This is a genomic window from Paracoccus lichenicola (assembly GCF_009708075.1).
GTDB classification, from domain to species: Bacteria; Pseudomonadota; Alphaproteobacteria; order Rhodobacterales; family Rhodobacteraceae; genus Paracoccus; species Paracoccus lichenicola.
Genome location: NZ_WMBT01000008.1, coordinates 1 through 54,060, shown reverse-complemented (window position 1 = coordinate 54,060; position 54,060 = coordinate 1). Strand labels below are relative to the sequence as shown.

Annotated in this window: 59 protein-coding genes and 1 riboswitch; of the genes, 23 read left to right on the top strand and 36 right to left on the bottom strand. The window is 68.7% G+C overall.

Going from position 1 to position 54,060, the window contains the following annotated elements; all coding sequences use genetic code 11:
* Positions 1–546 precede the first annotated feature (546 nt).
* Genes GIY56_RS13005 through GIY56_RS18395 form a run of 4 tightly spaced genes read right to left on the bottom strand, consistent with a single transcriptional unit; the run spans position 547 to position 1,615 of the window.
* Positions 547–915 (bottom strand): DUF3459 domain-containing protein, encoded by a 369-nt coding sequence (locus tag GIY56_RS13005; RefSeq protein WP_154765282.1) that lies wholly within the window; start codon positions 913–915, stop codon positions 547–549.
* Between the two features lie 36 nt (positions 916–951).
* Positions 952–1,074: a hypothetical protein gene (locus tag GIY56_RS18775; RefSeq protein ID WP_196053625.1), complete on the bottom strand. Its 123-nt coding sequence runs from the start codon at positions 1,072–1,074 to the stop codon at positions 952–954.
* Positions 1,074–1,433, bottom strand: coding sequence for an alpha-amylase family glycosyl hydrolase (locus GIY56_RS18400; RefSeq protein WP_196053624.1), 360 nt, complete (start codon positions 1,431–1,433; stop codon positions 1,074–1,076). Before GIY56_RS18400 ends, GIY56_RS18775 begins: the two co-directional genes overlap by 1 nt.
* On the bottom strand, positions 1,397–1,615 hold the full coding sequence (locus GIY56_RS18395) for a hypothetical protein (RefSeq protein ID WP_196053623.1): 219 nt from the start codon (positions 1,613–1,615) through the stop codon (positions 1,397–1,399). The genes GIY56_RS18400 and GIY56_RS18395 overlap by 37 nt, the downstream gene beginning before the upstream one ends.
* Positions 1,616–1,896: 281 nt before the next feature.
* Between GIY56_RS18395 and GIY56_RS12990 the strand changes: the two genes are divergently transcribed.
* Both GIY56_RS12990 and GIY56_RS12985 read left to right on the top strand, forming a co-directional pair.
* Positions 1,897–2,622: a cytochrome c oxidase assembly protein gene (locus GIY56_RS12990; RefSeq protein ID WP_154765279.1), complete on the top strand. Its 726-nt coding sequence runs from the start codon at positions 1,897–1,899 to the stop codon at positions 2,620–2,622.
* Positions 2,619–3,131 (top strand): CopD family protein, encoded by a 513-nt coding sequence (locus GIY56_RS12985; protein WP_154765278.1) that lies wholly within the window; start codon positions 2,619–2,621, stop codon positions 3,129–3,131. The genes GIY56_RS12990 and GIY56_RS12985 overlap by 4 nt, the downstream gene beginning before the upstream one ends.
* On the opposite strand, the gene GIY56_RS12980 is transcribed toward GIY56_RS12985, so the two are convergent.
* Positions 3,101–3,652, bottom strand: coding sequence for a DUF2231 domain-containing protein (locus tag GIY56_RS12980; RefSeq protein WP_154765277.1), 552 nt, complete (start codon positions 3,650–3,652; stop codon positions 3,101–3,103). The two genes, GIY56_RS12985 and GIY56_RS12980, sit on opposite strands and share 31 nt — an antisense overlap.
* 45 nt (positions 3,653–3,697) lie before the next feature.
* On the opposite strand from GIY56_RS12980, the gene GIY56_RS12975 reads away from it, so the two are divergent.
* The 8 genes from GIY56_RS12975 to GIY56_RS12940 all read left to right on the top strand — a co-directional run bounded on the left by GIY56_RS12975 (position 3,698) and on the right by GIY56_RS12940 (position 11,990).
* A complete protein-coding gene (locus GIY56_RS12975; protein ID WP_154765276.1) occupies positions 3,698–4,348 on the top strand; it encodes a cytochrome c oxidase subunit II in 651 nt (216 codons plus the stop codon).
* A 14-nt stretch (positions 4,349–4,362) separates the two neighbouring features.
* Positions 4,363–6,843, top strand: coding sequence for a cytochrome c oxidase subunit I (gene ctaD / locus GIY56_RS12970; protein WP_154765376.1), 2,481 nt, complete (start codon positions 4,363–4,365; stop codon positions 6,841–6,843).
* Positions 6,840–7,160, top strand: a complete 321-nt coding sequence (locus tag GIY56_RS12965; RefSeq protein ID WP_154765275.1) for a hypothetical protein — start codon at positions 6,840–6,842, stop codon at positions 7,158–7,160. The genes ctaD and GIY56_RS12965 overlap by 4 nt, the downstream gene beginning before the upstream one ends.
* 58 nt (positions 7,161–7,218) lie before the next feature.
* Positions 7,219–7,395, top strand: coding sequence for a hypothetical protein (locus tag GIY56_RS12960; protein ID WP_154765274.1), 177 nt, complete (start codon positions 7,219–7,221; stop codon positions 7,393–7,395).
* Positions 7,396–7,441: 46 nt separating this feature from the next.
* Positions 7,442–9,148: an alpha-amylase family protein gene (locus GIY56_RS12955; protein WP_154765273.1), complete on the top strand. Its 1,707-nt coding sequence runs from the start codon at positions 7,442–7,444 to the stop codon at positions 9,146–9,148.
* Between the two features lie 74 nt (positions 9,149–9,222).
* Positions 9,223–10,164, top strand: coding sequence for a 2-hydroxyacid dehydrogenase (locus tag GIY56_RS12950; protein WP_154765272.1), 942 nt, complete (start codon positions 9,223–9,225; stop codon positions 10,162–10,164).
* Between the two features lie 226 nt (positions 10,165–10,390).
* Positions 10,391–11,509 carry a 3,4-dihydroxy-2-butanone-4-phosphate synthase gene (gene ribB, locus GIY56_RS12945; RefSeq protein ID WP_154765271.1) on the top strand — a complete coding sequence of 373 codons (1,119 nt, stop codon included), beginning with the start codon at positions 10,391–10,393 and terminating at the stop codon, positions 11,507–11,509.
* A gap of 4 nt (positions 11,510–11,513) precedes the next feature.
* A complete protein-coding gene (locus GIY56_RS12940) occupies positions 11,514–11,990 on the top strand; it encodes a 6,7-dimethyl-8-ribityllumazine synthase (protein ID WP_154765270.1) in 477 nt (158 codons plus the stop codon).
* A 258-nt stretch (positions 11,991–12,248) separates the two neighbouring features.
* On the opposite strand, the gene GIY56_RS12935 is transcribed toward GIY56_RS12940, so the two are convergent.
* The 5 genes from GIY56_RS12935 to GIY56_RS12915 all read right to left on the bottom strand — a co-directional run bounded on the left by GIY56_RS12935 (position 12,249) and on the right by GIY56_RS12915 (position 17,204).
* A complete protein-coding gene (locus tag GIY56_RS12935) occupies positions 12,249–13,346 on the bottom strand; it encodes an ABC transporter ATP-binding protein (protein ID WP_154765269.1) in 1,098 nt (365 codons plus the stop codon).
* On the bottom strand, positions 13,343–14,158 hold the full coding sequence (locus tag GIY56_RS12930; protein WP_154765268.1) for an ABC transporter permease: 816 nt from the start codon (positions 14,156–14,158) through the stop codon (positions 13,343–13,345). Before GIY56_RS12930 ends, GIY56_RS12935 begins: the two co-directional genes overlap by 4 nt.
* Positions 14,155–14,997, bottom strand: coding sequence for an ABC transporter permease (locus GIY56_RS12925; RefSeq protein WP_154765375.1), 843 nt, complete (start codon positions 14,995–14,997; stop codon positions 14,155–14,157). The genes GIY56_RS12930 and GIY56_RS12925 overlap by 4 nt, the downstream gene beginning before the upstream one ends.
* A gap of 77 nt (positions 14,998–15,074) precedes the next feature.
* Positions 15,075–16,199 (bottom strand): polyamine ABC transporter substrate-binding protein, encoded by a 1,125-nt coding sequence (locus tag GIY56_RS12920; RefSeq protein WP_154765267.1) that lies wholly within the window; start codon positions 16,197–16,199, stop codon positions 15,075–15,077.
* A 111-nt stretch (positions 16,200–16,310) separates the two neighbouring features.
* Positions 16,311–17,204, bottom strand: a complete 894-nt coding sequence (locus GIY56_RS12915) for a LysR substrate-binding domain-containing protein (protein ID WP_154765266.1) — start codon at positions 17,202–17,204, stop codon at positions 16,311–16,313.
* 99 nt (positions 17,205–17,303) lie between these two features.
* Between GIY56_RS12915 and GIY56_RS12910 the strand changes: the two genes are divergently transcribed.
* Entirely contained in the window at positions 17,304–18,077 is a 774-nt protein-coding gene (locus GIY56_RS12910) for a creatininase (RefSeq protein WP_154765265.1), read from the top strand.
* A gap of 41 nt (positions 18,078–18,118) precedes the next feature.
* Here the strand turns inward: GIY56_RS12910 and GIY56_RS12905 are convergent, their stop codons facing one another.
* Positions 18,119–19,333 (bottom strand): M24 family metallopeptidase, encoded by a 1,215-nt coding sequence (locus GIY56_RS12905; protein ID WP_154765264.1) that lies wholly within the window; start codon positions 19,331–19,333, stop codon positions 18,119–18,121.
* A gap of 131 nt (positions 19,334–19,464) precedes the next feature.
* Positions 19,465–20,223: an IclR family transcriptional regulator domain-containing protein gene (locus tag GIY56_RS12900; protein WP_154765263.1), complete on the bottom strand. Its 759-nt coding sequence runs from the start codon at positions 20,221–20,223 to the stop codon at positions 19,465–19,467.
* 103 nt (positions 20,224–20,326) lie between these two features.
* Between GIY56_RS12900 and GIY56_RS12895 the strand changes: the two genes are divergently transcribed.
* The 5 genes from GIY56_RS12895 to GIY56_RS12875 all read left to right on the top strand — a co-directional run bounded on the left by GIY56_RS12895 (position 20,327) and on the right by GIY56_RS12875 (position 26,139).
* Entirely contained in the window at positions 20,327–21,061 is a 735-nt protein-coding gene (locus GIY56_RS12895) for a 3-oxoacid CoA-transferase subunit A (RefSeq protein WP_154765262.1), read from the top strand.
* Entirely contained in the window at positions 21,058–21,729 is a 672-nt protein-coding gene (locus GIY56_RS12890) for a CoA transferase subunit B (RefSeq protein WP_154765261.1), read from the top strand. Before GIY56_RS12895 ends, GIY56_RS12890 begins: the two co-directional genes overlap by 4 nt.
* 1 nt (position 21,730) lies before the next feature.
* Positions 21,731–22,933 carry a 3-oxoadipyl-CoA thiolase gene (gene pcaF, locus GIY56_RS12885; protein WP_154765260.1) on the top strand — a complete coding sequence of 401 codons (1,203 nt, stop codon included), beginning with the start codon at positions 21,731–21,733 and terminating at the stop codon, positions 22,931–22,933.
* Between the two features lie 103 nt (positions 22,934–23,036).
* Positions 23,037–24,911 (top strand): bifunctional sugar phosphate isomerase/epimerase/4-hydroxyphenylpyruvate dioxygenase family protein, encoded by a 1,875-nt coding sequence (locus tag GIY56_RS12880; protein WP_154765259.1) that lies wholly within the window; start codon positions 23,037–23,039, stop codon positions 24,909–24,911.
* Between the two features lie 301 nt (positions 24,912–25,212).
* Positions 25,213–26,139 carry a LysR family transcriptional regulator gene (locus GIY56_RS12875; protein WP_154765258.1) on the top strand — a complete coding sequence of 309 codons (927 nt, stop codon included), beginning with the start codon at positions 25,213–25,215 and terminating at the stop codon, positions 26,137–26,139.
* Between the two features lie 231 nt (positions 26,140–26,370).
* On the opposite strand, the gene GIY56_RS12870 is transcribed toward GIY56_RS12875, so the two are convergent.
* Genes GIY56_RS12870 through GIY56_RS12835 form a run of 8 tightly spaced genes read right to left on the bottom strand, consistent with a single transcriptional unit; the run spans position 26,371 to position 32,543 of the window.
* A complete protein-coding gene (locus tag GIY56_RS12870) occupies positions 26,371–27,204 on the bottom strand; it encodes a shikimate dehydrogenase family protein (protein ID WP_154765257.1) in 834 nt (277 codons plus the stop codon).
* Positions 27,205–27,213: 9 nt separating this feature from the next.
* Positions 27,214–27,957 (bottom strand): amino acid ABC transporter ATP-binding protein, encoded by a 744-nt coding sequence (locus GIY56_RS12865; protein WP_196053622.1) that lies wholly within the window; start codon positions 27,955–27,957, stop codon positions 27,214–27,216.
* Entirely contained in the window at positions 27,954–29,003 is a 1,050-nt protein-coding gene (locus tag GIY56_RS12860) for a Gfo/Idh/MocA family protein (protein WP_154765256.1), read from the bottom strand. The genes GIY56_RS12865 and GIY56_RS12860 overlap by 4 nt, the downstream gene beginning before the upstream one ends.
* A complete protein-coding gene (aroQ, locus tag GIY56_RS12855) occupies positions 29,000–29,446 on the bottom strand; it encodes a type II 3-dehydroquinate dehydratase (protein ID WP_154765255.1) in 447 nt (148 codons plus the stop codon). The genes GIY56_RS12860 and aroQ overlap by 4 nt, the downstream gene beginning before the upstream one ends.
* A 53-nt stretch (positions 29,447–29,499) precedes the next feature.
* On the bottom strand, positions 29,500–30,318 hold the full coding sequence (locus tag GIY56_RS12850; RefSeq protein ID WP_154765254.1) for a transporter substrate-binding domain-containing protein: 819 nt from the start codon (positions 30,316–30,318) through the stop codon (positions 29,500–29,502).
* 56 nt (positions 30,319–30,374) lie between these two features.
* Positions 30,375–31,184, bottom strand: a complete 810-nt coding sequence (locus GIY56_RS12845) for a transporter substrate-binding domain-containing protein (RefSeq protein WP_154765253.1) — start codon at positions 31,182–31,184, stop codon at positions 30,375–30,377.
* A gap of 32 nt (positions 31,185–31,216) precedes the next feature.
* Entirely contained in the window at positions 31,217–31,867 is a 651-nt protein-coding gene (locus GIY56_RS12840; protein ID WP_154765252.1) for an amino acid ABC transporter permease, read from the bottom strand.
* A gap of 13 nt (positions 31,868–31,880) precedes the next feature.
* Positions 31,881–32,543 carry an amino acid ABC transporter permease gene (locus GIY56_RS12835; protein ID WP_154765251.1) on the bottom strand — a complete coding sequence of 221 codons (663 nt, stop codon included), beginning with the start codon at positions 32,541–32,543 and terminating at the stop codon, positions 31,881–31,883.
* A gap of 206 nt (positions 32,544–32,749) precedes the next feature.
* Between GIY56_RS12835 and GIY56_RS12830 the strand changes: the two genes are divergently transcribed.
* Positions 32,750–33,592, top strand: a complete 843-nt coding sequence (locus GIY56_RS12830) for a BKACE family enzyme (RefSeq protein WP_154765250.1) — start codon at positions 32,750–32,752, stop codon at positions 33,590–33,592.
* Positions 33,593–33,764: 172 nt separating this feature from the next.
* On the top strand, positions 33,765–35,027 hold the full coding sequence (locus tag GIY56_RS12825) for an MFS transporter (RefSeq protein WP_328288542.1): 1,263 nt from the start codon (positions 33,765–33,767) through the stop codon (positions 35,025–35,027).
* 31 nt (positions 35,028–35,058) lie between these two features.
* Here GIY56_RS12825 and GIY56_RS12820 read toward each other — a convergent pair whose 3' ends face one another.
* From GIY56_RS12820 to pcaD, 5 genes are all read right to left on the bottom strand, one after another.
* A complete protein-coding gene (locus GIY56_RS12820; RefSeq protein ID WP_154765248.1) occupies positions 35,059–36,111 on the bottom strand; it encodes a 3-carboxy-cis,cis-muconate cycloisomerase in 1,053 nt (350 codons plus the stop codon).
* A gap of 66 nt (positions 36,112–36,177) precedes the next feature.
* On the bottom strand, positions 36,178–36,777 hold the full coding sequence (pcaG, locus tag GIY56_RS12815; RefSeq protein WP_154765247.1) for a protocatechuate 3,4-dioxygenase subunit alpha: 600 nt from the start codon (positions 36,775–36,777) through the stop codon (positions 36,178–36,180).
* 1 nt (position 36,778) lies between these two features.
* Positions 36,779–37,507 carry a protocatechuate 3,4-dioxygenase subunit beta gene (pcaH, locus tag GIY56_RS12810; RefSeq protein ID WP_154765246.1) on the bottom strand — a complete coding sequence of 243 codons (729 nt, stop codon included), beginning with the start codon at positions 37,505–37,507 and terminating at the stop codon, positions 36,779–36,781.
* Complete coding sequence (gene pcaC / locus GIY56_RS12805; RefSeq protein ID WP_154765245.1) at positions 37,504–37,887, bottom strand: 4-carboxymuconolactone decarboxylase; 384 nt, start codon at positions 37,885–37,887, stop codon at positions 37,504–37,506. The genes pcaH and pcaC overlap by 4 nt, the downstream gene beginning before the upstream one ends.
* Entirely contained in the window at positions 37,884–38,669 is a 786-nt protein-coding gene (gene pcaD, locus GIY56_RS12800; RefSeq protein ID WP_154765244.1) for a 3-oxoadipate enol-lactonase, read from the bottom strand. Before pcaD ends, pcaC begins: the two co-directional genes overlap by 4 nt.
* An 89-nt stretch (positions 38,670–38,758) precedes the next feature.
* Here pcaD and GIY56_RS12795 point away from each other — a divergent pair, with 89 nt between their 5' ends.
* The gene (locus GIY56_RS12795; RefSeq protein ID WP_154765243.1) at positions 38,759–39,661 is read left to right on the top strand and encodes a LysR substrate-binding domain-containing protein; all 903 of its coding nucleotides are present in this window, start codon (positions 38,759–38,761) and stop codon (positions 39,659–39,661) included.
* On the opposite strand, the gene pobA is transcribed toward GIY56_RS12795, so the two are convergent.
* A complete protein-coding gene (pobA, locus tag GIY56_RS12790) occupies positions 39,655–40,821 on the bottom strand; it encodes a 4-hydroxybenzoate 3-monooxygenase (RefSeq protein WP_154765242.1) in 1,167 nt (388 codons plus the stop codon). The genes GIY56_RS12795 and pobA overlap by 7 nt on opposite strands.
* Positions 40,822–40,915: 94 nt before the next feature.
* Between pobA and GIY56_RS12785 the strand changes: the two genes are divergently transcribed.
* The gene (locus tag GIY56_RS12785) at positions 40,916–41,764 is read left to right on the top strand and encodes a helix-turn-helix domain-containing protein (protein WP_230312508.1); all 849 of its coding nucleotides are present in this window, start codon (positions 40,916–40,918) and stop codon (positions 41,762–41,764) included.
* A gap of 14 nt (positions 41,765–41,778) precedes the next feature.
* Here the strand turns inward: GIY56_RS12785 and GIY56_RS12780 are convergent, their stop codons facing one another.
* Genes GIY56_RS12780 through thiD form a run of 8 tightly spaced genes read right to left on the bottom strand, consistent with a single transcriptional unit; the run spans position 41,779 to position 47,696 of the window.
* Positions 41,779–42,492: an ABC transporter permease gene (locus tag GIY56_RS12780; RefSeq protein ID WP_328288541.1), complete on the bottom strand. Its 714-nt coding sequence runs from the start codon at positions 42,490–42,492 to the stop codon at positions 41,779–41,781.
* A 40-nt stretch (positions 42,493–42,532) separates the two neighbouring features.
* Positions 42,533–43,459 carry an ABC transporter substrate-binding protein gene (locus GIY56_RS12775; RefSeq protein WP_154765240.1) on the bottom strand — a complete coding sequence of 309 codons (927 nt, stop codon included), beginning with the start codon at positions 43,457–43,459 and terminating at the stop codon, positions 42,533–42,535.
* Entirely contained in the window at positions 43,456–44,400 is a 945-nt protein-coding gene (locus GIY56_RS12770; protein ID WP_230312507.1) for a HesA/MoeB/ThiF family protein, read from the bottom strand. The genes GIY56_RS12775 and GIY56_RS12770 overlap by 4 nt, the downstream gene beginning before the upstream one ends.
* Positions 44,397–44,993 carry a thiamine phosphate synthase gene (locus tag GIY56_RS12765; protein WP_328288540.1) on the bottom strand — a complete coding sequence of 199 codons (597 nt, stop codon included), beginning with the start codon at positions 44,991–44,993 and terminating at the stop codon, positions 44,397–44,399. Before GIY56_RS12765 ends, GIY56_RS12770 begins: the two co-directional genes overlap by 4 nt.
* Positions 44,990–45,751, bottom strand: coding sequence for a thiazole synthase (locus tag GIY56_RS12760; protein WP_154765238.1), 762 nt, complete (start codon positions 45,749–45,751; stop codon positions 44,990–44,992). The genes GIY56_RS12765 and GIY56_RS12760 overlap by 4 nt, the downstream gene beginning before the upstream one ends.
* A gap of 4 nt (positions 45,752–45,755) precedes the next feature.
* The gene (gene thiS / locus GIY56_RS12755; protein WP_154765237.1) at positions 45,756–45,950 is read right to left on the bottom strand and encodes a sulfur carrier protein ThiS; all 195 of its coding nucleotides are present in this window, start codon (positions 45,948–45,950) and stop codon (positions 45,756–45,758) included.
* Positions 45,934–46,881, bottom strand: coding sequence for an FAD-dependent oxidoreductase (locus GIY56_RS12750; RefSeq protein ID WP_154765236.1), 948 nt, complete (start codon positions 46,879–46,881; stop codon positions 45,934–45,936). The genes thiS and GIY56_RS12750 overlap by 17 nt, the downstream gene beginning before the upstream one ends.
* Entirely contained in the window at positions 46,878–47,696 is an 819-nt protein-coding gene (thiD, locus tag GIY56_RS12745) for a bifunctional hydroxymethylpyrimidine kinase/phosphomethylpyrimidine kinase (RefSeq protein WP_154765235.1), read from the bottom strand. Before thiD ends, GIY56_RS12750 begins: the two co-directional genes overlap by 4 nt.
* Positions 47,697–47,766: 70 nt before the next feature.
* Positions 47,767–47,871: riboswitch (TPP riboswitch) on the bottom strand.
* A 128-nt stretch (positions 47,872–47,999) separates the two neighbouring features.
* Here thiD and GIY56_RS12740 point away from each other — a divergent pair.
* A complete protein-coding gene (locus GIY56_RS12740) occupies positions 48,000–49,460 on the top strand; it encodes an APC family permease (protein WP_230312506.1) in 1,461 nt (486 codons plus the stop codon).
* Between the two features lie 39 nt (positions 49,461–49,499).
* Positions 49,500–50,600: a zinc-binding dehydrogenase gene (locus GIY56_RS12735; RefSeq protein ID WP_154765234.1), complete on the top strand. Its 1,101-nt coding sequence runs from the start codon at positions 49,500–49,502 to the stop codon at positions 50,598–50,600.
* Positions 50,601–50,606: 6 nt separating this feature from the next.
* Here the strand turns inward: GIY56_RS12735 and GIY56_RS12730 are convergent, their stop codons facing one another.
* Together GIY56_RS12730 and chrA are read right to left on the bottom strand one after the other, a co-directional pair.
* Complete coding sequence (locus tag GIY56_RS12730) at positions 50,607–52,274, bottom strand: Na/Pi cotransporter family protein (RefSeq protein WP_154765233.1); 1,668 nt, start codon at positions 52,272–52,274, stop codon at positions 50,607–50,609.
* Between the two features lie 75 nt (positions 52,275–52,349).
* The gene (chrA, locus tag GIY56_RS12725) at positions 52,350–53,720 is read right to left on the bottom strand and encodes a chromate efflux transporter (protein WP_154765232.1); all 1,371 of its coding nucleotides are present in this window, start codon (positions 53,718–53,720) and stop codon (positions 52,350–52,352) included.
* Between the two features lie 18 nt (positions 53,721–53,738).
* On the opposite strand from chrA, the gene GIY56_RS18570 reads away from it, so the two are divergent.
* Positions 53,739–54,060: hypothetical protein (locus GIY56_RS18570; protein ID WP_230312505.1), on the top strand; the 322-nt coding region annotated here is incomplete at its 3' end.

Below are 54,060 nucleotides of genomic sequence, written 5' to 3'. Positions count from 1 at the left end.
AGATGATTGCCGGCTCGAACAAAGGACCGAGGAACCGGTTGCTCCGCTCGAGACTGCCCGCATGAACGATCGTGTTGCAAAGGAGCCAAGAGGCCAAGCCCATGGATGCGGTCTTCATGAAGCCTCGTTTCAAAGCTCGGTCATCAAACACGTCGATGGCGGGCAAATGCCGCTGAGGAACGTTAGCTCGCGACAGGGAGGGGACACGGGACACCGCTCTCGCTTGGCGCAGAACCGTCATGATCTGGGCTTCGGCGAGGTAGAATACGCGTCACCTCCGCAGGTGGTGTCAGCTTAAGACGTTGCAGCAACCAAGATATCCCCAGATCAATGGCCTACCGCGGAGTGACAGGTTCAGGCAGAATGCAACAAAAGAAGAACTATTCTGTTTCTTCCTAACTGCCCTGGAGTCATTCTGGTCATGCCTGCCCGATCCTTCAACCCTGCCATTGCCGCCCTGCGCGAGCAGATCATGCGTCTTGACCGTGCCGGCCAAGGCGCGCACACGGACGGTGCGGCGCGTGGACAAGGCAGGCAGCCGGGCTATCAGCCAAGGTCGCCCAGAACGGCGACGGCTTCCCATGGCTTGAGGGTGATGGGACCGGGCGGCACGGTGGCACGAGCGGGTTCGGACGAGATGTTGCACAGCACCGACGACCGCCGATTTTCCCATTCGCGGGCATAGGCCCAGATCCGGGAATGATCCTCCAGCCAGGGGACGAAGCGGCCTTGCACGATCACCTCGTGGCGCTTGCGCAGGGCGATCAGGCGGCGGTAATGCGCCAGGACCGGCCGGGGCGTCGTGCCGCGCCGCGCCGTTGATCCCGGCGCTGCTCGTGTTGACGGCGATCCAGAGCGTGTCCGGGGTGAAGCTCGCGCCGGGGAACGCGTTCCACTGCATCGGCGTGCGGTCATGGCCGCGCCTTCCAAGAACCGGTCCTCGGGCAGGCCCTAGGCCAGCGTCTCGCGGTGCATGGCGATCAGCCCGATGTCGCGGTAATCGGTGATGGGGGTGAAGCCCGCGTTGGTCATGCCGATCTCCTCGCCCTGGAAGACGAAGGGCGTGCCGCGCATCAGGTGGATGGCTGTCGCCAGCGCCTTGGCCGAGCGTTTCCGCCATCGCCCCCCCCGTCGCCATGGCGCGACACGGACCGGGGCAGGTCGTGGTTCTTCAGGAACAGGGAATTCCAGTCGTCCTCCTCCAGCGCCATCTGCCAGTCGGTCCAGACCTTCTTGAAGGCCACCAAATCCAGCGGGCGCGGGCGCCACTTGCCAGGGATGCTGTCCCAGCCTGCGACGACATGCTGGAACTGGAACAGCATGTCGCGTTCCTTCCGCTCGCGCCCGCAGTAAGGCAGCGCCGTGTCCGTCGTGACGTTCCAGCTTTCGCCCACCGTCACCACGTCGCGGCCCGCCAGGACCTTTCGGTGCATTCCTGCAGGAAGCCGTGCAGGAACGGCCCTTCGGCGATCAGGCCGCGGTCGATGTCCTTGCCGATCAGGTCGATCACGTCCATGCGGAAGCCGCCCACCCCGTCGCCATTCCCATCGGCAAAGTTGCGCGGATGGATCCGATAGGCGGTGCGGTCCTGCCACCATGCCCTGCGTCGCGTCATCGTCCGGAAAACCCTGTGCCCGGGGGAACGGCTGTTTTGCCGCCTTGTTCCCCGTCCTGGCCCGGTCCGGCGCGGCCTTGCCGTCCGCCGGGAACCCGTCGCGGCCCGGCGTGTTGCCGATACGAGCGCCCCTGCGGCCCCGTTCTCGAAAAGGATCCCATGCGCAAGACCAGGTTCCCCGGCACCAGATCCGCCCGGCAGCGGGAGGACGGTCCCTGTCGTGCCCCTGTCCCGGGCGGCCCTGGGGGCCATGACGGCGGAGCAGGGGCGGGGGCTGCGGCATGATCGCCGGCGCGCTTGTCCCGGACCTTGCGGGTCTTTACTGCGGTCCGGCCCCGGGTCCGGGCGCGATCTGGATGCGCTGGAACCTCGATCCGCTGCTGCTGGCAGCGCTGGCCGCGCTGATGCTGGTGCTGGGCCGGTCCCGGCCGGGTGCCGTGGCGGTCGCGGTGCTGGCGGTGGCCTTCGTCTCGCCGCTCTGCGCGCTATCGGCGGCGCTGTTTTCGGCGCGGGTGGTCCATCACCTGCTGCTGGTGGCCGTTGCCGCGCCGCTGGTCGCGCTGGCCTGGCCCGCGCGCCGGACGCGCGCCGTCACGCCGGTGTTCCTGATCGCGACGGGGGTGCTGTGGGCCTGGCACCTGCCGCAGGCCTATGACGCGGCGATGGCAAACAAGGGGCTGTATTGGGTGATGCAGGCGACCTTGCTGGGATCGGCCACGGCCTTCTGGCGGGCGGTGCTGGCGCCCGGCCAGCCTGCGGGGCAGGTGGGGCTGGCGATCCTGGGGACCTACATGCAGATGGGGTTGCTGGGGGCGCTGCTGACCCTTGCGCCCGATGTCCTGTATGCGATCCACCGGACGGCGCCGCTGGCCTGGGGCTTCGCGCCGCTTTCGGACCAGCAGCTTGGCGGGCTGATCATGTGGGTGCCGGCGGGCATCCCCTATGCCGTCCTGGGCGCGCTGGTGGCGCGGCGGGGCTGGCGGCAGATGCAGGACCGTCCGGCATGATCGCCTGGCTGGAACCGGTGATCCCGCATCTCAAGGCGCTGCACATCCTGGCCCTGGCCTTGTGGGTGGGGGGCCTCTTCGGCCTGCCGGTGATGCTGTCGCGCCACGACCCGGCCATCGGGCAGGCCGATTTCACCCGGATCCGGCTGGCCTCCCATGTCGGCTATGTCTGGGTGGTCACGCCCGCCGCCGTGACGGCCGTCGTCGCCGGAACCTGGCTGATCTTCCTGCGCGAGGTCTTTGTTCCCTGGATGTTCGCCAAGCTGGTCTTCGTGGCGTTGCTGATCGGGTTCCATGCCTGGGTGGGCCACCATATCGTCAAGGTGGGCGAAACCGACGGCCGCCACGAAACCCCCCGGCCCCGCGGGCCGCTGCTGATCCTGCTGCTGCCGGTCCTGGCCATCCTGACCCTGGTGCTGATGAAGCCGGGGCTTGACGACATCCCGATGCCCGGCTGGCTGACGGAACCGCGCGACCGTCAGTTGCCCGTGTCGGATGTCCCCAGATGATAGTCGAACACGAGCCTGCCGCCATGCCACCCGGTCGCCCCCACCATCAGGACGCCGAAGCCCGACAACAGGATGCCATAGGGCAGCACCGCGTCCTCGTAGCCACCCAGCCGATAGCCCCAGTTGGCCCCCAGCACCGACAGCAGCACCACGGCGATCCCCGCATGGGTCCAGGCGGCGGCGCGCGCCCGGATGCCGGGCACGAACAGCAGCTCCAGCGTCCCCGTGAAGGCCGCCGCGACCCCGATCAGGAAGGCCATGCCCCCCGCCCACAGCGCCGCCCGCGCCCAGAAGGCGTCGCCCGTCCACCAATAGAACAGGTCGGCCCCAAAGGTGCAGAAGGTCAGCGCGACGGGAAAGGCCACGCTCATCGCGTGCAGGGGGTGGCCGGCGATCGCGATCGTGGACGAGGTCTGGTGAAAGCCCGGCAGGTCGGCCACCGGATCCTCGAACCGGCCTTCCTTGCCCGCGCCCGGCGTGCCGTCGGTCTCGTGCCTGCCCTGCGTCTTGTCCCCGGCCATCGGCGTGTCCTTTCCAGGATGGTCATCGGGGGCACAACGCCGCCGATGCTGGCGGGTTGCGAGAACCGCCTGTCCGCCGTCCAGCCCGCCGGGCCTGCGGCCGACATCATCGCGACCCTGTGGTGGGTCATGCTGGGGGGCGCGGCGGCGATCCTGCTGCTGGTCCTGGTCCTGCTGGCGCTGGCCTTCCGCCGGGGCGGCGGGCCGTCGGACGCCGCGGCGGACAGCCGGGGCGAGGCGGTCTGGATCAAGGGCCTTGGCCTCGGCTTCACGATGGCGGTGCTGGCCGCCTTGTCCGCCTGGGGGCTGTGGATCGGCGAACGGCTGCTGCCGCGCCCCGGTCCCGGCGTGGTGGCGGTCGAGGCGCAGGGGCGGCAATGGGCCTGGCGCTTCAGCTATCCCGACGCGCCCGGCCGCGTGACGGAAGGCGCGCTGCACATCCCCGCGGGCCGCCCCGTCGATGTGCGCATCACCAGCGCCGACGTGATCCACAGCTTCTGGGTGCCGCGCCTGGCGGGCAAGCTGGACGCGATCCCTGGCCATGTGAACACCCTGCGCATCGAGGCATGGCGGCCTGGCGAATACGCGGGCGTCAGCGCGGAATTCAGCGGGCCGGGATACCGCCGCCACCATTTCACCGTGGTCGCCCATGACGCGGCGGCCTGGAACGCATTCCTGGCAGGGGGAACGCCGTGACCGACAAGCCGCGCCTGACCGCGCTACGCCTGCACAAGGCGCTGTATCCGATCTGGCGGAACGATCCCGGCTGGAAGGGCGTGCTGACCACGGTCAACAACAACACCATCGGCACCATGTTCATCCTGGGCGCCGCCGGGATGTTCCTGGCGGGCGGGATCCTGGCCATGCTGATCCGGGCGCAGCTGGCATCCCCCCGGTCGGCCTTCATGGGTCCCGAGGTCTACAACCAGATCTTCACGATGCACGGGACCATCATGATGTTCCTGTTCGCCATCCCCTTTTTCGAGGCGCTGACCGTCTTTCTGCTGCCCGCGATGCTGGGAACGCGCGACCTGGCCTTTCCCCGGCTGGGGGCCTATGGCTTCTGGTGCTACATGATCGGAGCCACGATCATGATCGTGGCGCTGCTGGCGGGGGTGGCGCCCGACGGCGGCTGGTTCATGTATCCGCCGCTGTCGTCATCGGCCCATTCCCCCGGCATCAACACCGACATCTGGCTTTTGGGCATCAGCTTCATTGAGATCTCGGCCATCGGCGCGGCGGTCGAGGTGGTCGTGACCGTGCTGCGCTATCGCGCCGTCGGCATGACGCTGGACCGGCTGCCGATCTTTGCCTGGTACATGCTGGTCGTGGCGGTGATGATCCTGACCGCCTTCCCGCCGATGATCCTGGGATCGCTGATCCTGGAACTGGAACGCGCCTTCGACATGCCCTTCTTCCAGGCCGAACACGGCGGCGACAGCCTGCTGTGGCAGCACCTGTTCTGGCTGTTCGGCCACCCCGAGGTGTATATCATCTTCCTGCCCGCGGCGGGCGTCATCTCGGCCATCCTGCCGGTGATGGCGCGCACCACGCTGTTGGGTTATGGCTGGGTGGTGGCGGCGGCCATTTCGCTGGCGGTGCTCAGCTTCGGGCTGTGGGTGCATCACATGTTCACCACCGGCATCCCGCACATGGGGCTGGCCTTCTTTTCCGCCGTCTCGACGCTGGTGGCGGTGCCCACGGGGGTGCAGATCTTCGCCTGGATCGGCACGCTGTGGAAGGGCCGCCCCCGGATGCATCTGCCGATGCTGTGGATCATGGGCTTTTTCGTGACCTTCGTGATGGGCGGGCTGACCGGGGTGATGGTCGCCATGGTGCCCTTCGACTGGCAGGCGCACGACACCTATTTCGTGGTGGCGCACCTGCATTACGTCCTGATCGGCGGCTATGTCTTTCCGATGATCGCCGGCATCTATTACTGGCTGCCGGTCCTGACCGGGCGCAAGCGGTTCTTCCGCATGGGCGAGGTGGCCTTCTGGCTGGTCATGGCGGGCTTTCACGGCACCTTCCTGCTGCTGCACTGGGCGGGGCTTCTGGGAATGCGGCGGCGGGTGGACAGCATCGAGGCCGGTTCGGGGTGGGAAGGGATCAACCTGCTGGCCTCGGTCAGCGGCTTCGTGCTGGCGATCGGCTTTGGCCTGGTGGTCCTGGACGTGGCGGCGAACGCCCTTGTCGCGGTGCGCGGGCGGCGCAACCCGTGGAACGCGGGCACGCTGGAATGGGCCACGCCGATCCCCTCGCCCGCCTACAACGTCGCCTCGATCCCGGTGGTGGACAGCCGCTATCCCCTGCACGACAACCCCGGCCTGCCCGTCCAGATCGCCCGGGGCGAGGGGTTCCTGGGCCATCCGACACGCAACCGGCGCGAAACGCTGGCCGTCAGCGTGTCGGGGGCAAGGCCCGACTTCATCGCCGTCATGCCCCGCAACTCGATCGTGCCCTTTGCCATGGCGGTCGTCACCAGCGTCATGTTCATGGCGCCGGTGTGGAAGGGGTGGTGGCTGATGTTCGCCTCGGCCGGGGGCGTGGCGATGCTGGCGATGGTCTGGGCTTGGGCCGGCGGCTCTCGCCATGACGAGGGGCTGCTGGACGCGGGCCGGGGCGTGACCCTGCCCCCCCATACCGAGATTTCCCACCCCCCCGGCTGGTGGGGGTCGCTGTTCCTGCTGCTGGCCGATGCGGTGCTGTTCGGGTCGCTGCTGTTCGGCTATGCCTTCCTGTGGACGGTCGCCCCGAACTGGCCGCCGCCCGCGATCCTGGAACCCGGCACCGGGGGACCGGCCCTGGCGGCGGGCGGCGCGGTCCTGGCCTGCGGGGGCATCCGTGGGGCCGACCAGGCGATCCGCAGGGGCCGCGCGCCCTGGCCGGGGCTGGTGGCCAGCCTGGCCGGGCTTGCCGCCCTGGGCGGCGCCGCCTGGACGGTGTTCGGGGGCACGACCCACGACGCCCATGCCTATGACGCGACGCTGTGGGTGATCGCGGGCTATGCCGTCTTTCATGCCGGAGTCGCGGGGCTGATGGCGCTGTTCCTGATGGCCCGCATCCGCGCGGGCTTCATCTCGGCCCGGCGCTGCGGCGATGCGCGGGTGGTGCGGCTGTGGATCGACTATGCCGCCCTGACCGCCGCCCTGGGCCTTGGCGCGGCCTGGCTGCCGGGGTGGCTGGCATGACCGACATCCTGCGCCTGTCGCTGCCGCTGAGCGTCTGGATCGCCGCCTTCAGCGCGGTCTATGGCCTGGAGGGGATCGTGTGTTCGGACCACTGGGCCGCGGCGGGGTTGAGCCTGGGGCAGGGGCGCGCCGCGCTGCTGGTCGCGTGGGCTGCCGCCATCGCGGTGCAGGTGGTTCTGCTGGCCGGCCTGCGGATGCCGCGCTTCGCCTCGTCCCTGCCGGGGGTGCAGCGGATCGCCGCGATCCTGGCGGCGGTGGCGCTGGTCGCGACGGTGTGGAGCCTGTTGCCGGTCGCGGCGACCTCGCTGTGCCTTTAGGGCGGGAACCCGTGGCCCCCGGCGCTGTTGATACCGCGAAGGCCAGGGAACCATCCGCATGGACAGCGCATCACCCCCCATCGACCTGCCCGACGATCTTCGCCGCGGTCTCGACATCGCGGCGGGCCAGGCGGGCAAGACGCCCTCGCAGATCGTCATCGAGGCGCTGGAACGCCTTGGCATCGAACGGCTGAGCGCCGACCAGTTCCAGAAGCGCCTGACGGGTTCGCAATAGCGCCGCAAGGCCGCCCATCCCGCCCGCACGGAAGGAAGGAGCCTGCATGGATATCAGCCGCACGGGCGATGTCTGGTGGAAGAACGCCGTCTTCTACTGCCTCGATGTCGAGACCTTCCAGGACGGCAACGGCGACGGCATCGGCGATTTCGGCGGCTTGACGCAGCGCATCGACCATCTGGCGGGCCTCGGCGTGACCTGCATCTGGCTGATGCCCTTCTATCCCACGGCCAACCGGGACGACGGCTATGACATCACGGATTACTACGGCGTCGATCCGCGTCTTGGCACGCTGGGCGACCTGGCGGTCTTCCTGCGCACGGCGCGGGACCGGGGAATCCGGGTGATCGCGGACCTGGTGGTCAACCACACGTCCGACCGCCATCCCTGGTTCCAGGCCGCCTGCGCGGACCGGAACTCGCCCTGGCGCGACTGGTATGTCTGGCGCGACGAGATCCCGCCGGGCGGACCCGACGACCTTGTCTTCCCGGACAAGGAGAACAGCAACTGGGAATGGCACGAGGAGACGGGCCAGTATTACCTGCACCGGTTCTATCGCCACCAGCCCGACCTCAACATCGGCAATCCCCGCGTCCGCGACGAGATCCACCGGATCGTCGGCTTCTGGTTGCAGCTTGGCCTGTCGGGCTTCCGCGTGGATGCCGTGCCCTTCCTGCTGGAAACGCAAGGGCTGGACGCCCCGCCCGAACTGGACCTTCACGACTGGCTGCGCGACCTGCGCCGCTTCATCATGCGCCGCCACGGTGATGCCGTCCTGCTGGGCGAGGTCAACCTGCCCTATCAGGACGTGCGCCGCTTTTACGGCGACGACGGCGGGGGCGAGCTGAACATGTGCCTGGATTTCAACATGAACCAGGCGCTTGCCCTGGCCCTGGTGCGCGAGGATGCCGGTCCCCTGGTCCACGGGCTGCGGGCGATGCCCAGGCTGCATCCCGACGACGGCTGGGCGCATTTCGCGCGCAACCACGACGAATGGTCGCTCGACAGGCTGACCGAGGCCGAGCGCCAGCAGGTGTTCCGCGCCTTCGGTCCCAAGAAGGACATGCAGCTGTTCGGCCGCGGGCTGCGCCGCCGCCTGCCGACCATGCTGAAAGGGGACGCCGCCCGGATCCGGCTGGCCTACAGCCTGGTCTTTGCCTTGCCCGGCGCGCCCGTCCTGTTCTACGGCGAGGAGATCGGCATGGCCGAGAACCTGGACATCCCCGGCAGGCTGGCCGTGCGCAGCCCGATGCAATGGTCGGACGAACCGAACGGCGGCTTTTCCACGGCGCCCGCCGACAAGGTGCTGCGCCCGCCGGTGTCGGGCGCCCGATGGGGTCCGCGGGCCGTCAATGTCGCCGCGCAGGAGCAGGACCCCGAGTCCCTGCTGACGTGGATAGGGCGCCTGATCCGCCGCCGCCGCGCCATGCCCGAGGTGGCCTTCGGCGACTGGAGCTTCATCCCCTTTCCGGACGCCGCCATCCTGGCGCTGCGCCATGACTGGGGCGGGCGGACGGTGCTGCTGCTGCACAACCTGGGCAAGCGGCCCTGCCGGTCCGAGTGCCGGTTCGAGGGGGTCGATGCCCTGGGCACCCTGACGACCCTCCTGGGCGAGGGACGCTTCGAGCGGGCAGGGGATGGCACCTTCGGCATCGACCTGCCCGCCCATGGCGTGCTGTGGCTGCGCGCGCATCCGCAGGCCGCCAGCGATGCGCCCCCGGCCCGCATGTCCCGACCCGCCCGCCCGGCATGATCCGGGCCTTGCGGGAAAACCCCTCTTTCCCGGGCGGGCCTGTTCCGTCCGTTCATCGCCCCCCTGGAGACCGCATGAAACCGCACGTCCTTGTCGCCCATCCCCTGCGCCCCCGCTTCATGGAGGAGATGGAGGCGCGCTATACGCTTCACCGCCTGGATCAGGCCACCGACCGGGACGCGCTGCTGGCCCGGGCCGGGCCTGTCTGCACCGCCATGGTCGTGAGCGGGCATGTCGCGGTCGATGCGGCGCTGCTGGACCGGCTGCCCGCCTTGCGGCTGGCCGCCTGTTCGTCGGCGGGCTTCGACATGATCGACCTGCCCGCCATGACGCGGCGGGGGATCACGCTGACCAACACCTCGGTCGCGCTGGCCGATGACGTGGCCGACGCGGCGATCCTGCTGATGCTGGCTTCGCGGCGGCGGCTGGTCCAGGCGGACGCCCATGTCCGGTCGGGCGATTGGGGGCGGCAGGGGATGTTCCCGCTGACCGCCTCGGCCGCGGGCAAGCGCGCGGGGATCGTGGGGCTTGGCACCATCGGCCTGGCCATCGCGCGCCGCTGCGAGGCGATGGGGATGGCCATCGGCTATTCGGGCCGCAATCCGAAGCCGGGGGTGGGCTACGCCTATTTCCCCGATCCGGCGGCCTTGGCCGGGTGGGCCGACATCCTGCTGGTCGCGACGCCGGGCGGGGCGGGGACCGCGGGCCTGATCTCGGCTGCGGTGCTGGACGCCCTGGGACCGGACGGCACGCTGGTCAATGTCGCGCGCGGGTCGGTCGTGGACGAAGGCGCGCTGATCGCCGCGCTGCGCGAAGGGCGCATCGCCGGGGCGGGGCTGGATGTCTTTCTGAACGAACCCCATCCCGACCCGGCCCTGACCGCGCTGCCCAACGTCACGCTTTATCCCCACCATGCCAGCGGAACCGTCGAGACCCGCGACCGGATGTCGCGACTGACGCTGGACAACCTGGACGCCTTTTTCGCGGGCAGGCCCTTGCCGACGCCAGTGAACTGAGGGCCAGGGGCCTTGCGGCGCCGCCGCCGGAAACGGGGCGTGTCGGTGCGCGATCCGAACTCGGCTCTTGACAGCGGGTGCAAGAGTGGGGGACGCATCAGGCCCCGCCGCAATCCGCGGCTTGCGCGGGAAAAGCCATGGTGACGATCGGCAGGATCGGCCATGAACCAGATGATGACAGGTGCCGGACATCCCCTGCCGGCCCCCTTCCTTGCAGGAGCGGCGGATGCCCGACACCCCCCTGGACCCCCTTGACGGCACCTGGTCCGACGCGATTTCCCCCATCGAGGAGATCCTCGACGAGGCCCGCGGGGGCCGCATGTTCATCCTGGTCGATCACGAGGACCGCGAGAACGAGGGCGACCTGGTCATTCCCGCGCAGATGGCCACGCCCGCCGTCATCAACTTCATGGCGACCCACGGGCGCGGGCTGATCTGCCTGTCCCTGACCGGCGCGCGGATCGACGCGCTTGGCCTGCCGCTGCTGTCCCCCAAGAATTCCAGCCGGCACGAGACCGCCTTCACCATGTCGATCGAGGCGCGCGAGGGCGTGACCACCGGGATTTCCGCCCAGGACCGCGCCCATACCATCGCGGTGGCCATCGACCCGGCCAAGGGCGCGGCCGACATCGCCACGCCCGGCCATATCTTTCCCCTGCGCGCCCGCGACGGCGGCGTGCTGGTGCGCGCGGGCCATACCGAGGCCGCGGTGGACGTGGCGCGGCTGGCGGGGCTGAACCCCTCGGGCGTGATCTGCGAGATCATGAACGACGACGGCACCATGGCGCGCCTGCCCGACCTGGTGGTCTTTGCGCGCAAGCACGGGCTGAAGATCGGCACCATCAGCGACCTGATCGCCTATCGCCGCCGCCACGACAACCTGATCGCCGAACGCGGCCGGATGGCCGTCCGTTCGGTCCATGGCGGCGACTGGACCATGCGCATCTTTGCCGACGAGACCACGGGCGCCGAACATGTCGTGCTGACCCGGGGCGACCTGGCCGCGCCCGGTCCGGTCCTGGTGCGGATGCACGTGCTGGATCCGCTGCACGACGTGCTGGGCATCGGGCGCGAGGATGCGGGCACCCTGGACCAGGCGATGCGCCTGATCGCCGACGAGGGCCGGGGCGTGGTCGTGCTGTTCCGCGACACCGAGCCGCGCCTGCCCCGCCGGGACGAGGTGTCGTCCCATGTCCTGCGCCATTACGGCTTGGGCGCGCAGATCCTGTCCACGCTGGGGCTGTCGGACCTGGTGCTGCTGACCAATTCGGCGCCGGTGCGGGTGATCGGGCTTGACGCCTACGGGCTTTCGATCCATTCGACCCGCCGGATTTCGGGGGAATAGGACCATGGCCGCCAGCATAGACCATCACCACCTGCCGCTGCCCCGGATCGAGGGCAGCCTGCGCCTGCTGATCGTGGTCGCGCCCTATTACCGCCAGATCGCCGACGGGCTGGTGGCGGGCGCGCGCGCCGTCGCGGCCGAGGCAAGCGCCACCGTCGATCTGGTCGAGGTGCCGGGCGCGCTGGAAATTCCCGCGGCCATCGCCCTGGCGGCCCGGCGCGATCTGTATGACGGCCATGTCGCGCTTGGCTGCGTGATCCGGGGCGAGACGACGCATTACGACACGGTCTGCAACGACAGTTCGCGCGGGCTGACGCTTCTGGGGTTGCAGGGCCATTGCATCGGCAACGGCATCCTGACGGTCGAGACCCTCGCCCAGGCCCAGGTGCGGGCCGATCCGCAGGGCCAGAACAAGGGCGGCGGCGCGGCTGCGGCGGCGCTGCACCTGATCGCGCTCAAGCGCCGGTGGGACCGGATGTGACCGGCCCGTGACGGCGCCCTCCGTCAGGGCGGGGATCAGCGAAGGATGCGCAAGGGGTTCACGGGCCACGTGAATCGCAGCCGCGCGACGGCGCGTCCCGGCTGCGGCAGCCCTTTCAAGGCCTGGCCCCTTGCCGGGTCCGGGCCGTCGGGAAGCCGGACCGGACCCAGCCTGCCCGCGCAAAGGAAGCTGTGCGCACAGGCCTGCGACAGCCGCTGCGGCATGTCCCCGGCTTGCGGCCAATTGCGGGGCGCGGGATCATTCCTGGACAAGATGTCCATCCGCAGGCGACCAGGACAGGTAGAAGGGCTTGCCGATGGCCAGGGACAGGTCGGCCAGATCCTCGTGCGATTTCTGCACCCGCAGCTCCTGTCCGTTGTCGGTCTCGAAATGGATCGTCGCGGTGGCGCCGACGAATTCCTCGCCGATCATGCGGGCGGCGACGGAATTGCGCGCGCCTTGCGGCGGCTGCGGATGGATCTGCATCCGGGTGTCCAGCACCGTCAGGCTGGCCGCCTGGCCCGCGATGCCGGGGGCGTTTCCGGCGGGAAGGGCGAAATCGCCGCTGCTGGTGGCCAGGACGGGCCGGCCCTGCCCGTCGCGGGTCAACTGGCCCGGAAAGATGTTCGACGACCCCAGGAAATCCGCGACGAAGCGGGTGCGCGGCGCGCGGTAGATGTCCTGGGGCGTGCCGATCTGCTCGATCTTGCCCCGGCTCATGATGACCACGCGGTCGGCCATGGAAAACGCCTCGGACTGGCTGTGGGTGACATAGACGAAGGTGATGCCGGTTTCGCGTTGCAGGGTCTTCAGCACCGATTGCATCCGCACCTTCAGCGCCGCGTCCAGCGCCGACAGCGGTTCGTCCAGCAGCAGGATCCGAGGCTCGATCACCAGCGACCGGGCCAGGGCCACGCGCTGCCGCTGGCCGCCGGACAACTGGCTGATGTTGCGGCCCGCGAATTCCGCGATCTGCATCCGGTCCAGCCACTGTTCGGCACGGCGGCGGCGTTCGGTGCGGCCCAGGCCGCGCATCTTCAGCGCGAATTCCACGTTCTCGATTACGGTCAGGAACGGAAACAGCGCCAGGCTTTGCCAGACCATCGGGGTGTCGCGCGACCAGCTTGGCAGGTCGTTGATCGGCTTGCCGTCCAGCCGGATCACGCCTTCGCTTGGCGCCTCCAGCCCCGCCAGCATCCGCAGCGTGGTGGTCTTGCCGCAGCCCGACGATCCCATCAGCGCCAGGAATTCGCCTTCGTGGATCTGCAGGTCCATCTTCTGCACGGCGGTATAGGTGCCAAAGTGCTTGGCCACGCCTTCAAGGGAGACAAGGGGGGCTTGGGTCACGGGCGTCATTCCTTCCTTGGGGCGGCGGTGCGGCCCAGCAGCAGTTGCGCCAGGATCAGAAGCGTCATCGAGACGATGAAGACAAAGGTGCCGACCGCGTTGATGCGCGGGCTGACCTGGCCTTGCAAAAAGCCCAGCACCTTGACGGGCAGCGTCTCGTTCAGGCCCGACACGAACCAGGCGATGGCGAATTCGTCGAAGGACACGGCCATGGTCACGAACAGCGCCCCCAGGATCGCGGGGCGGCAGAAGGGGATGACGACATGGCGCATCGCCGCCCATTCCGACGCGCCCAGGTTCCAGGCCGCCGGCTCCAGCGAGGGGTCCATCTGCGACAGCCGCAGCCGGATCACCGCCATCGCGAAGGGCGCGCAGATCACCACATGGGCGATGATCACGGCCCCCGCATCCCCCGACAGGTTCACCCGCGACAAAAAGGCCAGCATCGCCAGCCCCATGATGACCACGGGAATGGTCGGCGGCAGCAGCGCAAGGGCCAGATAGACCTGCTTGCCCAGGAAATTGTAGCGATGATCCGTATAGGCCGCCCCGAAACCGAGCGCGGTCGAGATGACGCCCACCCCCACCCCCACCAGCAGCGTGTTGCGCAAGCCCTGCCACACCAGCGGATCGGCGGCGACCGCGCGGTACCATTCGGTCGAGAAATCCCCCAGCGGGATCGACGGGAACCGGTCCGAGTTGAAGGAAAAGACGAAGCTGGCGACGATCGGCGCGAAGACGAACAGATAGGCCAGCAGCACATAGGCCAGCAACGCGCCGTTGATCAGCGGATTGCGGTTGGCCTCGTTTTCCCGGTTCATTTGCGCCCCCGATAGGCAAAGCGGACCGCGAGATAGGCCACGATCATCAGCGTGGCGATCATGGTCAGCGCGATCACCGCCGCGCGCGGCCATTGCTGGCCCGATTTCGTGGTGTCGGTGATCAGGATCGACAGCGTGGTCGGATCGCCGCCGCCCAGATAGATCGGGCTGACGAAATCCCCGAAGGACAGGATGAAGGCGAACAGCGCCGCGATCACCAGCCCCACCCGGGCGGACGGGATCACCACGGCGAACACCGTGCGCAACCGGCCGCAGCGCATGTTGTGCGCGGCCTCGATCAGGGTGCGGTCGATGAAGATCAGGCTGAACAGCTGCAGCAGCACGACCAGCGGCAAGGCCAGCGTGACAAAGCCCAGAAGCGTCGCGCCCGGCGTGTTCAGCAAGCCGTAGGGACCAAGGCCGATCCAGCCCAGCATCACGTTGATGATGCCCGCGTCCGACAGGAACACCTGCCAGGAATAGACCCGCACCAGATAGCTGGTGAAGAACGGGATCACCATCAGCATGATCGCCCATCGCTGCACGCGGGGGGACAGCTTGAAGGCGATGGCATAGGCCACGGGAAAGGCCAGGATGCTGGTCAGCACCGCCGCCCCGGCGGCCAGCGTCAGGGTGGTGGCATAGGCCTGCCAGAAGACCGCCCGGCCATACATGGTCGTCCAGTTCACCATGTCGAAATCCGGCTGCATCCGGAAGTTCCGCACCGTCCAGAAGCTGAGCGCGATCAGGAAGACCAGCGGAAAGACGAAGAACAGAAGCTGCCAGATCAGCAAGGGCAGCGAGAATGTCAGACCATAAAGCGAAAGGCGGCGTCGCATCGGAACCTCGGGGCGGCGGGCGGATGGTCCCGCCTGCCGCGCCCGGGCGTCAGGCGCCTTGTCGAGAACCGCGGCGGTCATGCGCCCTTGTACTCCGACCAGAAGTCGTTCCAGTCCTCCAGCGATTGCTGGACCGGAAGCTGGCGATACTGGATCCGGCCCGTGCGGATCATGTCGATGGCGCTGCCCGCGCCCGGCACCATGCCCTGGCGCCTGGCCTCGGCCGGGTTTTCGGCGCCCAGCACCTCCCACCCCTTCTGGTTGGGAACGATGCAGGGATAGGCGGCCATCTGCGCCGACTTCGCCTGGCCCTTGGCCGAGGTGATGTACTGGATCCAGGCCTTTGCCAGATCGGCCTTGGCAGACCCCTTGCCGATGGAAAAGCTTTCGGTGAACTGCAACCCGCCCTGTTCGGGGATCACGCTGCGGACCTTGGCGCCGTTGCGTTCCAGCGTGCCGGTGATCCAGTCGCCGATGCCCGCGAAGGCCAGCATCTGCCCGTTGTCCAGCGACGAGAACGTGCCGCCGTAATCGAAGAACCCGCCGACCTGCGGGCGCAGGGACAGGGTCTTTTCCTTGACCGCCTCCCACGCCGCCTCGTCGATGTCGTAGGGGTGGGGATTGCCGTTCAGCAGGCTGATCTGGCCCAGGTTCGGCAGGTGCCAGTCGAAATGGCCGACCTTGCCGGTCAGCCGGGGATCCCAGAACACGTCATAGGTCGAGGCCTCGGCCTCGGTCAGGGCGTCGGTGTTGTAGGCCACGCCCAGGAAGCCGAAGCGGGTGATGACCGAATACAGCGTGTCGCCGTCCCAGTGGCCTGGGAACTTGTGGAATTCGGGAAAGAACTCGTCAAAGGGATAGTCGGCGGGATCCAGCGCCTCGATATAGCCTGCCGCGTTCAGCTGCTGGACATATTCGGCGTCCGACAGGATCACGTCGAAGGTGCCCGGCGGGGATTGCGAGATCAGGCCCAGCATGTTGTCGCCGCCGGTATAGTATTTCGGCACGAACTTGACGTTATGGGCGGCCTCGAATTCGGCCACGATGTCGGGTTCGGCATGGCCGTACCAGGCCAGCATGGTCAGTTCGGTCGGCGCGGCGAAGGCGCGCCGCGACAGCATGGGCGTGGCCAGCGCCGCCGCCCCCAGTGCCAGTGCCGCGCGCCGCGAAAGGCCGGGACCGGCCCCAATCGTGATGGTCATGGTGTCACCCTGTCGGATTGTCTTTGTTGTTCTTCTGGAGATCACGCTAGGAGAGGCCGCCGCCCAAGCAAAATCGGTTCTTCCAATCCGACCATTTGCGGGCGTTATCGGTTAGGCGGGAACCGCATGGACGCCTGACCCCACGCTTTCCAGGTCGGCCACCAGGTCGCTGACCAGGTGCAGCCCCGCCGCAGACAGGCGCGGGTGCTTGTAGAACAGGCCCACGCGCAAGGGTTCCAGTGCCGGGAACCCTTCGGTTTCGTGCAGCAGGCGCATCCCCGGCAGCAGCGTGGCGCGCGTCAGCGCGGTGACGCACAACCCGTTCGCCACCGCGCTTTGCAGCCCGGAAATGCCCGGCCCGGTATAGACGATGCGCCAGCGCCGCTCGATCGCGTCCAGCGCCTGGATCATCCGGGCGCGGTAATCGCAGCCCTCGGGATGGGCGCCCAGGGGGACGGGGGCGTGGGCGGGCAGGTGGAAATCCTCGGCCGCGGCCCAGATCGGCTGCTCGGTCCACATCCGCGACAGATAGGGCATCCGCGCATCCGGCATCACCGCCACGATGATGTCCAGGTCGTCCGAGCGCAGGTGCTGGTGCAGTTCGCGCGACAGGTCGCAATGCACCTCCAGCTCGACCTCGGCATGGCCCTGGATATAGCGGGTCAGGGTGCCTTGCAGAAAGGCAACCGCGTAATCGGTGGGCAGACCGATGCGCAGCACGCCGGTCTTGTCGGACCGGTGGAAATAGCTGACCGCCTCGTCGTTGATGCGCACCATTTCGCGGGCATAGCTCAGCAGCGCCTCGCCCGCGGGGGTGGGCAGGATGGCGCGGCCTTCCTGGACCAGCAGGGGCGCGCGGACCAGCTCCTCCAGCCGGCGGATCTGCAGGGAAATCGCGGGCTGGCTGCGGCCCAGGGCGGCGCCCGCGCGCGAATGGCCGCCCAGCTCCACCACGGCGATGAAGGTGCGCAGCAGGTCGGTCGGAAGGTTGGTGATGGCCGCCATGGATTTGCCCCCGCAATGGACGGATTGCGACTTTATATTTCATTTGCGATCAATCGAAAACTCTAGTGCGGGGCAGACCATCAACAGACAGGGTGCCCCATGCCGCAAAAGACCGCATTCGCTTCGGAACTGGCCTGGCCGGATTATCATGCCGCCGTCAGCGGCGGCGCCACGCCGATCCTGATCCCCATCGGGTCCATGGAACAGCACGGCCATCACATGCCGCTGCATGTGGACGTGCTGCTGCCCACGGAATTCGCGCGCCGCGCGGCCCTTGCGGTCGGCGGGCTTGTGGCGCCGCCCTTCACCTATGGCTACAAGTCGCACCAGAAATCGGGCGGCGGCAACCACCTGCCCGGCACCACCAGCCTGGACGGCGCGACGCTGGTCGCCGCCCTGCGCGACGTGATCCGCGAATTCGCCCGCCACGGCGTGCGCAAGCTGTGCCTTGTGAACGGGCATTACGAGAATTCCTGGTTCATCATCGAGGGCATCGACCTGGCGCTGCGCGAGCTTCGCTGGGACGGCATCGCGGACATGAAGATCGTGGTGCTGTCCTATTGGGACTTCGTGGGGGATGACGACATCGCGCGGTTGTATCCGGACGGCTTTCCCGGATGGGCGCTGGAACATGGCGGCGTTCTGGAAACGTCGCTGATGCTGGCGCTGTATCCGCAGTTCGTCGATCTGGCCCGGGCGGTCGATGTGCAGCCCGCCACGTTTCCGCCCTATGACGTGTATCCGGTCAAGCCCGAATGGACGCCCGCGGCGGGCACCCTGTCCTCGCCCCGCGAGGCCACGGCCGAAAAGGGCGAACTGCTGCTGGAGGTCTGCACGCGCGGCATCGTGGACGCCCTGCGGGCCGAGTTCTGAGCAAGGGAAAACGGGCCTGCACCGGCAGGCCCGTTCGTCGGTCAGTTGCGGATGATGTTGTGTTCGGGACCGAAGGGGAAGCCGGTGATGTTCTCGGCCCCGTCCTCGGTCACGATCAGGATGTCGTGTTCGCGGTATCCGCCCGCGCCGGGGCGTCCTTCGGGGATCATCACCATCGGCTCCATCGACACGACCATGCCGGGCTTCAGTTCCGTCTCGATATCCTCGCGCAGTTCCACGCCCGCCTCGCGGCCATAGTAATGGGACAGCACGCCGAAGCTGTGGCCATAGCCGAAGCTGCGGTATTGCAGCAGGTTCCAGCCGCGATACATCTCGTTCAGTTCCAGCGCGATCTCGTTGCATTTCGCGCCGGGCTTGATCAGGTCGAGGCCCCGGCGGTGGACGGCCACGTTCTTTTCCCAGACATCCAGGCTGGCGTCGTCCGCATGGTCGCAGAACAGCGTCCGTTCCAGCGCGGTGTAATAGCCGAAGATCATCGGGAAGCAGTTCAGCGACAGGATCTCGCCCGACCGGATCTTCTTGTTCGTGACCGGGTTATGCGCGCCGTCGGTGTTGATGCCCGACTGGAACCAGGTCCAGGTGTCCATCAGTTCGACAAAGGGAAAGGCGTTGGCGATCTCGCGGATCATCGCGTTGGTGGAGGCGATGGCGACCTCGTGTTCCGGCACGCCCGCCCCGATCGCCGCCGCGCAGGCCGCACCCCCCACGTCGCAGATGCGCGCGCCTTCGCGGATCAGCTTGTGTTCCTCGGGCGACTTGATCGACCGCATCCACATCGACGGCTGCGCGATGTCCACGAATTCCACGCCGGGCAGCGTGGCTTCCAGCTGGCGGCGGTAGTCCAGGTTGACGTGGTCGAACTCGATCCCCAACCGCTTGACGCCGGGGGTCAGCTGCCGGACCGCGCGATAGAAGTTGTCGCGCCGCCAGTCGGTATAGGTGACGTTGCCGCCAAAGCTGCGCCGCCAGGGCTGGCCGCCGTCGATGCCCGCGCTGATCGTGGTCGCGGCGCGGTCGGTGATGACCATGCCGTATTTCCGCCCGAACGAGCAGTAAAGCCAGCCCGAGTAATAGTTGATGCAGTGGTATGACGTGAACAGCGCCGCATCGACATCGTGTTCCGCCATCCAGGCGCGGACATCGTCCTGGCGCCGTTTCATCTCGGCCTCGGAAAAGGGCGAAAAGTCCTTTTCGCCGTTGTGCCATTCCATGACGTGCAGCATGTCGTCAGCCATTGTCCGGGTCCTCTCCCAATCGGATTGATGGGAGGGACGCTAGCCAACCGGCCCGCGCGATAGAAATTTGTTTTGGCAATCCGCTCATTTGCGCCAGCGCCTGCCCTTGAACGGGCGTCCGGCGCGGCGTTCTAGCCCAGCATCGGCCGCACGGCCTGCTGGACCGACAGCAGCGCGGGAAGAAAGCGCGTGCGGACCTGGTCGGCGCCGTCGGCCATGGCGGGATAGCCGACGTTCAGCGCGGCCACGACCCTGCCGCGCGCGTCCAGCAGGGGCACGGCGACGGAACACAGGCCGATCTCGACCTCCTGGTCGATCCGGGCAAATCCCTGGCGGCGGACATGGTCCAGTTCGGCCATGATCGCGTCGGGATCGGTGCGGGTCAGTGGGGTGCGGGCGGGCAGGGGGCCTTGGCCCAGGCGGGCGCGCGCCTCGTCCGGGGGCAGGGCGGCCAGCAGGACGCGGCCCATGCTGGTGCAAAAGGCGGGCAGGCGCGATCCCGGCATCAGGGAAATCGCCATCAGCCTGCGTTGGGCCGCGCGGGCGACATAGACGATCTCGGACCCGTCGAGCATCGAGGCGGACGAGCTTTGCCCGATCTCCTCGGACAGGCGGTCGAGGAAGGGCTGCACGATCTGCGGCAGGGGCATGGTCGCCAGGCAGGCCGTGCCAAGCCGCAGCACGCGGGGGGTCAGGGTGAAGAACTTGCCGTCGTAATCGGCATAACCGTGATGGGCCAGCGTCAGCAGGCAGCGGCGCGCGGTGGCGCGGTCCAGCCCGGACGCCGCCGAGACCTGGGCAATGGATTGGCGCGGGCGGTCGGCCGTGAAGGTCTCGATCACCGCCAGGCCCTTGGCCAGCCCGCCCATCCTGTCGCGTTCGGTGATCATCCGCGCCCTTTGTGCGATATGGGAACAAATGCACCATAGCGCACAACGGCGGTTTACGGCAACCCCCGGCTGGCCTATCCCTGCCCGGCACAGGAGGGTCTTGATGGACAAGAGGATATCCGGCCTCGCCGCCGCCGTGGCGGGGATCGAAGACGGGATGACCGTGATGATCGGCGGTTTCGGCGGCTCGGGCGCGCCGATCGAGCTGATCCATGCGCTGATCGACTGCTACCTTGCGACGGGCAGCCCCCGAAACCTGACGGTCATCAACAACAACGCGGGCAACGGCCATGTCGGCATCGCGGCGATGATCGAACAGGGGATGGTCGCGAAGATGATCTGTTCCTTTCCCCGGTCCGCCGATCCGCGCGTGTTCACGGAACGCTATCTGGCCGGAGAGATCGAACTGGAACTGGTCCCGCAGGGCACGCTGGCCGAACGCATCCGCGCGGGCGGGGCGGGGATCCCGGCCTTCTACACGCCGACCGGCTTCGGCACGGATCTGGCGAAGGGCAAGCCAGTGGCCGAATTCGACGGGCGGTCCTATGTGCAGGAGCGGTGGTTGAAGGCGGACGTGGCGCTGATCAAGGCGGAAACCGGCGACACCTTCGGCAACCTGACCTATCGCATGGCCGCGCGGAACTTCGCGCCCCTCATGGCGATGGCCGCAGAGCGCACGATCGCGCAGGTCAGCCATGTTGTCGAACCCGGCGGGATCGACCCCGAGGCGGTCGTGACCCCCGGAATCTTCGTGGATTGCTTCGTCGAGGTCCCGAACCCCGCGCAGGAAGAGGATCTCAACCGCGCCAATGCGCATTACCCCGAGGTAACGGCATGACCGCCAAGCTGACGAACGCCCAGATCGCCTGGCGCGCGGCCCAGGACATCCATGACGGGGCCTATGTGAACCTGGGCATCGGCTTCCCGGAAATGGTCGCCCGGTTCCAGCCCGAGGGGCGGCAGGCGATCTTTCACACGGAAAACGGCATCCTGGGTTTTGGCGAGGCGCCCGCGCCCGACCAGGAAGACTGGGATCTGATTAACGCGGGCAAGAAGGCCGTGACGATCAAGCCCGGCACCGCGTTCTTCCACCACGCCGACAGCTTCGCCATGGTGCGGGGCGGGCATCTGGACGTGGCGATCCTGGGGGCCTATCAGGTGGCCCAAAACGGCGACTTGGCGAACTGGTCCACGGGTCCCAAGGGCGTGCCCGCCGTGGGCGGGGCGATGGATCTGGTCCATGGCGCGAAGCGCGTGGCCGTCATCACCGACCACGTGACCAAGGACGGCAAGCCGAAGCTGGTCGCGGCCTGCACCCTGCCGCTGACGGGGGTCGCCTGCGTGACCCGCGTCTATACCAGCCTGGCCGTGGTGGACATCGTGGACGGCCGCTTCGTGCTGCGCGAAAAGCTGGCCGCGCTGTCCCTGGACGAATTGCAATCCCTGACCGGCGCGCCCCTGCATCTGGACGGTGCCGTGGCCGACCTGACCTGCCCCGAGGTGTGACATGCGCGACGTTTTCATCTGCGACTATATCCGCACGCCCATCGGCCGCTTTGGCGGGGCGCTGGCGATGGTGCGGGCCGACGATCTGGGCGCGGTGCCCTTGCGCGCGCTGATGGCGCGGAATGGGGGCGTGGACTGGCAGGCGGTCGATGACGTGATCTTCGGCTGCGCCAACCAGGCGGGCGAGGACAACCGCAACGTGGCCCGCATGGCGTCGCTGCTGGCGGGCCTGCCGGTCGAGGTTGGGGGCACCACCATCAACCGTCTCTGCGGGTCGGGCATGGACGCGGTGATCGGGGCCGCCCGTGCCATCAAGGCGGGCGAGGCGGAGCTGATGATCGCGGGCGGCGTGGAATCCATGTCGCGCGCGCCCTTCGTGATGCCCAAGGCGGAAAGCGCCTTTTCCCGCCATGCCGAGATCCACGACACCACTATCGGCTGGCGCTTCGTCAATCCGCTGATGGCGGCGCAATACGGCGTGGACTCGATGCCCGAAACGGCCGAGAACGTCGCGGAAGATTTTTCCATCAGCCGCGCCGACCAGGACGCCTTCGCTCTGCGGTCCCAGCAGAAGGCCGCCGCCGCTCAGGCCAACGGGCGGCTGGCGGTCGAGATCACCCCGGTCGCGATCCCGCAGCGCAAGGGCGATCCCAAGCTGGTGGACCGCGACGAACACCCCCGCGAAACCACGCTGGACGCCCTGGCGAGCCTGAAGGCACCGTTCCGCAAGGGCGGCACGGTCACGGCGGGCAATGCCTCGGGCGTGAACGACGGGGCGGCGGCGCTGATCCTGGCCTCCGAGGACGCGGCCCGGCGGCACGGGCTGACGCCCATCGCCCGCGTGCTGGGCGGGGCGGTGGCGGGCGTGGCCCCGCGCATCATGGGCTTCGGTCCCGCGCCTGCCTCGAAAAAGCTGATGGCGCGGCTTGGGCTGACCCAGGCCTGCTTCGACGTGATCGAACTGAACGAGGCCTTCGCCAGCCAGGGCCTCGCCACCCTGCGCAACCTCGGCATCGCCGACGACGATCCGCGGGTGAACCCAAACGGCGGGGCCATCGCGCTTGGGCACCCCCTGGGCATGTCGGGCGCGCGCATCACCGGCACGGCGGCGTTGGAGCTGGTCCGCACGGGGGGCAGGCGGTCGCTGTCCACCATGTGCATCGGCGTGGGACAGGGGATTGCCGTGGCGCTGGAACGGGTGTGATCCCCCCGGCCTTAACATCCTGTTAATGTCCTGACCGGATCGGTCCTTGCTTGTCATGCCCGTGCAGGCATTATGGGCGAAACCGCCTGTCTGGATCTGGCCCATGAAATCCTGCATCGCCACCGTGTCCCTGCCCGGCAAGTTCGCCGAAAAGCTGGCTGCCGCGCAGGCCGCGAAATTCGACGCGATCGAGATCTTCGAGCAGGACTTCGTCGCCTCGGATTTCACGCCCCGCGACGTGGGCCGGATGGTCCGCGACCACGGGTTGGAGATCGCGCTGTTCCAGCCCTTCCGCGACTTCGAGGGGCTGCCCGAACCCCTGCGCAGCCGCGCCTTTGCCCGCGCTGAACGCAAGTTCGACCTGATGGCGGAACTGGGCACCGACCTGGTGCTGTTCTGTTCGTCGGTCCACCCGGCGGCCATGGGCGGCATCAGCCGCGCCGCCGACGACCTGGCCGAACTGGGCGGCATCGCGGCGCAGCGCGGCATCCGCGTGGGATACGAGGCGCTGTGCTGGGGCCGCCATGTCAACGACCACCGCGACGCCTGGGAAATCGTGCGCCGCGCCGATCACCCGAACATCGGGCTGATCCTGGACAGCTTCCACACGCTGGCCCGCCGCATCGACCCCGACACGATCCGCCGCATCCCCGGCGACAGGATCTTCTTCGTCCAGCTGGCCGACGCCCCCGCGATCGAGATGGACCTGCTGTACTGGTCGCGCCATTTCCGCAACATGCCGGGCGAGGGGGATCTGGACGTGACCGGCTTCATGCGCGCGGTGATGGCCGCCGGTTACGTCGGGCCGATCAGCCTGGAGATCTTCAACGACCAGTTCCGGCGCGGGATGCCCCGACTGGTGGCGCAGGACGGGCACCGGTCGCTGGTGCACCTGATGGACGCCGTGCGCCGCGCCGAACCGCAACTGCCCGCCGTCCTGCCCGATTTCCCCGGTCCCGTCGCGGTGGAGGGGGTCGAGTTCGTGGAATTCGCGACCTCCCCCGATGATGCGGCGCGGCTGGAAGGTTTCCTGTCTTCCGCCGGTTTCGCGCCCGTGGGGCGGCATCGGTCCAAGCAGGTGCGGCTGTGGCGGCAGGGGGGCGCGAACCTGCTGGTGAACAGCGAACCCTCGGGCTATGCCCATGCCGCCTGGCTGAACCACGGCACGGGTGTCTCCGAGGTGGGGCTGACGGTCCCCGACCCGCAGGGCGCGGTCACGCGGGCGACCTTTCTGGACGCGCCGGGGCACGCCGAACTGCATGGGCCGGGGGAACTGGAAATTCCCGGCATCCGCGGCGTGGGCGGCAGCGCGCTGCGGTTCCTGCAAGCGGGCGCGGTCAGCCTGTGGGACGTGGATTTCACGCTGGACCAGCCAAGCCATGCAGGCGCGGGCCTGGTCGCGGTCGATCACATCGCCCAGACCATGGCCTATGACGAGATGCTCAGCTGGTCGCTGTTCTACACCTCGATCTTCGCGGCGGACAAGTCGCCGATGCTGGACGTGGTGGACCCCGACGGCCTGGTGCGCAGCCAGGCGATCCGCGCGGGCAGCTTGCGCGTCACGCTGAACGGCGCGGAGTCGCGGCGCACGCTGGCCGGGCGGTTCATCGAGGACACGTTCGGGTCGTCCGTCCAGCACCTGGCCTTCCGCACGGACGACATCTTCGGCAGTGCCGCCGCCATGCGGGACCGCGGATTTCCGGTGCTGAAGATCGGCGCGAACTATTACGACGATGTCGAGGCGCGCTTCGGCCTGGACCCCGCGCTGCGCCGGCGAATGCAGGCGCTGAACATCATGTATGACGAGGAGCCGGGCGGCCAGTTCTTCCAGTTCTACAGCGAGGCGCAGCCGGGCGGGCTGTTCCTTGAAATCGTGCAGCGCAACGGCAATTACGGTGGCTACGGCGCGCCCAATGCCCCCTTCCGCATCGCCGCGCAGAAGCGCACCGAACGCCCCGCCGGAATGCCCGCGCGGTAGAAAGCTGTTCGTCTGGCGAAGGCCATTGCCTTCGCCACGCCACAACATCGCCACCTGAACCGCCGGGCCTCTAAAAGGCCCGGCCAGCGCCCGCCCCGCCCCCGGCGGGCGCTTCTCGCCCACCGGGTCGGGCGCCGGCCTCTCGTGGTCGCGGGGCTGCACCGTCTTTGGTGGCGCCGCCGCGTGAGGGGCGGGGGAAACGTATATGTTTCCTGATCCCGCCCGGCACCCGGTGACTGCTTTTGACAAGTCCGATGGCCCGGCGGCTAATGACAACAGGAATCGACATGCTGGAGGAACCATGCGCGAAATGACCCTGCGCCAGGTCGAGGTGATCCGCGCCGTGATGATGGCGGGCACCATCCAGGGCGCGGCCAAGCTGTTGAACGTCAGCGCGCCGGGCATATCCCGGCTGGTGAAATACACCGAATCCTCGCTGGGCATCCGGCTGTTCGAGCGCAAGGGCGGGCTGTTCGTGCCTTCGGCCGAGGCCGAGGCGATCTTCGAGATGATCCACCAGGTTTATCGCCAGATGGAGAACCTGAACGGCGCCGTGGGCGCGCTGAGGAAGGGCGAGGATGTGCGGCTGTCCTTCGCATCCGCCCCGTCCATAGCGCAGTTCATCGCGGCGCGCGCGATCCGGGGCGTCAGGCAGCGTTTTCCGGATCTGTTCATCGACCTCAACATCCTGAAGATCGAGGAGACGACCGACTACCTGTTGCTGGACCGGGGCGAGTTCGTCATCATGTCCTCGGCCGTGGACAATCCCGCCCTGACCTGCGAGCCGCTGGCGCGCGGGCGGCTGGTCGCCATCGTGCCGGACGGGCATCCCTTGGCGTCGAAGCCCACGATCTCGGTCCATGACCTCGCCGCCGAGGATTTCGTGGGCGTCCATCCCGACGACCCCTATGGCGCGGCGCTGGCGAAACCGTTCCGCGATGCGGGGATCACGCCGCGATACACGATGCGCGGGCGCTTCGCGCAAACGGTGGTCAGCCTGGTGCGCCACGGGTTGGGCGTCGCGGTGATCGACGAATTTTCGGTGGCCGAGGTCTATCTGCCCGGCGTCACCCGCCGTCCCCTGACGGAAAGCGCGGGCATCACCGCCTGGGTGCTGACCCGCAAGGGGCGGCAGCTGTCCAGTTTCGCGGAATACGCCATCGACCGGTTCCGGCGCGAGCTGGCGCAGGCGGTGGCGCGCGACGATTGGGGCAGTCCGGGCGGGTAGGCCCTTGAATGGCGAAGGCCATCGCCTTCGCCACGTTGCAACATCGCAGCCTGCACCGCCGGGCCTCAAAGGCCCGGCCAGCGCCCGCCCCGCCCTCGGCGGGCGCTTCTCGCCCACCGGGTCGGGCGCTGGCCTTCCGTGGTCGTGGGACGGCACCGTCTTTGAGTGGCACCCTCGCGCAAAGGGCGGGGGAAACGCGGTGCGTTTCCTGATCCCGCCCTGGACTGCCTTTCAATAACGGATCGCCGCCGTCCGGCGCAGCTCGTCCGCCGTGGGCTTGCCGAAACCGAAGAAATCCAGATAGGCCGGGATCTGCTCGAACAGCATGTCGGTGCCGACCTGGTATCGGCAGCCGCGTTCGGCGGCGGCTTGCAGGAAGGGAGTCATCTCGGACTTCATCACGACCTCGCCCACGAAGGCGGCGGGGTCGATGCGGGTCACGTCCACCGGCAGGGGATCACCTTGGTTCATGCCCAGGGGGGATGCGTTCACGACCAGATCGAACCCCGCCGGATCGCGGCTGCCGGTTTCCACGCGCAGGGCCGGATAGGCCGCCATCAGCCGCCCGGCCAAGCCTTGGGTCGCCGCCGGGTCGGGATCGAACAGCGCCAGCCGCGTCACCCCGGCGCGGGCCAGCGAGGCCGCGATGGCCGACCCGACCCCGCCCGCGCCCACCACAAGGGCGTCGATCCCGTCCAGCCGCTGCCCCTTGGCCAGCACGCCCAAGACGAAGCCCTCGCCATCGAACATGTCGGCCTCCAGCGCGCCATCGACGCCCAACCGCAGCGCATTGGCCGCGCCCGCGATCCGCGCCGTCACCGACACGCGGTCGGCCAGGCCGATGGTCGCCACCTTGTGCGGCATGGTGATCAGCGCGCCGTGGATGTTCGACAGCCGGAAGACCAGCGGCAGGAACGCCGCGTAATCCGCAGGCTTGCAGCCCATCGGCACCACCACGGCGTCGATGCCCTGGGCCTCGAACCAGGGGTTGTAGATCATCGGCGCCTTGAAGGTGGTCGTCGGATAGCCGATGTGGGCGATCAGCCGGGTCGTGCCGCTTATCATCGGTGCCCCCTAGTGGTGCAGGATTTCGCCCAGGAAGTTCCGGGCGCGTTCGTGTTTCGGCGCGCGGAAGAATTCCTCGGGGGTGTTTTCCTCCAGGATCTCGCCCTCGGCCATGAAGATCACCCGGTCGGCGACCTGGCGGGCAAAGCCCATCTCGTGCGTGACGCAGATCATGGTCATGCCGTCGCGCGCCAGGCTAACCATGGTGTCCAGAACCTCCTTGACCATCTCGGGGTCAAGCGCCGATGTCGGCTCGTCGAACAGCATGGCGATGGGTTCCATGCACAGCGCGCGGGCAATCGCCACGCGCTGCTGCTGGCCGCCCGACAGTTGCGCAGGGTATTTTTCCGCCTGGTTGCCGATGCGGACGCGCTCCAGGTATTTGCGGGCCGTCGCCTCGGCCTCGGCCTTGGAAATGCCGCGCACCCGCATGGGGGCGAGGGTGCAGTTTTCCAGGACCGTCATGTGCGGGAACAGGTTGAACTGCTGGAAGACCATGCCGACCTCGCGGCGCACGGTGTCGATGGCCTTCTGCCCGTCGTCCAGCTTGGTCCCGTCCACGACGATGGTGCCGGACTTGATGGTTTCCAGGTGGTTGATGCAGCGGATCAGCGTCGATTTGCCCGACCCCGAGGGGCCGCACAGCACGATCTTTTCGCCGCGCCGGACGGTCAGGTTCACGTTCTTCAGGGCATGGAACGCGCCATACCATTTCTCGACGTTTTCCATGCGGATCAGATAGTCTTCGGTCATGATCTCCCTCCTTCGGGATCAAGGACGATGCGGGTGCCGGTGGCGGCGGATTGCTTGACGGCTTCGATCACGCGCAGGGTTTCCAGTCCTTCGCGGCCTGAAACGAGGGGCGGTTCCTCGCCCCGGATGACGCGGGCGAATTGCGCGACCTGGCGGGCCAGGGGGTCTTCGGCGGGCACGGCGATGCGGCTGGTGTCCAGGGCCGAATGCCAGCTGCGTTCGCCTTGCGCGGTGCGCAGCGTCAGCGACGGCAGCGCCAGCGACCCATGCGTGCCGCCGATCAGGTAGCAGTCCTGGTCCACCTGCGGATAGGCGGGGTTCTCGCCGCTGCTGGCCTCCCAGCTCCAGGCGGCGACGGTGGCGTCGCAGACGCTGGCGGTGGCCAGGACGCTGCTGGCGAATTCCAGCAGGATGACCGCCGTGTCCTCGACCGGGTGGCCGCGCACGCCGTTCGATTCGGATGCGGTGACGGCGGTGATGTCGCCCAAAAGGTAACGCAGGGTGTCGATGTCGTGGATCAGGTTCAGAAAGACCGGCCCCGCGCCCTTTTCGCGCCGCCAAACCACGTCGAAATAATCGTCCGGCTTGTGGACCCAGAACATCGCGTTGGCGACGACCGGCCGGCCGATGGCGCCTTCGTCGAGGAGCCGTTTCGCCCGCTGCATCAGCGGATTGTGGCGGCGGTGGTGCCCGGTCAGCAGCGGCACGCCCGCCGCATCCGCAGCCGCGACCAGCCGTTCGGCATCGGCCACAGTGTCGCACAGCGGCTTTTCGACCAGCGCGGGGATCCCCGCCGCGATGCAGTCCATGCCATGCTGGAAATGCATCCCGTTGGGCGTCGCCACGATCACGCCGTCCGGGCGGGCGCTTGCCAGGGCCTGATCCAGCGACCGCATCCAGGGCGCGCCGAACTCCTCGGCCACTTCCCGCCCCACCGGATGCGGGTCGATGACGCAGGCAAGATCCGCATCGGCAGACGCCGCGACATGCATCGCGTGGCGCCTGCCGATCAGGCCCGCGCCCATGACGGCGATGCGGGGTGTCATGTGCCTTCCCTGGTCAGCGAGACGATCCGGCGCAGGGCCAGCCGATAGCCCTCGGTCCCGCAGCCCGCGATCACGCCGTCCGCGCGCAGGCTGACATAGGAATGGTGGCGGAAGGCCTCGCGCTTGTGGACGTTCGAGATGTGGACCTCGATCACCGGGCCGTCAAAGGCGTTGAGCGCGTCCAGGATCGCCACGGATGTGTGGGTATAGGCGGCGGGGTTGATGACGATGCCCGCGCCGTCCTCTCGCGCCTGGTGGATCCAGTCGATGATCTGGCCTTCGGCGTTCGATTGCAGGAACCGCGTTTCCACGCCCAGTTCGCTTGCCAAGGTCGCGCAGTCGCGTTCCACGTCGGCCAGCGTCTCGGACCCGTAGATATGCGGCTGGCGCTTGCCCAGCAGGTTCAGGTTGGGACCGTTGAGGATATAGACAAGCTTGGGCATGGGCGTGACCTTGGGGGAAAATGCCCGGCGGCGCGGACCGCCGGGCCAGGGGTTCATTGGGCGATGGTAAAGGGCACGCCTTCCATTTCCGCAGGCAGTTGCGGCGGATCCATGTTCATCCAGGTGTTGTAGATGCCCTTGAAGTCGTCGGTGGCCATGAACTCGGTCAAAAAGCCGTTGACGGCCCCGTTCCAGTCGGCCTCGCCCAGACGGGTGCCGACGCCGTTATACAGCACGGTCAGCGGCAGCTTGTTTTCGTATTTGCCGGGTGCGCCTTCCTCGATCCGGGTGATGTAGAACTGGTTGCCGCCCACGGCATCGACCTGGCCCGACATCAGCGCCTGGATGGTCGCCGCGTCGTCGTCAAAGCGCATGATGTTGGTGCCTTCGGGCGCAAGCGCGGTCAGGGCGGTGTCCTGGGCTGCGGACCGGGGCACGCCGATGCGGTAATCGGCCAGCTTCTCGGGCGTGGACAGATCCGCGTCCTTCGGCCCCACGACCGAGATCTGGTTGGCGGCATAAGGGACCGAGAACTGGATCGCCTGCGCCCGTTCGGCGTTCATGCCCATGGTGGCGAACAGCACGTCCACCTTGTCGGTGGTCAGCGCCGGGATGCGGTTGGCGACGGCCAGGGGCACGAACTCGGCCTGAACGCCCAGGTGTTCGGCAAAGGCGCGGCCCATGGCGGCGTCGTATCCGTCGGCCTCGCCCGCCGAGTTGATGCAGCCCCAGGGGCAGTTGTCGCCCTGGATGCCGATGCGGATGGTGCCCGAGGCCTTGGCCTCCTCGACCGAGCGGGCATAGGCCCCGGTGGCGCTCAGCGCGGCAAGCGCCAGAACGCCGGCCGTGGCGATGCGGGTGAAGTGCAGCATGGTCTTTCCTCCCTGGAAACGGGGGACCGCCGGGCGATCCCTCATGCTCTTAAAGCCTATTGTTGCGCCACGGTGAAGCTGACGCCGTCGATGGTGTCCGGCAAGTCCGGCACCGCGACTTGCAGCCATTCGGCATAAGCGGCGTTGAAGCCCTCGCTGCCGACGAAGCCGTCCAGGAAATCGTTGGCAGCCCCGTTCCAGTCGGCCTCGCCTAGCCGGGATGCGATGCCCTGGTACAACGCGCCGATGGGGAACTTGTTCTCGAACTCGCCGGGGCGCGCGGCTTCCAGGCGCTGGATGTAGAACTGGTTCGATCCCACCGCCTGAACCTGGCCCGACAGCATCGCCTGGATGTTGGCCGCGTCATCGTCGAACCGCTGGATGTTCGTGTCGGCGGGCGCGTCCTTCGTCAGGATCGTGTCCATGGGCGCCGAGCGGGGAACGCCTATCGACTTGCCCGACAGGGACGCCAGATCGGGCAGCGATTCGGATTTGGCGGCGGTCACGAACAGGGTGTTTTCCGCGTAAGGCTGGCTGAACTGCACCGATTGCGCGCGTTCGGCGGTGATGCCCAGGGACGCGATCAGCACGTCCACCTTGTCGGCGGTCAGCGCGGGGATGCGGTTCGCCACGGCCATGGGGACGAATTCCGCCTCCAGCCCCAGATGGGCGGCGAAGGCACGGCCGATTTCGGCGTCGAAGCCCTGCGCCTCGCCGGTGCTGCCCAGGCACCCCCAGGGGCAGTTGTCGGCCTGGATGCCGACGATCAGCTTGCCCGAGGCCTTGGCCTCCTCCAGGCTGCGGGCATCGGCGGCACCGACGATCAGCGCCAGCGCGGCAGCGGTCAGGGTCAGTTTCAGAAGCATGTCATGTCCTCCCAAGGAATGCGGAATGGTGGTTAGCGGCGGTTCCGTGCCATGCGGCGTTCCATGCGCCCGCCCCACAAGGACAGGGGCCAGCACAGCAGGAAATACATCAGGCCGACGATGCCGAAGACGATCAGCGGCTTGAAGGTCTGGTTCGACACGATCTGGCCCGCCCGCGTCAGCTCGATGAAGCCCACGATGGCTGCCAGAGATGTCCCTTTCAGCAGTTGCACCAGGAACCCGATGGTGGCGGGCAGCGACAGCCGGAACGCCTGGGGCAGGATGATGTCGCGCATCAGGCTGCGGTACCTGATGCCCAGGGCGTGCGCGGCCTCGGACTGGCCGCCCGGCACGGCCTGGATGGCGCCGCGCCAGATCTCGCCCAGATAGGCAGAGGCGTGGGCGGTCAGGGCGATAGCGACCGCGCCCCAGGCGGGCGGGTCCATCCCCACCAGCGGCAGGCCGAAATAGACCACAAACAGCTGCATCAGCAGCGGCGTGCCCTGGAAGATCGCGATCCAGGCGGCGGCGAGGTTGCGCAGCCACCGCCTGCGGCTGACGCGCACCAGGGCCACGACCAGGCCGAAGGCGATGCCGCCCACGAAGCCGATGGCGGTCAGCGCCAGCGTCCAGCCCAGGCCGCGCAGCAGGAACAGCAGTTCGGGGGTTCCGATGGTGGACATGATCGTCCCCTTCTCAGCGCGTGGGATAGGTGAAGGCGGCGCGGGAAATCAGCGCGAACAGCGACATCACGAACCAGGACAGCGCCAGATACATGGCGGTGATGGTGAAATAGACCTCGAAGCTGCGGAAGGTGTCGCCGTCGATGCGTTGCGCCACGCTGGTGAGTTCAAAGGCGGAAATCGAGGTGGCGATGGATGTCGTCAGCGTCAGCAGGATGAACTGGCTGGCGAGCGAGGGGAACACGGCGCGCAGCGCGGGCTTCAGGATGATCTTGCGGAAGATCTCGCCCTGGCGCAGGCCCAGGGCCAGCCCGGCCTCGGTCTGGCCCGTGGGGATGCTTTCGACGCCGCCGCGGATGATCTCGATGGCGTAGGCGCCGCCGTTCACGCCGAGCGCGATGATCGCGGTGACGGTGGGGTTCAGCCGCAGGCCCGCCAGCGGCATGGCGAAGAAGATGAAGAAGATCTGCACCAGGAAGGGCGTGTTGCGGATCAGTTCCACGAAGGCGATCACCAGGGCGGACCCGATGCGGCTGTCCGACCGGCGGACCGCCACGCCAAGGACGCCGATCACCAGCGCCAGGATCATGCCCGACACCGCCAGGAACAGCGTTCCGCCAAGCCCCATCAGCAATTCGGGCCAACGCGCCCAGACGACGCCGAAGTCCAAGGTCATTGGTTCCCCCCTCCCAGGTGGCACAAGTCAGGCGTTGTCACCCCTCGCATCGAAAGGTGACCGGGGACGGGTGTTCCGTCAAATACCAATCCCGGCATTTTCCTAACATGAGGTTAATTCCCCGAAAAGCGACCAGCGTCGTTCCCGTCTGGCGGGCCTGCCGGTTTTGGCCGATCATGGGGGTATTTCCGGCGAAAGGGCCAGCCATGACCAATCCCTGCATCATCTGCGTGGCGATCACCGGGTCGCTGCCGACCAAGGACAACAACCCCGCCGTCCCCCTCACCATCGACGAACAGATCGAATCCACGCACGAGGCCTTCGAGGCGGGCGCGACCATCGCCCACTGCCATGTCCGCGACGATCAGGGCAAGCCCACCAGTGACCCCGACCGCTTCGCCCGGCTGAAGGAAGGGTTGGAGAAGCACTGCCCCGGCCTGATCGTGCAACTGTCCACGGGCGGGCGGTCCGGCGCGGGCCGGGCGCGGGGCGGGATGCTGCCGCTGCGGCCCGACATGGCGTCCTTGTCGGTGGGGTCCAACAACTTCCCGACCCGCGTTTACGAGAACCCGCCCGACCTGGTGGACTGGCTTGCGTCCGAGATGCTGGTCTATCAAGTGAAGCCGGAAATCGAGGCGTTCGACCTGTCCCACATCCTCAAGGCCCATCAGATGTGGAAAGCGGGGCAGATCAGGGACCGGCCCTATGTGCAGTTCGTGATGGGGGTCAGGAACGCCATGCCCGCCGACCGCGAGGTGTTCGACTATTACATCCACACCGTCAAGCGCCTGTTCGGCGAGGACGCGCCCTGGTGCGCGGCGGGGATCGGGCCGGCCCAGATCGTGCTGAACGAATGGGCCATTGGCGCGGGCGGCCATGCCCGCACGGGGCTGGAGGACAACGTGCGCCTGGACCGCGACCATCTGGCCCCCTCGAACGCCGCGCTGGTGCGCCGCGCGGTCGAGATCGCCGAAAGGCATGGCCGGCCCATAGCCACCTGGCGGCAGGCGCGGCAGATCCTGGGGTTGCGGATGCCGCAGGCGGCTTGATCCATAACTGCCCGGATATGACACGACGTGCAAATATCATGCCCCCGGCTAAGGGTGGCGCTTTGCCGCAGGGCCGGGGCGTGGTAAGCCCCCGCGGGGGATGAGGACGCGTCACGGATCGTGGCCACGGTGGGGAAACCCGTCACCATCCCCCCATGGGAAGGAGACAAACGTGACACCCATTTCTCAAGGCACTGCGGCGCGTGCCGTCGCGATCCTGTGCTGGATCGCCGTTGTCCTGGACGGCTTCGACCTGGTCGTGCTGGGCGCGCTGATCCCCACGCTGACCGGGGGCGACGTGCCCTGGATGACCCCCGCGCAGGCGACCTTCGTGTCCACCATCAGCCTTGTGGGCATGACGCTGGGCGCGCTGTCCATCGGGATTGCCACCGACTGGCTGGGCCGGCGCAAGATCATGATCTTTGCCGTGCTGGTCTTTTCGCTGCTGACCCTGGCCTGCGCCTTCGCGCAGAACTATGTGCAACTGGGCATCTTCCGCTTCCTGGCGGGCTTCGGCCTGGGCGGCTGCCTGCCCACGGCCATCGCCATGGTGACCGAATTTTCGCGTGGCCGGGCGGGCAAGGCCTCGACCACGGTGATGACGGGCTATCACGTGGGGGCGGTGGCGACCGCGCTGCTGGGGCTGATCGTGCTGCCGTCGCTGGGATGGCGGGCGATGTTCGTGGTGGGCGCCATTCCGGGCTTCATCCTGGCGCCCGTGATGATGCGGATGCTGCCGGAATCGCCGTCCTTCCTGATCGCCGCCGGACGGCGCGCGGAAGCCCAGGCCATTGCCGACAGCCACGGCCTGACCCTGCCCGACGCCCCGCCGGTCCCCGAGGAGCGCGCGTCCCTGGCCACCCTGTTCCGGGGCGCGTTCCTGCGCAATTCGGTCGCGATCTGCGTGACATCCTTCATGGGGCTGCTGCTGGTCTACGGGTTGAACACCTGGCTGCCGAAACTGATGGTCGCGGCGGGATACAGCCTGACGGGCGGGCTGTGGCTGCTGCTGCTGCTGAACGCGGGGGCGATCGCCGGGCTGCTGGTCGCGGGCCGCGTGGGCGACCGCATCGGGCTGAAACTCGCCGCCGTCGCCTGGTTCCTGTGCGGGGCCGTGCTGCTGGCGGTGCTGTCGGTGCGGATGGGACCGGCGCTGCTGTATCCGATGGTGTTCCTGACCGGCTGCTTCGTCTTCTCGGCGCAGGTGCTGGTTTATGCCTTTGTCGCGTCGAACTATCCGCCGGGCGTGCGGGCCACGGCGCTTGGCGTGGCGGCGGGCGTGGGACGCCTGGGCGCCATCGCCGGGCCGCTTGTGGGCGGCACGCTGGTGTCCATGGGCATCGGCCATCCGTGGGGGTTCTATGTCTTCGCGGTGGTGGGATTGCTGGGGGCCTTGGCCCTGGCGCAATCGGTGGTGGTGCGCCAGAAGCTGTAACCGGCCAGGGGGCGCAGGCAGCGCCCCTTTGCTATTCGGGGGTGCCGATCCGCCTGACCTGACCGGCAAGCTGGATCGCCGCCGCCAGCGCCCGCCCCGTGGCCTGCGCCATGGGCGGCAGGACCATCCATTCCAGCGCCCAGGCCGCGCCCGACCGTTCCTGTTCGTGGATCATGGCCTGATGGATCAGGGCAAGCTGCCCCGCGTTGAACCGCGCCAGCGTCACCAGCAGTTCCGCCAGGACCGGGTTCTGCTTGTGCGCCATGGCCGACGAGGTGCCGCCGCCCGACAGCTCGATCTCCTCGATCCCCTGCTGCGCCATCAGCGCCACGTCCTGGCCCATCTTGCCCAGGGTTCCCGTGACCAGCGACAGGATGCCCGCGAACTCGGCCACCCCGTCGCGCATCGCGTGCCAGGCGCGGGGCGGGTTTTCCAGGCCAAGCGCCGCCGCCATGTCCGCCGCCACGCCAACCGCCGCATCGCCCAAGTCGGCACGGTCGCCCGAGGCGCCGCCCAGTTGCAGCCGCGCGACGCGGGGGCGGGCCTCGGCGATGCGCGCCCGGTGATCGGCCAGGGGCAGAAGCCAGGGCGCGATGCGGTCGGCCACGGTGATGGGGGTCGCGGCCTGCATCCGCGTGCGGCCCATCAGCGGGCGGGCGCCGAAGCGGGCGGTCAGCCCCTCCAGCGCAACGGTCAGGTCAGCCAGCCGCGCATCCACCAGCGCCAGCGTGTCGCGCATCGCCATCGCGGTGGCGCTGTCGATCACGTCCTGCGAGGTCGCGCCCTTGTGGACCGCCCCCGCCGCATCGCCCGCTGCCGCCTTCATCTGCCGGACCAGGCGCGGCACGACCACGCCGTCCTGCCCGGTGCCCGCCCGCAGGTCGGCCATGTCGAAGCCCATGCCCTCGATGGCCCGCGCCGCATCTTCACCCTTGTCGGTCAGCCCCGCCCGGCCAAGCGCGCGGCTGAAGGCGGCCTCGAAGGCGCGCATCCCGGCCAGTTGCGCGTCGGGCGACCAGAAGGCAGCCATCTCGGGATCGGCGAACAGCCCGCCCAGCCAGGGATGGTCGAAAACGTCGCTCATGTCCTGTCCTTCCATGCGAAAGCGGCGCGAGGGTGGCCCCCGCGCCGCTTCTCTCAAATCCGGCGGTCAGATGTCCAGGAACACCGTCTCGCCCTCGCCTTGCAGGCGGATGTCGAAGCGATACCTGCCGTCGCCGATCTTCTTCGCGATCAGCGTGTCCACGCGGGGGCGCTGCTCGATGCGGGACAGCAGGGGGTCGCCCTCGTTGTTCTCGTCCTCGAAATAGATGCGGGTTTGCAGGCCGATGTTGATCCCCCGCGCCACGATCCAGATCGAGACATGCGGCGCGAAGGCCCGGCCATGGCGCGACGGAACCCGGCCCGGCTTGACGGTGCGCAGCGTGAATTCCCCCGTCACCGCATCGGCGGCAAAGCGGCAATGGCCGCTGACGGCGGGGTCCGCGCCCTCCTGGCCCGCGAACTTGCCAGACGCATCCGCCTGCCAGCTTTCGATCAGCGCGTCGCGCAAGGCCCAGCCGGTGCCGTCATAGACCGACCCCACGATCTCGATGATCTGGCCCTGGGCGCCGTCGGAAATGGGCGAGGTGCCGATTTCCTCGTCGTAATACCCGGCGTTCCCGGCATAGGTCGGCATCAGGCCGATATGGACATAAGGCCCGGCGGTCTGGGACGGCGATTCGGGCAAATAGGTCAGCGGTTGGACCATCTCACATTCCTTCCGGCTTGTTCTCGAACATGGTCTGGCGGCGGCCGCGCAGCACGATGTCGAACTTGTAGGCCAGGTAATCCAGCGGCCGCGAACGGGCCATGTCCAGGGGCGCCACCAGCCGGTCGAGTTGCGAGCGGTTGCGGATCGTTGCGGCGATGGGGCACAGCGGGATCAGCGGATCGCCCTCGAAATACATCTGGGTGATCAGGCGCTGGCCGAAGCTGTGCCCGAAGACCGAGACGTGGATGTGCATCGGCCGCCAGTCGTTCCCGCGGTTCGGCCAGGGATAGGCGCCGGGGCGGATCGTCAGGAACTGATAATAGCCGTTCTCGTCCGTCAGCGCCCGCCCGCAGCCGCCGAAGTTCGGATCCAGCGGCGCCAGATAGGTGTCCTTCTTGTGGCGGTATCGCCCGCCGGCATTGGCCTGCCAGATTTCCACAAGCGTATTGGGGACGGGCCGGGCGTTTTCGTCCAGCACGCGCCCGTGCATCAGGATGCGTTCGCCCACGGCGGGGGCCGCGCCCTTGGTCCAGTTCAGGATCAGGTTGTTGTCCAGCGCGCCGAAGCGGGAATGCCCGAAGGTCGGGCCGGTTTCCTCGGACGGGCCGGATTCCATTGACAGCAGCGGCAGGTTCGGGGACCGCGCCACGGACGTCTTGTAGTCGGGGTAATACGCAACCGGGTGCGCCTCGCGGTTGCGGGGGATCAGCGGGCCAAGGTCGTTCATTCGGATGCCGCCTCCATCTCGGCATAGGTTTGTTTCGCCAGCTTGATGGCGTGGTTCGCGCGGGGGACGCCGGCATAGATGGCGACGTGCTGGAAGGCCTCCATCACGTCGCGCTTGGATGCGCCGGTGCGGGCGGTGGCGCGGACATGCATGGGGATTTCCTCGAAATTGCCGGTCGCGGCCAGCAGGGCCAGGGTCAGCATGGACCGTTCCCGTTTTGTGATCGCGTCGGACGACCAGACGGTGCCCCAGGCGGATTCGGTGATCAGGTCCTGGAACGGCCCGTCCAGGTCGGACTTGGCGGCCTCGGCCCGGTCCACATGGGCGTCGCCCAGGACCGCGCGGCGGGTTTTCATGCCTTGGGCGTGGCGGTCGGTCATGGGGCGGTCCTTTCCAGGAAATCGGCCAGCAGGCGGGCGGTGGCTGCGGGCTGTTCGACGCAGGGGATATGGCCCGCGTCGGGGATGACGTGGAAATCCGCGCCGCACAGGGCGGCGGTCGCGCGGACCAGATCGGGCGGGGTGGACCCGTCCTGGTCCCCCGCCATCGCCATGACGGGCAGGCGCAGGGCGCGGGTGCTTTCCGTCAGGTCGGCGCCTGCAATCGCCGCGCAGCAGCCGGCATAGCCCGCGACGGATGTGCGGGTCAGCATGTTGCGCCACAGGGCGAATTCCGGGTTCGCGGCGCGGAAGGCGGGGGTGAACCAGCGTTCCAGGATCGGATCCGCCAAGGCCGCGATGCCGTCCCGGTTGATCGTGTCGATGCGGTCCTGCCACATGGCGGCGGTGCCGATCTTGGCGGCGGTGTCCATCAGCACCAGCGCGCGGACCAGATCGGGGCGTTTCGCCGCAAGCCCCTGGCCGATCAGCCCGCCGATGGACAGGCCCACGAAGGTGATGTCGCGCAAGGAAAGCCCGTCGCAGACAGCTTCGGCATCGGCGACCAGCTGGTCCAGCGCATAGGGCGCGGGCGTGGCGTCGGACAGGCCGTGGCCGCGCTTGTCGTAACGGACGATCCGCAGCCCTACGGGCAGCAGCGGCAGCAGCGCGTCCCAGACACGCAGGTCGGTGCCCAGCGAATTGGCCAGCATCACCACGCGGCCATCACGCGGGCCTTCGTCGCGGATGTGCAGGGTGATGTCGGATGTGGAAATGGTATGCATTCTGTCCCCCCTTGGCGCCCGTTATCGCATGACAGGGCAGGCGATGAAAATTATAATGATGCAACGCCGCCATAACCTGCAAGTTATCCATGCTGCATTCCCACCTGCGCCTGCGCCACCTGCGCTGCTTTCTGGAAACCGCCCGGTTGGGCAGCCTGTCGGCTGCGGCAGACGCGCTGCATGTTAGCCAACCCGCCGCGTCCAAGACCATCCGCGAACTGGAGGACATCCTGGGCGTGCGCCTGTTCGACCGGTCCGGGCGCAAGCTGGTCCTGACGCCAGCGGGGCGGGTTTATCAAACCCATGCGGGCGCGGCGCTGGCCGATCTGGAACGCGCGCAAACGCTGGTGCTGTCGCCCCCGGCCGAACGCCCGCGCCTGCATGTGGGCGTCTTGCCCACGGCGGCGACGGGCCTGGTGCCGCGCGCGGCGCTGGCGTTCCGGGACACGCGGCCCGACGTGCTGCTGGACGTGATGACCGGGCCGAACTGGCTGCTGCTGTCGCTGCTGCGCGAGGGCCAGCTGGATCTGGTCGTGGGCCGGATGCCGCCCGCAGGCAATACCGAAGCGTTGACCTTTCGCCGCCTGTATTGGGAACGCGTGGTGCCGGTGGTGCGCGCGGGCCATCCGCTGCTGCGGGGGGAGTGGGACCATGCCGATCTGGCCTGCCACCCGCTGATGCTGCCGCCTGCGGGGGCGATGATCGCCGCGTCGGTGCGAAGCTGGCTGCATTCCGTGGGCATCACCGACCCGCAGCCCGCCTTCGAGAACGTCTCGCTGGCCTTCGGGCGCGAGGTCGTGACGCGGTCCGACACCGTCTGGTTCATCTCCGAAGGCGTTGTCCGCCCCGAGATCGAGGCGGGCGCCCTGGTCATCCTGCCCATCCGCAACGAGCTTCTGGGCGGCCCGGTGGGCATATCGCTGCGCGACGGCGACGATCCGCGCCCCGAGGCGCAGGGGTTCATCGCCGCGCTGGAGGCCGCCGCTCAGTAAGGCAGGCCCACGTAATTCTCGGCCAGGTCGCGCCGGGCGGTTTCCGACTCGGCCAGATGGGCCAAGGTGGCGCGGCGCATCCGGGCGGCAAAGCTGTCCTCGCCGTCGAAGCGGTGCAGCATGGTCGTCATCTGCCAGGAAAAGCGCATGGCCTTCCAGATGCGGGCCAGGGCGCGGGCGGAATAGGCGTCGATGCCGGTCTGGTCGCCCTTCAGCGCGGCGATCAGAGCGTCGTGCAGGTAGAAGACATCCGACACCGCCAGGTTCAGCCCCTTGGCCCCGGTCGGCGGCACGATATGGGCGGCGTCGCCCACCAGGAACAGCCGTCCCCACCGCAGCGGTTCGCTGACGAAGCTGCGCAGGGGAGCGATGGATTTCTCGATCGACGGTCCCGTCACCAGCCGCGCGGCGGCGTCGGAGGGGATGCGGCGGCGAAACTCGGTCCAGAAGCGGTCGTCGGGCCAGTCCGCGACCGTATCCGTCAGCGGCACCTGCACATAGTATCGCACCAGGCTTTCGCTGCGCATGGACGCCAGGGCGAAACCGTGGGGCGAGTTGGCATAGATCAGCTCGTCGGCCACCGGCGGCGTGCGCGACAGGATGCCCAGCCAGCCGAAGGGATAGACGCGCTCGAACTCCTGCCGCTTGTCCGCCGGGATGGTCTTGCGGCTGACGCCGTGGAAGCCGTCGCAGCCCGCGACATGGGCGCAGGTCAGGCGGCGGCGCTGGCCATCGACGGTGTATTCGACCGAGGCCCGCGGGCCGTCCAGATCAAGGATCCGCACGTCCTGCACGCCGTGGATGATCGTCGTGCCCATCGCGTCCTGCGCGGCATAAAGATCGCGCGTCACCTCGGTCTGGCCATAGACCATGACCCGCCTGCCCGTCAGCCCCTTGAAGTCGATATGGACCACCCTGTCCGCATCCGTGATCAGCGTGCCGTCATGGGGGATCCCCTCGGCGTCCATGCGCGCGCCCACGCCCGCCTCGCGCAGAACCTCGACGCTGCCCCATTCCAGGATGCCCGCCCGGATGCGCGACAGCACGTGATCGCGCGTGCCGCGCTCCAGGATCACCGTGGCGACGCCCGCCCGGTTCAGCAGTTGCGACAAGAGCAGGCCCGAAGGCCCGCCGCCGATGATGACGACCTGAGTGTCCATGAGCGCGCTTCTCCCTGTTCCGCGTTGCCGCTTATGCTGCACGCGGGGCCTTGCGCGAATGGACGGGACCGGCGCGCACTGGTATCTTTCGGGCATGAGGACAGAATCCGCCATTCCCGCCTTTACCCTGTTTGGCGAAACCGGCGCCTTTCCCGATGTCGTTCATTGCGAGCGGATCCGGGACCGGGCGGGCCTGCACGACTGGATCATCGCCCCGCATCGCCATGGCGACATGGTGCAGGTCTTCCTCATGCGGAAGGGATGCGCCGCCGTCCGCATCGACGGACAGGACGACAGGCTGGCGGACGGAGAGTTCCTGTTCCTGCCGTCACTATTCGTGCATGGCTTCACCTTCGCCCAGGGCAGCGAGGGGCTGGTCTTGTCCTTTCCGCTCAGCATCCTGTCGGGCGCGGTCTCGGCCTCGGGCGAGTTGACGCGGCTGCTGTCGCGGCCCCTGCGCCAGCCTGCGGACGACCGCATCGCGGAGCTGGCGCGCCAGATCCACCGCGCCTTTCGCGACACGGGTCCGTTCCGCGCCGGGCTTCTGGTCAGCCTGTCGCAGGCCCTGCTGATCTCGGTCGCGGAAATCGCCGCACGGCACGGGCAGGCCGTCGCGCCGCTGGCCCGCCGCCGGATGGAGGAGTTCGAGCGGCTGATCCTGCAACACATGGCCGATGGCTGGGGCGCGGCCGACCATGCCCGCGCGCTGGCGATCACGCCGGGGCACCTGAGCCGCATCTGCCGGGCAGCGACCGGCCAGGGCGCCACGCGCCATATCGAGACCGTGCTGATGACCGAGGCGCGCCGGCTTCTGGCCTTCACCCGCCTGCCCGTGGCCGAGGTGGGCCACAGGCTGGGCTTCGACGACCCGCCCTATTTCTCGCGCCGGTTCCGGGTGGCGACGGGCGAGACGCCCTCGGCCTATCGGCTGCGCCTTGCCTGAGCGGCCCGGGGGCATCACGAACGCTCCAGCCGCAGGGCCAGCCGCGACACGGCGGCCTTGACGACGACCGCGATCCCGACCGTCGCCGCCAGGGCCGCGAACATCGCGTCGATCTTCATGCGCCCGGCCCCCTGGATCATCAGCGCGCCCAGGCCGTGCGATCCGCCGACCCATTCGCCCACGATGGCCGCCGCCGGGGCATGAACGGCGGCGATCCGCAGCCCGCTGGCCAGGTCGGGCAGGGCGGCGGGGATGCGGACGATCCGCATGGCCTGCACGGACGTGGCGCCCAGGCTGTCGGCCAGCTCGCGAAACACCCGGGGCGTGCGCGACAGCCCGTCCCCAAAGGCCGAGGCGACCGGAAAGAACACCGTCAGCGCCACGATGGCGATCTTGGGGGCGATGCCATAGCCCAGCCACAGCGTCAGCAGCGGCGCGAAGGCAAAGACCGGCACCGTCTGGCTGATCGTCATCAGCGGCATCAGGGCGCGGCGCAGGGGCGCCAGCAGCCCCATGGCCAGCGCCATCAGGACGCCCAGGGCCGCGCCGAGGACGAAGCCCGCGCCGATCTCGGCCCCGGTGACCAGGGCCGCGCGGGCCAGGGCGGCCCGTCCGTCGATCATGGCCCGCGCGACCGCCAGCGGCCCGGGGAGCAGGAAGCGCGGGATCTGCAGGGCCGTGACCGCACCCTGCCACAGCAGCACGAAGACCGCCGCGAACCGGATCACCCGGCAGGTGTCCGGAACGGCGGGAAGCGGGCGTCCCGGCTCATGCGCCGGGATCCATGGCCAGGGCGCTGACCGGCAGCACCGAGTCGATCAGGCCTGCGTCGCGCAGGAAGGCCTCGAACCGGGCATAGCGGGCGTGGTCCACCGCGCCGGGGCTTTGCGAGAAGCGCGGCAGGGTCGCGGCCCAGGCCTGCCGGTTCAATTCGTCGTCGAGGTCGGGATGGGCGTCGCGGAAGACCTGCCAGGCCGTGTCGGGGTGGTTGAGGATGTGATGCGCGCCGCGTTCCAGGGCGGCGACAAAGCGCGCGGTCGCGTCGGGGTCCATGGTTTCGGGATTGGCCAGCAGGATCAGTTCGTCATAGGCGGGGATGCCGTTTTCCTCGACGAACAGGCAGCGGCCCTCGGCCCCTTCCAGCCGCATCTGCGTGATCTCGAAATTGCGGAACCCGCCAAGCGTGGCATCGACCTGGCCCGTCATCAGCGCGGGCGACAGCGACCAGCCGACATTGACCATCTCCACGTCGTCGATGGACAGGCCTGCCCCCGCCAGCATCGCGCCCATCAGCGCCCTTTCCATCCCCGGCACCGAATAGCCGATCCTGCGGCCCTTCAGATCCGCGACGGATTGCACCGGCCCGTCGGCCATCACCGTCACGCAGTTCAAGGGCGTGGCGACCAGGGTGGCGATGCGGGTCAGCGGCAGCCCTTCATGGACCTGCAGGTGCAGTTGCGGCTGGTATCCCACGGCCAGATCCACCTGCCCCGAACCCAGCATCCGCGCCGGATCGGACGGATCGGCGGGGGCGGTGATCTGCACCGTCAGGCCGGCATCGGCGAAGAAGCCCAGTTCCTGCGCCACGATGATCGGCGCGTGGTCGGGGTTCACGAACCAGTCCAGCATCAGCGACAGATCCTGCGCGGCGGCAGGGGTGGCAAGCAGGGCAAGGGCCAGGGCGAGGGGCTTCATGGGGCGTCTCCAAGGGCGATCAGGGCAATCTCGCCCGGCCAGTCGCGGCGCAGGCGGTCGGCGGCGGTCCAGGCCCGCAGGCCCGAGCGGCAGGCGAAAACGACGCGCTGCCCCTCCGCCGGATGCAGGCGGTCCGGCTGGCGCAAGGCGTGGGGGACGAAGGGCAGCGGGGATTCCTCGGGACCGCGCAGATCGACGGCCAGATCGTCGGGGCGCATCTGGCTGGCGGCGATGAAGCGGTGGCCGGTTTCGGGTTCGGGGGCGCCGTCGAAGCGGAAGGAGGCGGGCCGCAACCCGTCGAAGCGGATCATCTGGCCCAGCGGAGTCGGTCGCAGCCCCAGCAGCACCGCCATCGCCATCTGCGCCTGCAACGCCCCGATCAGGCCCGCCATCGGTCCCATCACGCCCGCTGTCGCGCAGGTGCCCGCCTGCGCGGGAAGGTCGGGAAACACCGCGCGAAAGGACGGCGCGCCGCCGCAAAAGCCACCCGCGAAGCCCTGGGTGCCCAGGACCGAGGCCGCGATCAGGGGGCGGTTCGCGGCAAGGCAGGCGTCCGACAGCGCATAGGTCGCGGCAAAGCTGTCGGCGCAGTCCAGCACCAGATCGGCCCTCGCCACGAGATCGGGCGCATTGGCCGGATCCAGTCGCGCCACCAGGGGCATGACCGTGGTATCGGGGTTCAGCACGGCCATTTCCACGGCGGCGGCCTGCGCCTTGGGGGTGCCCAGGTGGCGGCCATAGATCGGCTGGCGGTGCAGGTTCGAGATCTCGGCCCGGTCGGGATCGACCAGGGTGATGCAGCCCACCCCCGCGCCGGTCAGGTATTGCAGCACGGGAACGCCCAGGGCGCCCGCGCCGACCACCAGCACCTGCGCGGCGGCAAGCCGGGCCTGACCCTCGGTGCCGATCTGCGGCAGGACGGTCTGGCGCGCATATCTCATGCGGCGACCTCCAGCCATTCGCGGATGCGCGCCGAAGGGTCGGGGTTCAGGGTGATGTCGGTCACGGCGGCGGCCACGTCCGCACCTGCCGCAAGCGCCAGCCGCGCCCGCTCCGGCGTCAGCCCGCCTATGGCGCAGAGGGGAATGTCGCCGATCCGCGCCTTCCAGCCAGTCAGCTTCTCCACACCCTGCTGGTGCCATTTCATCGGCTTCAGGATCGTCGGCCAGACCGGGCCAAGCGCCACATAGTCGGGCCGGCAGGCCAGCGCCCGGTCCAGTTCCGCCTCGTCATGGGTCGAGATGCCAAGCCGCAGCCCCGCCGCGCGGATCGCGGGCAGGTCGGCGTGGTCCAGATCCTCCTGCCCCAGATGCACGAAGCCGCAGCCCAGATCCATCGCCAGCCGCCAATGGTCGTTGACCACGAGGATCGCGCCGTAATGGCGGCAAAGGTCGCGGGCGCGGGCGATCTCGGTTTGCAAGGCGTCATGGGGGCGGTCCTTGATGCGCAGCTGCACCAGCCGCACGCCAAGCGGCAGGGCGCGGGCGATCCAGTCGGCGCTGTCAAAGATCGGGTAGAAGCGCGGCAGCGTCACAGAAACGCCCGCCCGATCACGGGGGTCGAAGGGATGGCCATGTCGGTCCGCTCCATCGGGTCAGCGAGGTATGCGGCGCGTCCGGCCCGAATGGCGTCCGCCATGGCCCCCGCCATCGCGGCGGGGTCGCCCGCGCGGGCCACGGCGCTGTTCAGCAGCACCGCGTCATAGCCCATCTCCATCGCCGCCGCCGCGTGGCTGGGCAGGCCGATGCCCGCATCGACGACCAGAGCCACGTCGGGGAATGCCGCCCGCAGCGCCCGCAGCCCGTGGGGGTTGTTCAGCCCGAGGCCCGATCCGATGGGCGCGCCCCAGGGCATCAGGACCTGGCAACCCGCATCCAGCAGGCGTTCGCAGACGGTCAGATCCTCGGTGCAGTAGGGAAAGATCTTGAAGCCGTCGCCGGAAAGGATGCGTGCGGCCTCGACCAGGCCGAAGACATCGGGTTGCAGCGTGTCGGCATGGCCGATCACCTCGAGCTTGATCCAGTCGGTGCCGAAGACCTCTCGCGCCATTTGCGCGGTGGTGACGGCTTCGCGCGCGCCGTGGCAGCCTGCGGTGTTGGGCAGCAGGGTCACGCCCAGGGACCGGATCAGCGCCCAGAAATCCTGCCCGCCGCCTGCTTCCCGGCGCAGGGACACGGTGGCGATGCCCGCGCCCGACCGGGCGAAGGCGTCAGCGAGGGTCTGGGGCGAGGGATAGCCCGCCGTGCCCAGCATCAGCGGGCTGTCGATGGGGGTGCCATAGAAGACCGGCATCGGCTCAGCCCCCCTGCATGGGGGCCAGCGCCTCGATGGCGTCGCCGTCGCGGATGGGCGTCGTCTTGCGCAACGGGGCGGGAATGAACGTGCCGTTCAGCGCGGTGGCGATGCGGCCGCTCAGGCCCGCCTCGGCCAGGGCTTGGGCCAGCGTGGTGGCGGCGGTATCGCGCGGGGTGCCGTTAAGGGTGATCCGCATCCATGAACTCCGGTCTGGTCTGGTGTTGAAGGTGGTCGGCCACCATGCGGGCCACCGCAGGGGCCAGCAGGAAGCCGTGGCGGTAAAGGCCGTTGGCGTGGATGACGCCCCCCACGCGGCGGATGCGCGGCAGGTTGTCGGGGAAGGCGGGGCGCGCGTCGGCGCCCAGTTCCAGCACCTCGGATTCGGCAAGGGCGGGGTGCAGGGCGAAGGCCGCGGACAGCAGTTCCAGCACGGCGCGCGCCGTGGGCGGGCCGCGCCGGTCGCTTTCCAGCATCGTGGCGCCCAGCATGAACACGCCGTCGCCGCGCGGCACCACGTAAAGCGGCATCCGGGGATGCAGCAGGCGGACCGGGCGGGAGAGCGTAATCTCGGGGCAGCGGATCACGGCCATTTCGCCCCGGACGCCGCGCAGGTCGCGCAGGGCGTCGCGGGCCGAAAGGCCCCGGCAGTCGATGACCTGACCGCTGGCCTGCTGGCAGCGGCCAAGGCGTTCGGACAGGATCGCCAGGGCCTGGCGCGGGGCCAGATGCGCCTCGTCCGCGAAGAACAGGGCGCGGGTGAAGCGGTCTGCCAGATCGGGTTCCAGCGCGGCGATGCCGGGGGCGTCCAGCGTGCGGTGGCCCCCGCTGCGCCGGGCAAAGCGCGACAGCGCCCCTGCATCGCGCGCCAGGCTGACCACCAGCGTGCCGTTCCGCGTGACGGGAACGCTCTGGTCCTGCCACCAACCGGCGGCGGACAGCCCGTGGCGCGTCACCGCCGGATCGGCATTCTCGCCCTCGCACCAGGGGGCGAGCATTCCGCCCGCCCACCACGAACAGGCTTGGGGACCGGGCGCGTCGTCAAGGATCGCGGCGGGGATGCCGCGCCGGGTCAGCTCGGTGGCGATGCAGAGGCCCATCACGCCCCCGCCAAAGACGGTCACGGTCATGCCGCCGCCCCCGCCCGGCGCGGCCAGAGGGCGTGGAAATGATGCACGGGTCCGTTGCCCCCGCCCACGGCCAGGTCGTCGGCGGCAAGGATCGCGCCGTGTAGCCAGTCATGCGCGCGGCCCACGGCGTCTGCCACCGCAAGCCCCTGGGCCAGCCCCGCCGCGATGGCCGCCGACAACGCGCATCCGGTGCCATGGGTGTTGCGCGTGCGGATGCGGGGCGAGGAAAAGCGCGCGGTGCCGTCTGGACCGGCCAGCAGGTCGGTGCAATGCGCGCCTGCGGCGTGGCCGCCCTTCATCAGCACATGGCCGGGACCAAGGGCGCGCAGGGCCTGGCCTTGCGCAAGGGCCGCGGCCTCGGTGCCCGCCGGTGAAACACCCAGCAGGCGGGCGGCCTCGGGCAGGTTCGGCGTCAGCACCCGGGCCAGGGGCAGCAGGTCGCCCAGCAGGGCGGGGATGGCGTCGTCCCCCATCAGCACGTCGCCGGACTTGGCGACCATCACCGGGTCCAGGACGACGGGGACGGGGCAATCGCGCAGCGAGGCGGCAACGGCGGCGATGGCGGCGGACGATCCGACCATGCCGATCTTGATCGCGTGGACGGCGATGTCGTCCAGCACCGCGTCGATCTGCGCCCGGATCAGGTCCGGCGGCAGCATGTGAACGGCAAGGACGCCCCGGGTGTTCTGCGCGGTCACGGCCGTGATGGCGCTGGCCCCATAGCAGCCAAGCGCCGACACGGTCTTGAGATCCGCCTGGATCCCGGCGCCCCCGCCGCTGTCCGACCCGGCGATGGTCAAGACGGTTCGTGTCATCTGCCCCTCCTTCGGCATGGGGCATGACGGGGGGAAGGGCGGCGGCAGACGGGATGCGGCAACGGGGCGGCGCGTCTGCCTATCCGTTCCCTCCGCCGGCATGACCCGGATCAGGTTCGATGGGTCGGTGCCTTGCACCTCTCAGCCCCGCGACGGGACGCCCCAACGGATAGTGTCGGCGCGACCCTAGCGGGACGGGGCGGGGTCGTCCAGTGCCTTCGCGCCAAGGGTCCCGGGCGATTCTTCTTGCCGGATTGCAACTTGGGGGCCAGTCTTGACCCTGACACCTGATCGGGGGCCGACATGTCACAAGCACATCCTGCCGGGACGCCGCAACAGCCCGAACTGCACCGCGTCATGGGTCCGAAGCTGCTCTTGCTGTTCATCGTCGGCGACATCCTGGGGACGGGCGTCTATGCCCTGACCGGCACCGTCGCGGCCGAGGTGGGGGGTGCGGCCTGGGCGCCCTTCCTGGTGGCCTTCCTGGTGGCGACGATCACCGCCGTTTCATACCTGGAACTGGTGACGCGCTATCCGCAGGCGGCGGGGGCCGCGCTTTACGCGCATCGCGCCTTCGGCATCCACTTCCTGACCTTCCTTGTGGCCTTTACGGTCATGTGTTCGGGGATCACCTCGGCCTCGACGGCGTCGAACGCCTTCGCGGGCTTCCTGAACGACGGCTTCGGCCTGGGCCTGGCCAAGGGCAGCACCGGCATCCTGGTTCTGGCGCTTGGCTTCATGGCGCTGGTGGCGGCCGTCAACCTGCGCGGGGTGGGCGAAAGCGTCAAGGCGAACGTCGTGCTGACCTGCGTGGAACTGACCGGGTTGCTGATGATCATCTTCGTGGGCCTTTACGCCATGGCGCAGGGCCGGGCGGATTTTTCCGAAGTGATGGTCTTCCAGTCGTCCGCCGAAAAGGGCGCCTTCCTGTCCCTGACCGCCGCCACCGCGCTGGCCTTCTTCGCCATGGTGGGCTTCGAGGATTCGGTCAACATGGCCGAGGAGGTCAAGGATCCCGTCCGCATCTTTCCGCGCATCATGCTGACCGGGCTGGCGATCACGGGGGTGATCTATGTGCTGGTGTCGATCTGCGCGGTGGCGCTGGTGCCGGTGGGGGATCTGTCGAACCCCGACAAGGGATCGGCGCTGACGCAGGTGGTGCGGGCGGGTGCGCCGAACCTGCCCTTCGACACCATCTTTCCCTTTATCGGCATGTTCGCGGTCGCCAATTCGGCGCTGATCAACATGCTGATGGCCAGCCGGCTGATCTATGGCCTGGCCCGCCAGGGGGTGCTGCCGCACGGCCTGGGGCTGGTCCACCACACCCGCCGCACGCCCTGGGTGGCGATCCTGTTCACGACCGTGCTGGCCTTCGGGCTGATCTGGTTCGTGGTCACGCGGTCCGACCTTCCGGCGGTCAGCCTGCTGGGGGGCACCACCTCGCTGCTGCTGCTCTGCGTGTTCACGGTGGTCAACATCTCGCTGATCGTGCTGCGGCGCCACCCGGTCGGGCACGAGCATTTCCGCGCCCCCCGGTTCCTGCCCTGGATCGGGGCCGCGACCTGCGCCTTTCTGGCCGGACCCTGGGCGCGCAGCGCGGCGCAGATGGACCAGTACCGCATCGCGGGATGGCTGCTGGTGCTTGGCATCGTGCTGTGGGCCGCGACCTGGCTTTGGAACAAGGCGCGCCGCAAGCCGTTCCCGGGAAGCCTGGGCGACATCGAGCGGATGCGCGAGCATCACGGGGATGCGCCGCGCAATTGATCCCGGCGGAAGGATGGCCGGACAGCACCCGGAGGACAGATGGACCGCGACAGCCTGGAACTGAGATCGACCGTTTCCGCAGACGGCACGCTGCGGCTGTCCCTGGAACCCGTCAGCCTGCCGGACCCCGGCCCCGGGCAGTTGCTGGTGCGGGTCGAGGCCGCGCCCATCAACCCCTCGGACCTGGGGCTGATGTTCGGTCCCGCCGACCTGTCCACCCTGGCCCGCGACGGCGACGGGCTGACCGCGCGCATCCCCGATGCGGCCATGCCCGGCCTGCGCGCCCGGATCGGCCGGTCCATGCCCGTGGGCAACGAAGGGGCGGGCACGGTGGTCGCGGCGGGTCCCGACCAGCAGCACCTGGTTGGGCGGCGGGTGGCGATGCTGGGGGGCGCGATGTATGCCCGGCTGCGCCTGATCGGGGCGGGGGATTGCCTGGTCCTGCCCGAGGGCGCCGGGGCCGAGGAGGGGGCGGCGCTGTTCGTCAACCCGCTGACCGCATTGGGCTTTGTCGGGACGATGCGGGCCGAGGGGCACAAGGCCATCGTCCACGCCCCCGCCGCGTCGAACCTGGGCCAGATGCTGGTGCGGATCTGCCAGGCCGACGGCATCGGCCTGGTCAACATCGTGCGCAGCCCCGAACAGGTCGCCCTGCTGCGCGGCCTTGGCGCGGCGCATGTGGTGGACAGCAGCGCGGCCAGCTTCCCCGGCGACCTGACCGAGGCCATCGCCGCCACCGGCGCCACCCTGTCCTTTGACGCCATCGGCGGGGGCGAGACGACCAGCATCGTCCTCAACGCCATGGAGGCGGTGGCGGCGCGCGACGCCAGCTATGGCCTTTACGGCTCGGCCGTGCCGAAGCAGGGCTATATCTATGGCGCGCTGGATCTGGGTCCCACGATCCTGCGCCGCGGCTTCGGCTTTAGCTGGAGCGTGGGCGGCTGGCTGCTGTTCAACGTCCTGCAACGCCTGGATCCCGCCATAGTCGCGCGGATGCGCCAGCGCGTGGTGGACGAGAGGACGACGACCTTCGCCAGCCATTACACCGCGCGCATCCCGCTGGAGGGGGTGCTGGACCCCGATACCGTCGCGGCCTTCGTCCGCAAGGCCACGGGCGCGAAATACCTGATCACGCCTTAAGGCCCGTCAGTTCACCCGATAGGGGATCGGCTCGGCCAGGCGGGTTTCCAGAAGGTGCCCGTGTTCGGACAGGATCGGATAGGCGACCTTGACCAGCAGCGAGTTGATCTCCTTCAAGGCGCGCACCACCTGCAGGTGGATATCGCTGGTGTCGATGCTGTAGGCGTTGCCGCTGCGCAAGCGCGACAGGTGGCGGTCGTGGCAGTCGCGTTCCATCCGCCGCAGCACCGCCTTTTCGGCGACCAGATGCCGGGCGCTTTCCACGTCGCTGGACACCAGCACGTTCAGCGCGATCTGCATGTTCGCCATGACCCGGTCGTGCAGGGCGGTCAGTTCGCGCCATCCCTCGTTCGAGAAGCGCAGCCGGGCGCGCCTCTTGCCGGTCGCCTGGACCAGCAGGTTGCCGGCGATCAGGTCGCCGATGGCCTCGAAGTCGATGGCGAGGCTGGCCAGTTCCAGGCCGCGCCGCGCTTCCTCGGCGGTCAGCTCGGCCCGGTTCACCTCGGCGATGAACAGCGTGATGTCGGTGTGGCGGCGGTTGATCTCGTCGTCCATGCCGCGCAGGCGGGCGATGCGGCGTTCGTCGCCGGTTTCCAGAACCTCCATCACCGGGCGCAGCATCGCTTCCAGCGTCTCGCCCATCCGCAGCAGTTCCCGCTGGGCGCTGGCCAGCGCCAGGTTGGGCCGCGACACCAGGGCGCGGTCCAGCGCGCTGCGATAGCCGCCGTTCGCCATGTCGGGTTCCGCCGGGGTGGGCCAGAGCTGCGCCGTCAGCCGTTCCGCCAGTCCCGCAAGGGGCAGGGCCGCGACCAGCAGGGCCAGGTTGAAGACGACGTGAAGGTTGACCAGTTGCACGCCCGCCTCGCCCCCCAGCCAGTGCAGCGGCACCAGCGGCAGCAGCAGCAGGACGGACAGCGCGCCGATGCCGCGGAAGATCAGGTTGGCCAGCGGGATCCGCCGGGCCGGAAGGGGCGCGCCCCGGGTCAGCCAGACGGCGACCAGCCCGCCCCCCAGGTTCGCGCCCAGCACCATGGGGGCCGCCGCCTCGACCGACAGAAGGCCGCCTGACGCGAAGCTTGCGACGATCAGCAGCGTGGCGACCGAGGAATGCAGCCCCAGGGCCAGCAGGGCGGCGAGGGTAAAGGCCGTCAGCGGATCGCCCGCCAGCCATTCGGCCAGCTGCGGCAGCACCGCGCTTTCGCGCAGGGGCAGGGTGGCGTCCCCGATCATGCGCAGGGACAGAAGGATGAAGGCGATGCCCAGCACGATCCGCCCCGCCTGCCGAACCTGCCGGCGTTCCGATTTCAGGAACAGCGTGGTGCCGGTCAGGATCAGCACCGGGATCAGTTCGCCCAGGTCGAAGGACAGAAGCTTGACCACCAGCGCCGATCCCAGATCCGCGCCCAGAAGCGCCGCGATCCCGACCTTGATCCCCATCAGGCCGGACGCGGCAAAGCCCGTCGCCAGGATGCCCACGGCGGTCGCGCTTTGCAGAACGACCGCCAGCCCCACGCCCACCGCCGCCATGCCCGCGACGCTGCCGCCCGCCTGCCGCATGGCGCTGCGCAGGCCCGCGCCGAAGGCCCGCTCGACCCCCGTGCGCACCATCCTGACGGCCCAAAGCAGCAACATCACGGCCGCGCCGAGGTGGATCAGGACAAGGAAAAGGTGCATGGCGCGCTCCGCGGAATGATGGTGCAAGGTTAGGCGTTCAGGGGGAAAAGCAAATCGCGAATCGCGGGGCGGCGTTCACAAGGCCCCCGCCAGACGCAGGGCCAGCCCCGCCCCGGCGCAGCCCGCCAGCACCGCGACCGGCCCCAGGCGGAACCGGAACACCGCGACCAGCGCCGCCACGACCAGCAGCAGGGCGGCGGGGTCCAGGGTGCGCCAGACCGGCCAGTCCAGCGACAGACCCCAGGCCTCCAGCGGCCGGACCTGCCGGAACAGCACATGCAGCCCGAACCAGACCGCCAGGTTCCCGATCACCCCCACCACCGCCGCCGTGATCGCGCTCAGCGCCGCCGACAGGGCGTGGTTGTCGCGCAACCGCTCGATGAAGGGGGCGCCCAGGAAGATCCACAGGAAGCAGGGCACGAAGGTCACCCAGGTCGTCAGCAGCCCGCCCAGCGTGCCCGCCAGCAGCGGCGGCATCGCCCCCGGATCGCGCAGCGCGCCCATGAAGCCCACGAACTGCGTGACCATGATCAGCGGTCCCGGCGTGGTCTCGGCCATGCCCAGGCCGTCCAGCATTTCGCCCGGGGCGAGCCAGCCATAGGTCTCGACCGCCTGCTGGGCGACATAGGCCAGCACCGCATAGGCTCCGCCGAAGGTGACCACCGCCATGACGCTGAAGAACCCCGCGATCTGCGAGAACACGTTGCCCGGCCCCGCCAGCCCGAACAGCGCCGCCACCGGCACCAGCCACAGCGCCCCGAACACGGCCGAGACGCGGATGGCCCCGGCCCGGCTGACCTGCGCGTGGTCGGGCACCTCCTCGCCCAGCAGGGTTTCGGCATCGGCCACGGGGACGCCGCCTGCCTTGCCATGGCCCCCGCCGCCGTGGAACGCCGCAAGCCCGGCCCGCGCGCCCGCGAAGCCGATCAGGCCCGCGGCCAGGATGATGACCGGAAACGGCACGCCCAGGGCGAAGATCGCCACGAAGGACGCCGCCGCGATGGCGATCATCGGGCCGTTTCTCAGCGCGCGCGAGCCGATGCGGATCACGGCCTGCGCGACGATGGCCAGAACGGCGGCCTTCAGCCCGAAGAACAGCGAGTCCAGCGTGCCGGTCTGGCCCCAAAGCGCATAGATCCAGGACAGCGCCATGATCGAGACCAGGCCCGGCAGGACGAACAGCAGCCCCGCGACGATGCCCCCCAGGGTCCGGTGCATCAGCCAGCCGATATAGACCGCCAGCTGCATCGCCTCGGGTCCGGGCAGCACCATGCAGAAGTTCAGCGCGTGCAGGAACCGCTTCTCGCCCAGCCAGCGCTGTTCCTCGACCAGGATGCGGTGCATCAGCGCGATCTGCCCCGCCGGTCCGCCGAAGCTCAGAAGCCCGATGCGCGCCCAGATGCGCGCGGCCTGGGCAAGGGTCGGATAAGGCTGATCCTGTCTCATGCGTTTCCCCGGCACGTGATGCGGATGTCGGCATGGCCGAAGGCCCAGAACATCCACGGTTCCAGCAGGCGTCCTTGCCCGGCGAAAGGCAATGATCAAAAAATTTCGGCTTTCCGCATTTTTTCTCTTGCACCCTCGGTACGGCGGGGCTATCTAGCGGTTCTCGAAGGAACGGGCCAGACGGAACGGCGCTTCGGGAAGACAATTCTGGGAATAGATGACCGGACGGTGCGTCGTGAGAGTGGCGCTGGTTCCGTGATTTTGGTCCCCCTGCTTTTTGACATCACTGGATATCTGAAGGGATATGTGGGCGGTTTGGTCGTTGGACGACTGAGGAGCT

Coding starts and splice junctions, on each gene's coding strand:
- GIY56_RS13005 (WP_154765282.1), bottom strand. CDS start 915: ATGACCGCACGCCGATGCAGTGGAACGCGTTCCCCGGCGCGAGCTTCA.
- GIY56_RS18775 (WP_196053625.1), bottom strand. CDS start 1,074: ATGCGCGGCACGCCCTTCGTCTTCCAGGGCGAGGAGATCGGCATGACC.
- GIY56_RS18400 (WP_196053624.1), bottom strand. CDS start 1,433: ATGCACCGAAAGGTCCTGGCGGGCCGCGACGTGGTGACGGTGGGCGAA.
- GIY56_RS18395 (WP_196053623.1), bottom strand. CDS start 1,615: ATGACGCGACGCAGGGCATGGTGGCAGGACCGCACCGCCTATCGGATC.
- GIY56_RS12990 (WP_154765279.1), top strand. CDS start 1,897: ATGATCGCCGGCGCGCTTGTCCCGGACCTTGCGGGTCTTTACTGCGGT.
- GIY56_RS12985 (WP_154765278.1), top strand. CDS start 2,619: ATGATCGCCTGGCTGGAACCGGTGATCCCGCATCTCAAGGCGCTGCAC.
- GIY56_RS12980 (WP_154765277.1), bottom strand. CDS start 3,652: ATGGCCGGGGACAAGACGCAGGGCAGGCACGAGACCGACGGCACGCCG.
- GIY56_RS12975 (WP_154765276.1), top strand. CDS start 3,698: ATGCTGGCGGGTTGCGAGAACCGCCTGTCCGCCGTCCAGCCCGCCGGG.
- GIY56_RS12965 (WP_154765275.1), top strand. CDS start 6,840: ATGACCGACATCCTGCGCCTGTCGCTGCCGCTGAGCGTCTGGATCGCC.
- GIY56_RS12960 (WP_154765274.1), top strand. CDS start 7,219: ATGGACAGCGCATCACCCCCCATCGACCTGCCCGACGATCTTCGCCGC.
- GIY56_RS12955 (WP_154765273.1), top strand. CDS start 7,442: ATGGATATCAGCCGCACGGGCGATGTCTGGTGGAAGAACGCCGTCTTC.
- GIY56_RS12950 (WP_154765272.1), top strand. CDS start 9,223: ATGAAACCGCACGTCCTTGTCGCCCATCCCCTGCGCCCCCGCTTCATG.
- ribB (WP_154765271.1), top strand. CDS start 10,391: ATGCCCGACACCCCCCTGGACCCCCTTGACGGCACCTGGTCCGACGCG.
- GIY56_RS12940 (WP_154765270.1), top strand. CDS start 11,514: ATGGCCGCCAGCATAGACCATCACCACCTGCCGCTGCCCCGGATCGAG.
- GIY56_RS12935 (WP_154765269.1), bottom strand. CDS start 13,346: ATGACGCCCGTGACCCAAGCCCCCCTTGTCTCCCTTGAAGGCGTGGCC.
- GIY56_RS12930 (WP_154765268.1), bottom strand. CDS start 14,158: ATGAACCGGGAAAACGAGGCCAACCGCAATCCGCTGATCAACGGCGCG.
- GIY56_RS12925 (WP_154765375.1), bottom strand. CDS start 14,997: ATGCGACGCCGCCTTTCGCTTTATGGTCTGACATTCTCGCTGCCCTTG.
- GIY56_RS12920 (WP_154765267.1), bottom strand. CDS start 16,199: ATGACCATCACGATTGGGGCCGGTCCCGGCCTTTCGCGGCGCGCGGCA.
- GIY56_RS12915 (WP_154765266.1), bottom strand. CDS start 17,204: ATGGCGGCCATCACCAACCTTCCGACCGACCTGCTGCGCACCTTCATC.
- GIY56_RS12910 (WP_154765265.1), top strand. CDS start 17,304: ATGCCGCAAAAGACCGCATTCGCTTCGGAACTGGCCTGGCCGGATTAT.
- GIY56_RS12905 (WP_154765264.1), bottom strand. CDS start 19,333: ATGGCTGACGACATGCTGCACGTCATGGAATGGCACAACGGCGAAAAG.
- GIY56_RS12900 (WP_154765263.1), bottom strand. CDS start 20,223: ATGATCACCGAACGCGACAGGATGGGCGGGCTGGCCAAGGGCCTGGCG.
- GIY56_RS12895 (WP_154765262.1), top strand. CDS start 20,327: ATGGACAAGAGGATATCCGGCCTCGCCGCCGCCGTGGCGGGGATCGAA.
- GIY56_RS12890 (WP_154765261.1), top strand. CDS start 21,058: ATGACCGCCAAGCTGACGAACGCCCAGATCGCCTGGCGCGCGGCCCAG.
- pcaF (WP_154765260.1), top strand. CDS start 21,731: ATGCGCGACGTTTTCATCTGCGACTATATCCGCACGCCCATCGGCCGC.
- GIY56_RS12880 (WP_154765259.1), top strand. CDS start 23,037: ATGAAATCCTGCATCGCCACCGTGTCCCTGCCCGGCAAGTTCGCCGAA.
- GIY56_RS12875 (WP_154765258.1), top strand. CDS start 25,213: ATGCGCGAAATGACCCTGCGCCAGGTCGAGGTGATCCGCGCCGTGATG.
- GIY56_RS12870 (WP_154765257.1), bottom strand. CDS start 27,204: ATGATAAGCGGCACGACCCGGCTGATCGCCCACATCGGCTATCCGACG.
- GIY56_RS12865 (WP_196053622.1), bottom strand. CDS start 27,957: ATGACCGAAGACTATCTGATCCGCATGGAAAACGTCGAGAAATGGTAT.
- GIY56_RS12860 (WP_154765256.1), bottom strand. CDS start 29,003: ATGACACCCCGCATCGCCGTCATGGGCGCGGGCCTGATCGGCAGGCGC.
- aroQ (WP_154765255.1), bottom strand. CDS start 29,446: ATGCCCAAGCTTGTCTATATCCTCAACGGTCCCAACCTGAACCTGCTG.
- GIY56_RS12850 (WP_154765254.1), bottom strand. CDS start 30,318: ATGCTGCACTTCACCCGCATCGCCACGGCCGGCGTTCTGGCGCTTGCC.
- GIY56_RS12845 (WP_154765253.1), bottom strand. CDS start 31,184: ATGCTTCTGAAACTGACCCTGACCGCTGCCGCGCTGGCGCTGATCGTC.
- GIY56_RS12840 (WP_154765252.1), bottom strand. CDS start 31,867: ATGTCCACCATCGGAACCCCCGAACTGCTGTTCCTGCTGCGCGGCCTG.
- GIY56_RS12835 (WP_154765251.1), bottom strand. CDS start 32,543: ATGACCTTGGACTTCGGCGTCGTCTGGGCGCGTTGGCCCGAATTGCTG.
- GIY56_RS12830 (WP_154765250.1), top strand. CDS start 32,750: ATGACCAATCCCTGCATCATCTGCGTGGCGATCACCGGGTCGCTGCCG.
- GIY56_RS12820 (WP_154765248.1), bottom strand. CDS start 36,111: ATGAGCGACGTTTTCGACCATCCCTGGCTGGGCGGGCTGTTCGCCGAT.
- pcaG (WP_154765247.1), bottom strand. CDS start 36,777: ATGGTCCAACCGCTGACCTATTTGCCCGAATCGCCGTCCCAGACCGCC.
- pcaH (WP_154765246.1), bottom strand. CDS start 37,507: ATGAACGACCTTGGCCCGCTGATCCCCCGCAACCGCGAGGCGCACCCG.
- pcaC (WP_154765245.1), bottom strand. CDS start 37,887: ATGACCGACCGCCACGCCCAAGGCATGAAAACCCGCCGCGCGGTCCTG.
- pcaD (WP_154765244.1), bottom strand. CDS start 38,669: ATGCATACCATTTCCACATCCGACATCACCCTGCACATCCGCGACGAA.
- GIY56_RS12795 (WP_154765243.1), top strand. CDS start 38,759: ATGCTGCATTCCCACCTGCGCCTGCGCCACCTGCGCTGCTTTCTGGAA.
- pobA (WP_154765242.1), bottom strand. CDS start 40,821: ATGGACACTCAGGTCGTCATCATCGGCGGCGGGCCTTCGGGCCTGCTC.
- GIY56_RS12785 (WP_230312508.1), top strand. CDS start 40,916: ATGAGGACAGAATCCGCCATTCCCGCCTTTACCCTGTTTGGCGAAACC.
- GIY56_RS12775 (WP_154765240.1), bottom strand. CDS start 43,459: ATGAAGCCCCTCGCCCTGGCCCTTGCCCTGCTTGCCACCCCTGCCGCC.
- GIY56_RS12770 (WP_230312507.1), bottom strand. CDS start 44,400: ATGAGATATGCGCGCCAGACCGTCCTGCCGCAGATCGGCACCGAGGGT.
- GIY56_RS12760 (WP_154765238.1), bottom strand. CDS start 45,751: ATGCCGGTCTTCTATGGCACCCCCATCGACAGCCCGCTGATGCTGGGC.
- thiS (WP_154765237.1), bottom strand. CDS start 45,950: ATGCGGATCACCCTTAACGGCACCCCGCGCGATACCGCCGCCACCACG.
- GIY56_RS12750 (WP_154765236.1), bottom strand. CDS start 46,881: ATGACCGTGACCGTCTTTGGCGGGGGCGTGATGGGCCTCTGCATCGCC.
- thiD (WP_154765235.1), bottom strand. CDS start 47,696: ATGACACGAACCGTCTTGACCATCGCCGGGTCGGACAGCGGCGGGGGC.
- GIY56_RS12740 (WP_230312506.1), top strand. CDS start 48,000: ATGTCACAAGCACATCCTGCCGGGACGCCGCAACAGCCCGAACTGCAC.
- GIY56_RS12735 (WP_154765234.1), top strand. CDS start 49,500: ATGGACCGCGACAGCCTGGAACTGAGATCGACCGTTTCCGCAGACGGC.
- GIY56_RS12730 (WP_154765233.1), bottom strand. CDS start 52,274: ATGCACCTTTTCCTTGTCCTGATCCACCTCGGCGCGGCCGTGATGTTG.
- chrA (WP_154765232.1), bottom strand. CDS start 53,720: ATGAGACAGGATCAGCCTTATCCGACCCTTGCCCAGGCCGCGCGCATC.